This window comes from Cronobacter muytjensii ATCC 51329, from assembly GCF_001277195.1.
GTDB lineage: Bacteria > Pseudomonadota > Gammaproteobacteria > Enterobacterales > Enterobacteriaceae > Cronobacter > Cronobacter muytjensii.
The window spans coordinates 3947106-4004396 of the sequence record NZ_CP012268.1 but is presented as its reverse complement, the minus strand read 5'-3'; the positions used below and the strand labels follow the sequence as shown (position 1 = coordinate 4004396).

Below are 57291 nucleotides of genomic sequence, written 5' to 3'. Positions count from 1 at the left end.
GCAGGCGCATTTTCGCCATGGAGGTGTACTGCGCTTTGGTCAGCGGGTACATCACGCCACGAACGATAAAGGTGATGGCGATAATCGCAAAGCCCCAGTTGCCGAGGAAGCCGTGGATCCATTTCAGCAGCTTGAACAGCGGCTGAGAGATAAACCACAACCAGCCGTAGTCAACGGTCAGGTCAAGGTGCGGCGCGACCTGCGCCATTTTGTCCTGAATTTCCGGGCCGACCCACAGCGTGCTCGCAAGCGATGCTGTCTGGCCTGGCTGTACCTGAACCGGTGCGGATTTGTAACCGATAGCGGCCACGCCATTACCCAGGTTCGCAGTATAGAAGTTGTTGGTGCCGTTGTTCGTCGGAACCCATGCGGTTGCGAAGTACTGCTGGAGCATCGCTACCCAGCCGCCTTTGGCGTTCACGTTCAGATTTTCATCGTCGGCGATAGTATCGAACTTATATTTCTCATACTTCTCGTCCGGCGTGGAGTAGGCCGCGCCGCGGAAAGTATGCAGAGCAAAGTTGTTGCTGCCGGTGTCGCGATGGCTCGGCAGATCGATGGTCTGCTTCAGCTGGCCGAACGTGGAGACTTCAAGCGGCTGCGTGCCGGCGTTCTTCACGTTGTAACCCACATACACGGCGTACTGGCCGCGTTTCAGGGCGAACGTTTTGGTGAAGGTGTTGCCTGCCGCGTCGGTGAAGGTCATCGGGATCAGCAGTTCATTCTGACCGTCAGCCAGGACGTAAGTGTCGCGATCGACATTATAAAGCGGGCGACCCTGATTGTTATTCGGGTTGTCCGGGCCGTTACGACCGGTCAGGCCGCTCTGTGCCTGATAAACGAATTCAGGTGTGGTTTCCAGCAGCTGGAACGGCTCGCTGGAGCCCAGCTCTTTCGGGTATGCCAGCAGAAGTGCCTGCTCGATGTCGCCACCACGGGTATTGATGGTAAGAGAAAGGACATCGGTCTTAACGGTAATGAGTTTCCCCTGGCCACTGGCCGGTACGCCCTGGCTTGCGGCGCTACCCGCTGCGGTGGTCGTAGTCTGCGTGGTCTGCTGAACCTGGGGTTTTGGAGCTTTATCTTGCTCCCAGGCTTGCCAGATCATGAAAGACACGAACAACAAAGCGATGACAAAAAGATTGCGTTGCGAATCCATCGTTAGTGTTCTCTGGTATCAAAAGGTCCTGGCGGGACGGGGTCGTCTCCACCCGGGTTCAAAGGGTGGCATTTTAATACGCGTTTCACTGTCAACCAACTGCCTTTTAACACCCCAAACCTGCGCAATGCCTCAATTCCGTACTGCGAACAGGTGGGGTGAAAACGGCAATGCGGCCCGAGAAGCGGACTAATGAAGCGTTGATAGACCCGGATGAGGGCTATCAGGAGCCGCGAACCAGGCGACAATGACGACGCCATAATTTTTCCAAAGCTTCCGAAAGCTCCCGGTTATCGAGGTCGGCAATCCCGCGCTTCGCCACCACCACGAAATCCATAGGCGGAAGTTCATGCTGACGTAAACGGAAGCTTTCACGCGTCAGACGTTTAATCCGATTGCGTTCATGGGCGCGTTTGACGTTTTTCTTGGCGACGGTAAGACCGATGCGGGGATGCCCCAGCGAATTAAGGCGGCCGAGGATGGTGATTTGCGGCGTGCCAGCCCGTTGTGGCTGCTGGAAGACGAAGGTGAAATGAGCGGGAGTTAACAAACGTAACTCCCTGGGAAATGCGAGCTTAACCACTAAGGGGTTAGCTATTACTTGGAAACGGTCAGACGAGCGCGGCCTTTAGCACGACGACGTGCCAGAACCTGACGACCATTTTTAGTAGCCATACGAGCACGGAAGCCGTGAGAACGGTTGCGCTTCAGTACAGACGGTTGAAAAGTGCGTTTCATGGCGATTTCTACCTAAACTTGAATAAATTCACTGACTTTGCGTATGCGCGAACGGCCTGCCGGACGACTTACGCCAAAGTAATCGACGATTAAAGAGGCCGGATTGTAATAATTGTACACTCCGGAGTCAATTCACTTTCCTTATTTCCCGCGCTTTTCACCTCAATCAGAGGATAAAAAACACGCAAAATTCAGGCGATAAACCGCGCTTTACGCACCGGGTGGGGAATTATACGGGCTCGCCGGCAAAGCGCAAGGATCGCGCGGGATCTTCGTTAGATCGATAAAGCGAAATTTTCGCGATCGTCATTAATTTTTCCGATATGCCGGTCAAATCGTGCCGCAGCCATGAAAGGATCGATTACACTTAAGCGTCCTGACGCGGCCCTGTGGATAAATCGGGAAGAATCTGTGAGAAACAGGAGATCTCTGTCTCGCTTTAGGCTATGATCCGCGGTCCCGATCGGGATCCCTGATCTCAGGCATCGGGTAAAAACCGCAAATAGCGGTTCGCACGCCTCCCGGCTCGGGGCTTGTCGGCGTGTGTCAACAATCATGAATGTTTCAGTCTTCGTCTTTTATCGACTTTTGTTCGAGTGGAGTCCGCCGTGTCACTTTCGCTTTGGCAGCAGTGTCTTGCCCGATTGCAGGATGAGTTACCAGCCACTGAATTCAGCATGTGGATACGCCCCCTACAGGCGGAACTGAGCGATAACACGCTGGCTTTGTATGCGCCAAACCGGTTTGTGCTCGATTGGGTAAGGGACAAATACCTCAATAATATCAACGGATTGCTGAATGATTTCTGCGGCTCTGACGCGCCGCTGCTGCGCTTTGAAGTTGGCACTAAACCGCTGACCCAGACGACGCCAGCGCCTGCAAGCCAGGCGGTAAAGCCGGCGCAGGCCGCGCCCGCCGCGGCACCTGTGCGCCCGGCGTGGGACAACGTGCCCGCGCCGGCGGAGCCGTCCTACCGCTCTAACGTCAACGTCAAACACACTTTTGATAACTTCGTTGAGGGTAAATCCAACCAGCTGGCCCGCGCGGCGGCGCGTCAGGTGGCGGATAACCCCGGCGGCGCGTATAACCCGCTCTTCCTTTATGGCGGCACGGGTCTTGGTAAAACGCACCTGCTACATGCGGTCGGCAACGGCATCATGGCGCGCAAGCCCAATGCCAAAGTCGTCTATATGCACTCCGAGCGTTTCGTGCAGGACATGGTGAAAGCGCTGCAAAACAACGCCATCGAAGAGTTCAAACGCTACTACCGTTCGGTGGATGCGCTGCTTATTGACGATATTCAGTTCTTCGCCAATAAAGAGCGATCCCAGGAAGAGTTTTTCCACACCTTTAACGCCCTGCTGGAAGGTAATCAGCAGATCATCCTTACCTCGGATCGTTATCCAAAAGAGATCAATGGGGTTGAGGATCGTCTGAAATCGCGCTTCGGCTGGGGTCTCACGGTAGCTATTGAGCCACCGGAGTTAGAAACTCGCGTGGCGATCCTGATGAAAAAGGCGGATGAGAACGATATCCGTCTGCCAGGCGAAGTCGCCTTCTTTATTGCCAAGCGTCTGCGATCCAACGTGCGTGAGCTCGAAGGCGCGCTGAACCGTGTCATCGCCAACGCCAACTTTACTGGTCGCGCCATTACTATCGATTTTGTGCGCGAGGCGCTGCGCGATCTGCTGGCGCTCCAGGAAAAACTGGTCACTATCGACAATATTCAAAAGACGGTGGCGGAGTACTACAAGATCAAGGTGGCGGATTTGCTCTCCAAGCGGCGCTCCCGCTCGGTCGCGCGTCCGCGCCAGATGGCGATGGCGCTCGCCAAAGAGCTGACCAACCACAGTCTGCCGGAAATCGGCGATGCGTTTGGCGGCCGCGACCACACCACGGTGCTGCACGCCTGTCGCAAGATAGAGCAGCTGCGTGAGGAAAGCCACGATATCAAAGAAGATTTCTCCAATTTAATCAGAACATTATCTTCGTGACGCTATGAAATTTACCGTTGAACGTGAACATTTATTAAAGCCGCTCCAGCAGGTCAGCGGCCCGCTGGGCGGCCGTCCGACGCTGCCTATTCTCGGCAACCTGTTGCTCCAGGTCGCGGACGGTGCGCTGTCGCTGACCGGCACCGATCTGGAAATGGAGATGGTGGCGCGCGTCGCGTTGGTGCAGCCGCACGAGCCAGGCGCCACTACCGTACCGGCCCGTAAATTCTTTGATATCTGCCGCGGCCTGCCGGAAGGCGCGGAAATCGCCGTTCAACTGGATGGCGACCGCATGCGGGTGAGCTCGGGGCGCAGCCGTTTTTCGCTCTCCACGCTGCCTGCGGCGGATTTCCCGAATCTGGACGACTGGCAGAGCGAAGTGGAATTCACGCTTGCCCAGGCGACCATGAAGCGTCTGATCGAGGCCACGCAATTTTCGATGGCGCATCAGGATGTCCGTTACTACCTCAACGGTATGCTGTTTGAAACCGAAGGCGAAGATCTGCGTACTGTGGCGACTGACGGCCACCGTCTGGCGGTTTGCTCAATGCCGGTTGGCCAGCCATTACCGAACCATTCGGTGATTGTGCCGCGTAAAGGCGTGCTGGAGCTGATGCGTATGCTCGACGGCGGCGACGCCCCGCTGCGTATTCAGATAGGCAGCAACAATATCCGCGCGCACGTCGGCGATTTTATCTTTACCTCGAAACTGGTCGACGGCCGCTTCCCGGATTATCGCCGCGTACTGCCGAAAAACCCGGACAAAACGCTGGAAGCCGGCTGCGATATCCTCAAGCAGGCGTTTGCCCGCGCGGCGATCCTCTCGAATGAGAAATTCCGCGGCGTGCGTCTGTATGTGAGCGAAAACCAGCTGAAAATCACCGCCAATAACCCGGAACAGGAAGAGGCGGAAGAGATCCTCGACGTCACCTACGCGGGCACGGAGATGGAAATCGGCTTTAACGTCAGTTATGTGCTGGACGTGCTTAACGCGCTGAAGTGCGAGAATGTGCGCATTCTGCTGACGGATTCAGTGTCGAGCGTGCAGATTGAAGACGCGGCGAGTACATCCGCAGCCTATGTCGTCATGCCCATGAGGCTTTAGAAAATATCGGGCTATCTTACTTGTTATTCTGGCTCCGGGCAGTGCTCGCAATCCTCACGTACTTCAGTACACTCCGGTTGCTGCGCGCTGGCCGAAACCAGAATAACTGCGCCGATAACGCCCTGGCTAAGAATGAATCATGTCGCTATCCCGTTTACTCATCAAAGATTTCCGCAATATCGAAAACGCGGATCTCGCGCTCTCTCCCGGTTTCAACTTTCTGGTTGGCGCTAACGGCAGCGGAAAAACCAGCGTGCTGGAAGCGATTTACACGCTGGGCCACGGGCGCGCGTTTCGCAGTCTGCAAATCGGGCGAGTGATCCGCCACGAGCAGGATGCTTTTATTCTCCACGGGCGGTTGCAGGGCGACGAGCGTGAAGTGTCGGTCGGTCTCACAAAAGATCGCAACGGCGACAGCACGGTGCGTATCGACGGCAGCGACGGCCACAAAGTGGCTGAGCTGGCGCAACTGATGCCGATGCAATTAATTACCCCTGAGGGGTTTACTTTGCTCGGCGGCGGCCCCAAATACAGAAGAGCGTTCCTCGACTGGGGATGCTTCCATAACGAGCCAGGCTTTTTTGTCGCCTGGAGCAACTTAAAGCGCCTGCTCAAACAGCGCAATGCCGCGCTGCGACAGGTGACCCGCTATGAACAACTGCGCCCGTGGGACCGCGAACTGGTCCCGTTGGCCGAACAGATAAGTCAGTGGCGCGCCAGCTACAGCGAGGCGATCGCCCACGATATGGCTGATACCTGCGCTCAGTTTTTGCCGGAATTTACGCTTACCTTTTCTTTCCAGCGCGGCTGGGAGAAAGAGAGCGACTATGCCGACGTGCTGGAGCGCGGTTTTGAGCGCGACCGGATGCTGACCTATACCGCGCACGGCCCGCATAAGGCTGATTTTCGCATTCGCGCCGACGGCGCGCCGGTGGAAGATACGCTGTCGCGCGGGCAGCTCAAGCTGCTGATGTGCGCGCTGCGTCTGGCGCAGGGTGAGTTTCTCACCCGAGAAAGCGGACGACGCTGTCTTTATCTGATAGATGATTTTGCCTCTGAACTCGACGACGCCCGACGTGGGCTTCTGGCGCAGCGCCTGAAGGCTACGCAGTCGCAAGTCTTTGTCAGCGCGATTAGCGCCGAACATATTCTCGACATGACGGACAAAAATTCGAAGATGTTCGCTGTCGATCAGGGTAAAATAACGGATTAACCCAAGTTAAAATGAGCGAGAAACGTTGATGTCGAATTCTTATGACTCCTCCAGTATCAAAGTCCTGAAAGGGCTGGATGCGGTGCGTAAGCGCCCGGGTATGTATATCGGCGATACGGATGACGGCACCGGTCTGCACCACATGGTATTCGAGGTGGTAGATAACGCTATCGACGAAGCGCTCGCGGGTCACTGTAAAGATATCGTCGTGACCATTCATGCCGATAACTCTGTCTCGGTATCGGATGACGGGCGCGGCATTCCGACCGGTATTCACCCGGAAGAAGGCGTTTCGGCGGCGGAAGTTATCATGACCGTTCTGCATGCGGGCGGTAAATTTGATGATAACTCTTATAAAGTCTCCGGCGGTCTGCACGGGGTAGGCGTTTCCGTCGTAAACGCCCTGTCGCAGAAGCTGGAACTGGTTATCCGCCGCGAAGGCAAAATCCACCAGCAGACTTACGTGCATGGCGTACCGCAAGCGCCGCTGGCTGTGACCGGCGACACCGAACAGACCGGTACTCAGGTCCGCTTCTGGCCAAGCCACGAAACCTTTACCAACGTCACCGAATTTGAATATGACATCCTGGCAAAGCGCCTGCGCGAGCTGTCGTTCCTGAACTCCGGCGTCTCTATTCGTCTCGTCGATAAACGCGACGGCAAAGAGGATCATTTCCATTACGAAGGCGGCATCAAGGCGTTTGTTGAGTACCTCAACAAGAACAAAACGCCGATCCACCCGAACATTTTCTATTTCTCCACTGAGAAAGACGGTATCGGCGTGGAAGTGGCGCTGCAGTGGAACGACGGTTTCCAGGAAAACATCTACTGCTTTACCAACAACATTCCGCAGCGCGACGGCGGTACGCACCTGGCGGGCTTCCGTGCGGCGATGACCCGTACGCTGAACGCCTATATGGATAAAGAGGGCTACAGCAAAAAAGCGAAAGTCAGCGCCACCGGCGATGACGCGCGCGAAGGTCTGATCGCTGTGGTTTCCGTAAAAGTGCCGGATCCGAAATTCTCCTCCCAGACCAAAGACAAACTGGTCTCCTCCGAGGTGAAATCGGCGGTTGAACAGCAGATGAACGAACTGCTGGCGGAATACCTGCTGGAAAACCCTAACGACGCCAAAATCGTGGTCGGCAAAATCATCGACGCCGCGCGCGCCCGTGAAGCGGCCCGTAAAGCGCGTGAAATGACCCGTCGTAAAGGCGCGCTGGATCTCGCAGGCCTGCCGGGCAAACTGGCGGACTGCCAGGAGCGCGACCCGGCGCACTCCGAACTCTACCTGGTGGAAGGGGACTCCGCGGGCGGTTCTGCAAAACAGGGCCGTAACCGTAAGAATCAGGCGATCCTGCCGCTGAAAGGGAAAATCCTGAACGTGGAGAAAGCGCGCTTTGACAAGATGCTCTCTTCCCAGGAAGTCGCGACGCTTATCACCGCGCTTGGCTGCGGCATTGGCCGTGACGAATACAACCCGGATAAGCTGCGCTATCACAGCATCATCATCATGACCGATGCGGACGTCGACGGCTCGCACATCCGTACGCTGCTGTTGACCTTCTTCTATCGTCAGATGCCGGAAATCATCGAACGCGGTCACGTCTATATCGCGCAGCCGCCGCTGTATAAAGTGAAGAAAGGCAAACAAGAACAGTACATTAAAGACGACGAAGCGATGGATCAGTATCAGATCTCCATCGCGCTGGACGGCGCGACGCTGCATGCGAACGCGAGCGCCCCTGCTATCGCCGGCGAAGTGCTGGAGAAGCTGGTGTCTGAGTACAACGGCGCGCAGAAGATGATCAACCGCATGGAGCGCCGCTACCCGCGCGCGCTGCTAAAAGAGCTGGTCTATCAGCCGACGCTGACGGAAGAGGCGCTGGCCGATGAAGCGAACGTGACCCGCTGGGTCTCCGCGCTTATCACCACGCTTAATGAAAACGAGCAGCACGGTAGCGTCTGGAAGTACGACATTCGTGAAAACGCTGAAACGCGTCGTTTCGAGCCAGTGGTGCGCGTGCGTACCCACGGCGTCGACACCGATTACGTGCTCGACCACGAGTTCGTGACCGGCGGCGAATACCGTCGTCTCTGCACGCTCGGCGAGAAGCTGCGCGGTCTGATCGAAGAAGATGCGTTTATTGAGCGCGGCGAACGCCGTCAGCCGGTAGCGAGCTTCGAGCAGGCGCTGGACTGGCTGGTGAAAGAGTCCCGTCGCGGTCTCTCGATTCAGCGTTATAAAGGTCTCGGCGAGATGAACCCGGAGCAGCTGTGGGAAACCACGATGGATCCGGAAAGCCGCCGTATGCTGCGCGTTACCGTCAAAGACGCGATTGCCGCCGACCAGCTCTTCACAACGCTGATGGGCGACGCCGTTGAACCGCGCCGCGCCTTTATCGAAGAAAACGCCCTGAAAGCGGCGAACATCGATATCTGATAGCCGTTGTGGCGGGTGGCGCTTCGCTTACCCGCCTACGCGCGCAGTGTGTATTTAGGGCGGGTAAGCGTAGCGCACCCGCCTTTATCATTTATATTCGCCATCGGGCGCAGGGCGGCTTAACGCTGCACACTTGCCTCGCGCGCGTCATCATCGCCGTTAACCCGCGCTTCCTTTCTCTTTAACCGGCGCATTAACCGGCATTTTCCCCGCAGATTCATCCCCTTTTCTCGCCCCGGCTGCTACTGTTTTTTGAGCACAATCGCGTTAGCATGCCAAAAGGCTCATTTATGCAGGGGAACTCATGGCTATCAAACTTATCGCAATTGACATGGATGGCACTTTATTGCTGCCCGATCACACCATCTCACCGGGCGTAAAAAACGCCATTGCCGCCGCCCGTGAACAGGGCATCAACGTAGTGCTGACGACCGGACGGCCTTTTGCGGGCGTGGAGAGTTATCTGCGCGAGTTGCATATGGATAAACCGGGCGATTACTGCATCACCTACAACGGCGCGCTGGTGCAAAAGGCAAGCGACGGCAGCACCGTAGCGCAAACACCGCTCAACTATGACGATTATCGCTATCTGGAGCAACTTTCACGCGAGGTCGGCTCGCACTTCCACGCGCTCGACCGCACCACGCTCTATACCGCGAACCGCGATATCAGCCGTTATACCGTGCATGAATCTTTTGTCGCCACCATTCCGCTGGTGTTCTGCGAAGCGGAAAAAATGGACCCAAACATGACCTTTCTGAAGGTGATGATGATCGACGAGCCGGAGATCCTCGACAAAGCTATCACGCGTATTCCGCAGGAAGTAAAAGAGAAATACACGGTGCTGAAAAGCGCGCCGTATTTCCTTGAGATCCTCGATAAGCGCGTCACCAAAGGCACCGGCGTGAAATCACTGGCTGACGTCTTAAACATCCAGCCGGAGGAAGTGATGGCAATAGGCGATCAGGAAAACGATATTGCGATGATCGAATACGCGGGCATCGGCGTGGCGATGGAAAATGCCATCGATGCAGTGAAAGAGGCCGCCAACGTCGTGACCCGCTCGAATCTGGAGGATGGCGTCGCATACGCTATTGAGAAATTCGCGCTGCGTTAATGGAGTGACGCGCCGCCCGTTAATCGGCGGACGGCGCGTCAGAAAGGCGCTTTCGGCTGCATAGCCACGCACAGTCTCGCCTGGCCTGAAAGGGCGGGGTTACCCCCGCCCTGCGGGTTGCTACTTACCGGATTCGTAAGCCAGAAACGCAGCAAATTCCCTTTGCCCGTCCTTCAGCCTCAGTTCGCACAGCGAATGACGCGCAGAAATGTAAATACTAACAACGTGATACAGAGCGTTACTACGCACCAGAACAGGGTACTTCGCAGCAGTTTCATGGCCTTCCTCTCCTTACCTTTCGGCGGGTAAGAGGCTGCGCTGATGGGGTCCAGGCATCAGTAGGCCTCGTGGGTTAATTGAAAAATTACCTTCGGGGCTTTCTTCTTTCTGCCTCACCACATTTTGCATTTCTGCCGACCGCAGGAGGCAAAAAGCCTCAAGCGCCGCCGCCCTTATAAATTTCTCTTCCTGCGCTAAACCATCAAAACCCTGCGGGCGTTTTGCTGAATTTTTGTGCCTTTTCCCTGCTGAATTTCTGCCCTTCGCGTCATTTTCTACCATCATCAGCTCACTTGATGAATCCCGCGCAGCTATCTCTCCCGATATATCCTTTTGTCGTTTTTGTGATCTAAATTGTAGTACAACCGATATGGATTGTACTACATTGAACCCATCAGCACGGCCACCCGCGTCACGGTTGTACTTCAAAAATGCGGCGAAATTCGGCGGTCAGGGTAAAGTAAGCGAAGAAACCTCGCGTGAAAGGAACCCAAAAGATGACCAAAACCGACCGCATCATAGTGACGCTGGGCCGCCAGATCGTAGGCGGGAAATATGTACCGGGCGCCGCGCTCCCCGCCGAAGCGGAGCTGTGCGAAGAGTTTGAAACCTCGCGCAATATCATCCGCGAGGTGTATCGCTCGCTGATGGCGAAGCGGCTGATTGAGATGAAGCGCTATCGCGGCGCGTTTGTCGCGCCACGCAATCAGTGGAACTACCTCGACACCGAAGTGTTGCAGTGGGTGCTGGAGCACGATGACGACCCGCGGCTTATCGCCTCCATGAGTGAAGTGCGCAATCTGGTTGAACCTGCTATCGCCCGCTGGGCGGCGGAGCGCGCCACGTCAAGCGATCTGGCGCGCATTGAGGCGGCGCTCAACGACATGATTGCCAATAACCAGGATCGCGACGCGTTTAATGAGGCAGACATCCGCTATCACGAAGCGGTGCTGGAGGCGGTGCATAACCCGGTGCTGCAACAGCTCAGCGTGGCTATCAGCTCTCTGCAACGGGCTGTGTTTGAGCGCACCTGGATGGGCGATGAGGCCAACATGCCGAAAACGCTCCAGGAACATAAAGCGCTGTTCGATGCGATACGGCATCAGGACGGCGAGGCGGCGGAGCAGGCGGCGTTAACCATGATCGCAAGCTCCACAAAACGGCTGAAGGAAATCACATGACATCTCGCTACATCGCTATCGACTGGGGTTCCACGAATCTTCGCGCCTGGCTTTTTCAGGGCGAACAGTGCCTGGAGAGCAGGCAATCGGAGGCGGGCGTCACCCGCCTTAACGGCAGAACCCCCGAAGCGGTGTTAGCGCAGGTGACCGAAGGCTGGCGCGATGCCGCCACCCCTGTCGTCATGGCCGGGATGGTGGGCAGCAACGCTGGCTGGACTGTCGCTCCTTATCTTCCTTGCCCGGCGCGTTTCGCCGATATCGGCAGCCAGCTCACCACCGTCGCCCCCAATGTCTTTATTATTCCAGGCCTGTGCGTTACCCGTGGCGATAACCGCAACGTGATGCGCGGCGAGGAGACCCAACTGCTGGGCGCCCGCGAGCTTGCCCCCGCGCCGCTCTACATCATGCCCGGCACGCACTGCAAATGGGTGCAGGCCGACGCCGCGCAGGTCAGCGATTTTCGCACCGTCATGACCGGCGAGCTGCATCATCTGCTGTTAAGCCACTCCCTTATCGGCGCGGGTCTGCCGGAACAGCAGCCGGACGCTGCCGCCTTCGACGCGGGCCTTGCGCAGGGCGTGGAAACCGACGCGCCCCTGACACGCCTTTTTGAAGTGCGCGCCGCCCATGTGCTGGGCGAGCTGGCGCGCGAGCACGTCGCTGAATTTCTTTCCGGGTTGCTGATTGGCAATGAAGTGGCAAGCCAGCTTCGCCACTGGCAGCCAGATCGCCCGCAACCCCTCACGCTGGTCGCCAGCCCATCCCTTGCCAGACGATACCAGCGCGCGCTGACGCTGCTCGGTTACACGGCCCGGACGCTGGAGGGCGACAGCGCATTTCAGGCAGGCATAAGGAGTCTCGCTCATGCAGTGGCACACTGATCTCCCTCTTATCGCAATCTTACGCGGCATTACCCCGCCGGAAGCCGAAGCGCATGTCGCCGCGGTGCTCGACGCCGGTTTCGACGCGGTAGAGATCCCGCTTAACTCGCCGCAGTGGCAGCAGAGTCTGCCGACGCTCGTGAAGGCGTTCGGCGAGCGCGCGCTGATTGGCGCGGGCACGGTGCTGAAGCCGGAGCAGGTGGATGAACTGGCGCAGATGGGCTGCAAGCTTATCGTCACGCCGAATATACAGCCCGACGTCATCAAACGCGCGGTGGGTTATGGCATGACCGTCTGCCCTGGCTGCGCCACGGCAACGGAGGCGTTCACCGCCATTGAGGCGGGCGCGCAGGCGCTGAAAATTTTCCCGTCCTCCGCTTTCGGGCCGGACTACATCAAAGCGCTAAAAGCCGTGCTGCCGCCGGACATCCCGGTCTTCGCGGTCGGTGGCGTCACGCCGGATAACCTGGCGGTGTGGCTCAACGCGGGCTGTGTCGGCGCCGGGCTTGGCAGCGATCTCTATCGCGCCGGACAGCCCGTATCGCGCACGGCGGAGCAGGCGAAAGCATTTGTTAAGGCGTATCGAGAGGCAGTGCAATGAAAATTACCAGACTAACGACGTACCGTTTACCCCCCCGCTGGATGTTTCTCAGGATTGAGACGGATGAAGGCGTGGTCGGGTGGGGCGAGCCAGTTATCGAAGGGCGCGCCCGCACGGTCGAAGCGGCGGTGCATGAGCTTGGCGAATACCTGATTGGTCAGGATCCGGCCCGCATCAACGATTTGTGGCAGGTGATGTATCGCGGTGGTTTTTATCGCGGCGGCCCAATACTGATGAGCGCCATCGCGGGTATTGACCAGGCGCTGTGGGATATCAAAGGTAAAGTGTTGAACGCGCCGGTCTGGCAACTGATGGGGGGCCTGGTGCGCGATAAAATCAAAGCCTACAGCTGGGTAGGGGGCGACCGACCGGCGGAAGTTATCGCCGGTATTAAAACGCTGCGCCAGATAGGCTTTGACACCTTTAAATTAAATGGCTGCGAAGAGTTAGGCATTATTGATGATTCGCGTAAAGTCGACGCTGCGGTAAATACCGTTGCGCAGATCCGCGAGGAATTCGGCAGTGAAATAGAGTTCGGGCTTGATTTCCACGGACGCGTCAGCGCGCCGATGGCGAAAATATTAATTAAAGAGCTCGAACCTTATCGCCCGTTATTTATTGAAGAGCCGGTATTAGCCGAACAGGCTGAATATTATCCGCGCCTCGCCGCGCAGACGCATATTCCGATTGCGGCAGGCGAACGCATGTTCTCGCGTTTTGAATTTAAGCGCGTACTGGAAGCCAGCGGCCTCGCTATCCTGCAACCCGATTTATCGCACGCGGGCGGTATTACCGAATGTGCGAAAATCGCCGCGATGGCGGAAGCCTATGATGTCGGTCTCGCGCCGCACTGCCCGCTCGGGCCGATTGCGCTCGCGGCCTGCCTGCATGTGGATTTCATCTCGCGCAACGCGGTATTCCAGGAGCAGAGCATGGGCATTCACTATAACCAGGGTGCCGAGTTGCTTGATTTTGTTAAAAATAAAGACGACTTCAAAATGGAAGGCGGCTATTTCCAGCCGTTAATGAAGCCGGGTCTGGGTGTCGAGATTGATGAGGAGCAGGTCATTGAACGCAGCAAAGCGTGCGCTGACTGGCGTAACCCTTTGTGGCGGCATGCCGATGGCTCCGTCGCCGAGTGGTAATGCCCGTCATATTTCGCGCTGCAACGGCGTTGGCTGCGTTTCCTCACCCCGGTCACTTACTTCAGTAAGCTCCCGGGGATTCGTTAACTTGCCGCCTTCCCACAACGCGAATTATTTAGCGCGTTGCGTACATTGGCTTTTCATGCAACGCGAACTCTTCAGGACAAGGTAATTCCGGTTTTTACGAAAATTATTTCGCGTATTGATTAAATGAAAATGAGCCCGGCTCGCCGGGCGGTAAACCCAATATAAAAAACACACCCTCTGTATTTTACAGGGCATGGTGAGGGGCCTCGCTATGCCTTATTCTGGAGACAGAACGTGATGGATATTTCTGTAACGGCTGTAAAACCCGGGCGTCGTCGTTATCTGACGCTCGCGATGATATTTATTACCGTGGTGATTTGTTATGTCGACCGCGCCAATTTAGCGGTGGCGTCGGCGCATATTCAGGAAGAGTTCGGCATTAGCAAAGCGGAGATGGGCTATGTCTTTTCCGCCTTCGCCTGGCTCTACACGCTCTGCCAGATCCCCGGCGGCTGGTTTTTAGACCGCATGGGCTCGCGGCTGACCTATTTCATCGCGATTTTTGGCTGGTCAGTGGCGACGCTGTTTCAGGGCTTCGCGACGGGGCTGCTGTCGCTCATTGGCCTGCGCGCCATCACCGGCGTTTTTGAAGCGCCCGCATTCCCGACCAACAACCGCATGGTCACCAGCTGGTTCCCGGAGCATGAGCGCGCCTCGGCGGTCGGTTTTTACACCTCCGGGCAGTTCGTCGGGCTCGCGTTTCTCACACCGCTGCTTATCTGGATCCAGGAGCTGCTGAGCTGGCACTGGGTGTTTATCGTCACCGGCGGCATTGGGATCCTCTGGTCGCTGGTCTGGTTTAAGGTTTACCAGCCGCCGCGCCTCACGAAAGGCATTAGCCGGGCGGAGCTGGATTACATCCGCGATGGCGGCGGCCTGGTGGACGGCGATGCGCCCGCAACAAAAGCCGAACGCCAGCCGCTCTCCCGCGCGGACTGGAAATTAGTGTTCCATCGCAAACTGATTGGCGTTTATCTCGGCCAGTTTGCGGTCACGTCCACGCTCTGGTTCTTTCTCACCTGGTTTCCGAACTACCTCACTCAGGAAAAAGGCATCACGGCGCTCAAGGCGGGCGTTATGACCACCGTGCCGTTCCTCGCCGCGTTCTTCGGCGTACTGCTCTCGGGCTGGCTCGCGGACAAGCTGGTGAAAAAAGGGTTTTCGCTCGGCGTGGCGCGTAAGACGCCGATTATCTGCGGCCTGTTAATCTCCACCTGCATCATGGGCGCCAACTACACCAACGATCCGACCTGGATTGTCGTGCTGATGGCGCTGGCGTTCTTCGGCAACGGGTTTGCGTCGATCACCTGGTCGCTGGTGTCATCGCTGGCCCCGATGCGCCTGATTGGCCTGACCGGCGGCATGTTCAACTTTGTCGGCGGGCTGGGCGGTATCACGGTACCGCTGGTGATTGGCTACCTGGCGCAGGATTACGGCTTCGGCCCGGCGCTGGTGTACATCTCTGTCGTCGCGCTTATCGGCGCGCTCTCTTACATCCTGCTGGTCGGCGAGGTGAAACGCGTGGGCTGAAGCCCGTTATGGAGGGCAGGGACGCCTGCGACGGAATGCGCAGATAACGCGCCGCCTTGACCTGCGCGCGTGACGTATCGACTGATAACAACCATAAACCTGCCGGGTGTGCCACGGCAGGAAACGAGGGTTCTGCTATGCATACCGATCTGTACTCGACCACCCTGCGGCAGCTCAACGCGAAGATAATCCCGTTTATTATCCTCTGCTACTTTGTCGCTAACCTCGATAAAACCAACATCTCCATCGCAGCGCTGCAAATGAACGCCGACCTCGGCCTGAGCGCCAGCATGTACGGCCTCGGCGTCGGCATGTTCTACATCTCCTACATCATTTTTGAAATCCCGAGCAACGTCATCATGACGAAGGTGGGCGCGCGCGTCTGGATAGCCCGCATCATGATAACCTGGGGCATCGTCAGCGCCGGGATGTCGCTGGTGCAGACGCCCACGCAGCTTTACGTCATGCGCTTTTTGCTGGGTATGGCGGAGGCGGGCTTTACGCCGGGCATCATCTACTACATCTCCTGCTGGTTCCCGAAGAGTAACCGCGCGCGCGCGATGTCGTTCTTTTACATGGGTTCGGTGATGGCGTCGATCATCGGCCTGCCGATCTCCGGCTCTATTCTGAATATGCACGGCCTCGCCGATATCGCCGGCTGGCGCTGGCTCTTCGCCCTTGAAGGCATGCCGGCCATTGTGCTCGGTATTATGGTGCTCTGGCGGCTGCCGCAGACGCCGGATCACGCGCCGTGGCTCTCCGGCGAGCAAAAAAGCTGGCTTAAGGCGCAACTTGCGCGCGATAACGCGGGCGTGGAGGTCGGCAATAATCACAGCTGGCTCAGCGCGCTGAAAAACAGAACCGTGCTGCTGCTGAGCCTGGTCTGGTTTCTGCAGGCGTTCGGGTCTATCGGCATTACGCTGTTCCTGCCGCTCATTATCAAAAGCATGGCCAGCGAGCAGAGCAACATCGTGATTAGCCTGCTCTCCGCCGTGCCGTTTATCGCCGCCTGTCTGTTTATGTATCTCAATGGCCGCCATTCGGATACCACCCACGAGCGCGCCTGGCATCTCGGCCTGCCGCTTGTCATCTCCGGGGTATCGCTCGCCATCGCTATTTACTCCAGCAACCTGCTGGTGGCGTATGGCTTGCTGGTGCTGACCGTGGGCTTTAACTTTGCGCTGACGCCGATTTTCTGGGCGGTGACGACCGAGAAACTGGCGGGCGTGGCGGCAGCGGCGTCTATCGCGTTTATCAACACCGTGGCGAATTTCGTCGGTCTCGGCCTGCCGCCGGTGCTCGGCAAAATCAAAGACGCGACGGACAGTTACCACTATGGGCTGTTGATTGTGGCGGTGGCGCTGATCCTGGGCGGCATTATTGGCGTGCTGGTCTCGCGTCCGGCGCGCCAGGGCGGCCTCAAGCAGCCCGCTTCGCGCCTCTCTTAAGGAGCCAGTATGAAACAGAAAGTCCTCAAGCAGGCTTACCTGCCGGACGCGCTTACCGGGGCGCTTCGCGAACGCTACGATCTGCGTGAACTGTCGTCGCTGTCGCAAGACGAGCTTGCCGCCATTGCCGGTGACATTACCGTGGTGATCACTAACGGCGAGGCGGTAGTGACGCGTGAGTTCATCGCATTGCTGCCCGCGCTGAGGCTGATTGCGGTGTTCGGCGTCGGTTATGACGGCGTGGACGTGGCGGCGGCGCGTGAGCGCGGCGTGCAGGTGACGCACACGCCAGGCGTGCTGACAGACGACGTGGCCGATCTCGCCATCGGCCTGATGCTGGCGACCTCGCGCAGGATCGTGGCGGCACAGCGGTTTATCGAACAAGGCGGCTGGCGGCAGGGCGGTTTTCCGTGGACGCGTAAAGTCTCCGGCGCGCGGCTCGGTATTTTCGGTATGGGCCGCATCGGCCAGGCGATCGCGCGTCGCGCGCAGGCGTTCGATATGGCGATCCGCTATACCAGTCGCCATCCACAGGCTGCGCTGCCGTACCGTTTTGTGCCTGATTTACGCGAGCTGGCGCAGGAGAGCGATTTTCTGATGCTCTGTGCGCCCGGCGGCGACGCGACTCGCGGGGTGGTGAATGCGGCGGTGCTGGCGGCGCTCGGCCCGCAGGGTATGGTCATTAACGTTGGGCGCGGCAGCGTAGTGGATGAAACGGCGCTGATTGAGGCGCTGGACAGCGGTGCTATTGCGGGCGCGGGGCTGGATGTTTTTACGGATGAGCCGAACGTACCCGCCGCGCTGCAACAGCGCGACAACGTGGTGATCACGCCGCACATGGCGAGCGCCACGTGGGAAACGCGGCGGGAGATGTCGCGGCTGGTGCTGGAGAACGTCAATGCCTGGTTTGCCGGCGAGCCGCTCGTCACGCCGGTGCCCTGACGCGCAATTGCCCGCTTCGCGTTTATCTTTTACCCTGAGGCCCTCTTTGGCTTCAGGGTTTTCTCTTGATGAAACAGCTCACGTTCGCCCCGCGTCACCATCAGCTCACCAATATTAACGTCTGGACCCCGGACAGCCGCTGGCTCGCCTTTGACGTCCGCCCGTCCGGCGCGTCGTTTACCGGCGAAACCATTGAGCGCGTCAATGTGGAAACCGGCGAGGTCGAGGTGATTTATCGCGCCACGCAGGGCGCGCACGTGGGCGTGGTGACGGTGAGCCCGACGGCGGAGCGGTACGTGTTCATTCACGGGCCGGAAAACCCGGATGACGCCTGGCGCTACGATTTTCACCATCGCCGCGGCGTAGTGGTGGAAAACGGCGTGGCGCAAAACCTTGATGCGATGGCGATTACGCCGCCATACACGCCGGGCGCGCTGCGCGGCGGCAGCCATGTGCATGTCTTCAGTCCGGACGGCGCGTGGCTGAGTTTCACCTACAACGACCATGTGTTGCATGAGCGCGATCCGGCGCTTGATTTGCGCAACGTCGGCGTGGCGCTGCCGTTCGGCCCGGTGACGCCTGAAATGCATCATCCCCGTGAATATGCCGGCAGCCACTGGTGCGCGCTGGTGAGCCGCACCACGCCTGCGCCGCGCCCCGGCAGTGATGAGATTAACCGCGCGTATGAAGAAGGCTGGGTGGGCCATAACGGCTATCAAAAAGCAGACGGTCGCTGGCAGCCGCGCGCGCTGGCGTTTATCGGCGATACGCTGACGCCTGCGGGCGTAAAAGCGCCGGAGCTGTTTATCGTCGATTTACCGGAAGATGAAACCGCATGGAAAACGCCAGGTGTTGCGCCGCTCGAAGGGACGCCGGATAGCATGCCCGCGCCGCCGGCAGGCATTATGCAGCGCCGTCTGACCTTTACGCATGACCGTCGCTATCCGGGGCTTGCCACCACGCCGCGCCACTGGATGCGCAGCAACCCGCAGGGCACCGCCATTGCGTTTCTGATGAAGGATGACAACGGCGTGGCGCAGCTGTGGCTGATATCGCCGCAGGCCGGCGAGCCGCGTCAGGTGACGCATGACGCCTGTGGCGTGGCGTCGGCGTTTAGCTGGCACCCGTCGGGTGAGGCGCTCGGGTTTATGCAGCGCAACCGGATTGTCCTGTGCGATGCGCAAACAGGAGAGTTAACAGCGCTGACGCCGCCGCAAGCCGACGCTATTTCCGCGGATGCGGTAGTGATATCGCCGGACGGCAAGTACATTGCCTGGATGCAGGAGACAGACGGTTTCCGCCAGTTATGGATGACGGAAACCGGGCGCTGATCAGGGCGCGGGCGGGATCACGGAATTAATCGCGAAGGACTTCTTTTCGCTCTCTTCGACCCGTGACTTCACCGATTTATCGGTACGGAAAGCATCCCACGGGATCAGTAGTGTATCCATAATCGCTGTGAAAGGGAGATCGAGCGCCACCAGCGGCTTTAAGCCCCAGCTGGTGTCGTCATCGCTTAGCATCGTCGCGCTGGCGCGGGTGCCAGGGTAATAGCCCTGCTCGCCGCCGCCGGTGTGCGACATCACGCTGGAGCAGCCGCAAAGCAGCATCACGCCGCTGAAAAAAAGCACTTTCCCGAGAGTATTTTTCATTTTCATTCTTCTTTTATGTTGTCGCACCGCAGGCGTCAGTCATGAGATATAACGCCCCTGAATCAGAATGAATAGCGCGCTTTAGCCGTCCTGTGGCAGCGCTCGCAGTTTAGCATTAGTTGCTGTTATTCCCAGTCTACGCAAAGAAATGTAAATCGCCAAAAAAAGGCCGATTTCGGCCCTTGAAAACCGGCGGGCCGCACCCATTTTCTGGAATGTGGACACAGGGGGCACGCCGAACGGGGCTCCCGCCACAGCCGCCTGTCCTTTGAGGAGGGCGATGTTAAACCTCGCTGATTTCAGGAGTATGTATGCGTAACTTTGATTTATCCCCGCTGTATCGTTCCGCCATCGGTTTTGACCGTCTGTTCAACCTGCTTGAGAACAACCAGAGCCAGAGCAACGGCGGCTACCCTCCGTACAACGTCGAGCTGGTGGATGAAAACCACTACCGTATCGCCATTGCCGTGGCAGGGTTTGCGGAAAGCGAGCTGGAGATCACCGCCCAAGACAACCTGCTGGTGGTGAAAGGCTCCCATGCGCCTGAGCAGAAAGAGCGTACCTATCTGTACCAGGGTATCGCCGAGCGCAATTTCGAGCGCAAATTCCAGCTGGCCGAAAACATCTTCGTGCGTGGCGCTAACCTCGTGAACGGCCTGCTCTACATCGAGCTTGAGCGCGTGATCCCGGAAGCGAAAAAACCGCGCCGTATCGAAATCGGTAACTAATTTTTTGGGGCCGCTGCGGCGGCCTTGACTGTCGTCTCGTGCTCGCCGAACGGGAGCACAGCCAGTACACGCACTGGCGTTTTCACTCGCTTCAATGAAGGAGAGATAATATGCGTAACTATGATTTATCCCCGTTTTTCCGTCAGTGGATCGGTTTTGACAAACTGGCCAACGCGCTGATGAGCTCCGCCGAAAGCCAGACCTTCCCGCCCTATAACATCGAAAAAAGCGACGATAACCACTATCGCATCACCCTTGCGTTAGCCGGGTTCCGTCAGGAAGATCTGGAAATCGAACTGGAACACACGGTGCTGCGCGTGAAAGGCACGCCGGTAAAACCGGAAACCGAGCCGAAATGGCTCCATCAGGGCCTGGTTATCCAGCCTTTCAATCTGAGCTTCACGCTCGCTGAGCATATGGAAGTTTCCGGTGCCAGCTTCACCAATGGGCTGCTGCACATCGATCTGGTGCGCAACATCCCCGAAGCCCTGGCCCCGCAGCGTATCGCCATCGGCCAGCCGCGCGCTCAGGACGATGAGCGCGTTATTGAGGGCGAACGCCCGGCGCTGAGCCACAGCGACAGCAACACCGATAGCCAGTAATGGCGTGACGAGAAAAAGGCCCCCGTAGTGGGGCCTTTTTTATGCCTGTCGTACGGCGCGCTGTTTTATAGTCAATGCTGTCCTTACCCACATTACGGAGAGCCGATGACACAGGAAAACCTGGCGCAAATGGGCGCGGCCCGTGTGCGCAAGTGCGAGCGCGACGGCCAGCCGCTCATCGAAAAGCGCGGCGCGAGCAGGGTTGAAATCGCGTTCTATTGTCACAGCGCCGGGGCGCTTCGCGAGCGCGGCATCCACACGCCTGCGCTGCTGGGAGTAGAGGCGCAAACCGCGACGCTCTGGCTGGAGTGGCTCCCGCACACGGTATCGCTTGAGGCACTTTGCGACGATGAGGCGCTTTACCGTACGCTCGGCGCGCTTCACGCCGCCACGCCTGCTCCCGGCGCGCCGCTGCACCCGCACTGTTGGAGAGTGGAAAATCAAACGCTACTGTGTGAGGTGTTCTCACTCGCCCCGGACGCGGTAGCCATCCTGCAAGAGATCGCCGCGCGCAGCGACAGTCTGTTTACGGCCAGGACGCTTATCTCTGGCGACACTAATGCGGGCAACTGGGGACGGCGTGACAACGGCGATCTGGTGCTGTTTGACTGGGAGCGCATCGGGTATGGCAATCCGGCTATCGATCTCGCGCCGCTGATAAAAGGCATGGGTAGCCTCGTCGCGTATAACGCCATGATTGATCGCTACACGCCATGGGCGGCGCATGAGAAAACAGACGATCTCCTTCAACCGTTGATTATCGCGAAGGCGTGGATAGCGACCGAAGTGGTCAGTCTGCTGCACCAGCGTCAGAACCCGCAGCGCGAGCGCTATGTTGACTGGTATCGACAGGTGCTGCCGGGCTGGCTGCGTGAAATGGCCAGCGTGTTGTAAACTGGCTGTTCCTGCCGAAGCGGCGACAAGGAGCCCTCATGAAAATTTCCCGTCTCGGCGAAGCGCCGGACTATCGTTTTTCACTCGCCAACGAACGCACGTTTCTGGCATGGGTGCGCACCGCGCTGGGGTTTCTGGCGGCAGGTGTTGGGCTTGATCAGCTGGCGCCCGATTTCGCGACGCCCGTCGTGCGCGAAGCAGTGTCGCTGCTGCTGTGTTTTTTCGCCGGCGCGCTCGCGATTTACGGCTATCTGCGCTGGTTGCGCAACGAAAAGGCGATGCGCCTGAAACAGGAGCTGCCCTACACGCGTATGCTGGCGTTTATCAGCGGCGTGATGGCGGTGGTCGCGCTGGCGGTGATGCTGGTGGTGTTTTATGCCGGTTAGCCCACGCGATCCGGGCCTGCAACCGGAGCGCACGTCGCTTGCATGGGTGCGCACGCTGCTGGGCTACGGCGCGTTGCTGGTGCTGGCGCTGCGTCACGCATGGAGCGACGCGGGCCTGCTGTTATGGCTGGCGCTGGGATGCCTCTCGGTGGTGGCCGGGCTGATTTACGCTTACGCCCGCACACGTCACCTGACCACGCTTATGCGTGAGGATTTCGCCGCGCCCGGTCAGGTGCGTGCGAAACTGCTTATCGCGCTGGCGGTCTGCGCGCTGGCGCTACTGTTTCTGGTCACGCACGTGCGCGCGCTTATGCAATTGCTAAGCAGTTAATACCGGCGGCCTACCCGACCTGCGTCAATCCGTGCTACATATTCCTGATTCTTCTTCCCGATACGATAACCATGAACAAGCTGCTTCCGCTCGCTTTCCTGCTGCTCATTACCTCGGCTCACGCCGCCCCGTCTGCCAGTGCTGGCGAGCCGCTGACGGCCCAGCGCTACGCCGCCGAACTCGGCGTGGGGATGGATGTCGACTGGGCGCGCACCGATCGCGGCATCCGGGAGTTCGACCCGCTGGCGGTACGCGATTTTCAGCAGCGGGGCATTCGCCATGTGCGGGTGAGAGTGGCGGGCGACGCCACCGAAGCGCGGCTCATTCATTTGCGCAAAATCGTTGAGGCGTGCGAGCGCTACAACATCATCCCGATAATCTCCTACCAGGCGGACGCCTTTAAAGCCGACCCGAGCGCGCAAAACGCCGCGAAAGTGGTCGCCTGGTGGAGCGCGGTGGCGAACTATTTCGGCGAGCAGCATCCGCTGCTGGGGTTTGACGTCATCTACGAGCCCGCCGACCGGCTCAACCATAATCCGCAGCAGCTCAACCGGCTCTACAGCGACGTTATCAAAACGCTTCACCACGCAGATGCGCAGCGGATGATTTTTATTGCGCCGCGTTTCCGCGCCGTGCCTGAAGATCTCCCCATGCTGAAACTGCCGCCGCAGAGCAGCCATTACGTGCTGGCGCAGTGGCATATTTTCCCGTGGGGGCCGCTGCGCGCCAGCGGCAAATATCCGTGGACGTCCGGTACTGCGGCGGAAAAGGCGGCAATCCGCGAGCGCATTAACAGCGCGCGCCGCTGGCAGCAGAAGACCGGGCATGTTAGCTGGGTGGGGGGATGGTCGGCGGCGCAGACGGTGAAAACCACGCCGTCTGCGGCCACGCTCGCGTTTGCCCGTTTCATGGCGTGCGAGCTGAAAAAAGCGGGCATTCCGTATGCGCTGAACGCCGCGAATCAGTTTTACGACGGAGAAGAGGGCGCGTGGCGCCCCACGCAGGCGACGCTGCTTGACGCCATGATCAACCCGACGTGCGCAACGGAGCGCGCGTCGGGCCACCTTACACCGTCTGCTCCGGTATCCGCTCACGGTGCGCCAGCGGCAACCAGCACGCCAGCATCAGCACACCCATCGCCGTCATCAGCATCCCGAGGCTAAACTGCCCGTTCTGCGGCAGCAGCGCGGACGACCACGCCAGCAGCCCGGAACCGCAGTTTTGCAGCCCGCCCACCAGCGCGCCGGCGGTGCCCGCCAGGAACGGAAACGGCTCCATCGCGCCGCTGGTGGCAAGCGGAAACAGCATTCCGGCGCCGAAGAAAAAGAGCGCGGCGGGGATAAGCAGCGTCCAGATATTCATTATGCCAAGCCAGCCCGGCAGCCACATCAGCACACCCGCCGCAAGACAGCTCAGTACCGCCTGCCACATCAGGGTGGTAAAACGCTTATGGGCGCGCCCGGCAAACCAGGCGCCGAAAAACGCCGCCGGGATCGGCAGAATAAACAGCACGCTCACCGCAAGGCTGCTGAGTCCGAGGCCCGCGCCCATCAGCACCCCGGAGCACGCCTCAAACACCGCGACGCCCGCGAGTCCGGCAATCAGCATAATCAGATAGCAGTTAAAGCTGGCGGTGCCAAACAGCAGCCTGTAGCTCGCCAGCAGGCGAGGGCGCTGCGCCTGTACCGGGCGGGTTTCCGGCATCCAGCGGAACATACAAAATGTCACCACGACCGCCAATGCCAGCAGAAATGCAAAGCAGGCGCGCCAGCCCCACCAGGTGTCGAGCAGGCCGCCGAGCAGCGGCGCCACCAGTGGGCTGACCAGAATGCCCATGTTCAGCAGGCTGTTGGCGTGGCGCAGCGCCGGGCCTTCATAGAGATCGCGCGGCAGCGTTCGCGCCATCACGCCGCCGACGCCGGTGCCCATCCCCTGTAAGCAGCCCGCCAGAATCAGCACCGGCAGGCTGCGTGCCTCCAGCGCCACCAGCGTCGCGAGGATAAAAATCACCAGCCCCGTCATGATCACCGGGCGGCGACCGACGCGGTCGGATATCGGCCCGTAAATCAGCTGCGAGACGCCGTAAGTCAGCAGATACGCCGCCATCACGCTCTGCACGGCCCCTTCGCGCACGTTCATTTCCAGCGCGATACCGGCGATAGCCGGGATATAAATCGTCTGCGCCATCTGCCCGACGGCGACAAGCAGAATCAACATCATTAATAAATGACGGTTAGCCAATATTCTCATCATGATTATTCGATACGCACAGGTGAAGAAACAGGATATATCTCTGCATGGATATTAAATGCGAGAGAAATATACCGCATGCGCAGGGATTATCCAGTCGGCTATCACGCCATCAATATAAATAGCAGGCAGCTTTTACGGACACTTTTCGGAAACATTTATTGCCACTGACGATGCCCCCGCCGCGCGGCCATGCGCGGCCGCGACAGGCTCAGGCCAGCGCAGGCAGCGTCAGCCGGTGCGTAATGTGCGGCTGGTGCGTCACGGGTAAAAAGCCGGCCTGTAAATAAAAGCTGAAGGCGGATTCTGGCGCGCGAATATTGAGATAATCGAACGCGTTGTGGGCATGATGGGCGATGGTTTTCAGCAGCTGATTGCCGACGCCAACGCGGCGTACCGCATGGCTGACATAGAGATGGCGCACGCGTCCGGCGCGCGGATGAGTATCGAAAGGGTCGCGGTTCAGCCCGCCGACGCCAACCAGCGCTTCGCCAAGAAACGCGCCGAGCAGCCGTTCGCCAGGAGCCGAAAAGCCGTTGCTGCCGTCCATCCAGTGGACGGCGAGCCGGTCGAGCATCGTAAAGCCGAGCGCCTGACTCTCTTCACGCAGCCGGTCAAAATCGATGCCGACCGGGGTAACAGACCTGATAGTGATGATTCCTGACATCGTTCCCTCCTGGTGGATGTACCGTGTTAAAGAGGGGCGGTTGCCCGCCCCTCTTTGGTGCGGCCTGAACCTGAGTTACCGAAGGAACTTCAGGACAGCATCAAGCAGTTGCAGGACTGCAACAATGAGTTTCAGGATAAGGATAAACAAATCCACTCCGCTCATACGCGTCTCCTCTGGTAAAGGAGCACCAACTGGCGTACCTCTCCGCTGCCTGTTGCCAGTTGTTTTGTTGGCGTAACACAGTGTGCTCTCTCGGGGTTAAGGCACTGACGGCACCACCCGTTTCAGCCAGGACTCTTTATTGCGCCCGTTTAAATGCGGCCCCGTATCGCACGCTGTGACAGCAACATCATTATAGATAGATACTGTATAAATGAACAGTATTTTCTGGACAAGAAGCGGAGGGCTGGATCATACTGATCAAAAGCCACGACTGCGCCAGCGGCCCGCCAATTGCGGGAGCAGGCATTTCGTCGTATAGTTACGCTGTTGACGTAACACAGTGTGCTTTGCGGCTACCAACCGCAACAGTAGCTGAAAAAACCTCGCCTCTGGCGGGGTTTTTTTGTTTCTGCGCCCGCCCGCCGCGCTGTTTTCCTTTCTGCCACGCAGCGACAGAGGGTAATAATCACGCTAAATAATATTCACTTCTGTAGCAAAAAAGCAGGCTGAAAAAGCGACATGAACGACATAATTCGCACTGTTTGTAAGGAAAATCTGATGACGAAAAAGGGCAATCCACTGCCATTATGCTTTTTTAGCAAATACGATTTTTGAGAAGCGTAAATGCAATAGCACTATTTGCTGTCATCATTAATTAAAGAAATTTTACTTAAGATCCTGTAGTGTCATTTTTAACGTCAAATTTCACACCCACTAAATATGGTAGCTGGATATATACATGCCCGCTTAATAATCTGTTTTCAGATTAATCTTAATGTATGACCACCCCACTATTTCCCGCCTCGTTATCGCACGTAACCGTTACGCTTTCCTGTTAATTGTTCTTTTAAAACAAACTCTTAATATAGATAATTTTAATGAATAACGACGGAGGTATTCATGTCTTTCACGATTATTTCCTGTTCGAAGGGGCGGAAAAATCCTAAAAATACGCTATTCAATTAAACGGGCAGGCATTTTCACCAGAATGCCCGCCAGGTCTGGTGTTGAATTGTCATGAGGGTTATGTAGAATTTTCTCGCTCTGCCTCAGAAATATGCGTAAAACGTCCGGGTTTACTTCGGTAAAGCCCGTGCGGTAGCTATCTCTGAAGAAAATGAAATTCCTTCACCGAAATGGCATAATCTTCCCTGGCAATGACAAACTTTTAGTCATAGCCTGAATCCAGAAGCCGTTATTTCTTTGTATACAGAATATATTTGCAACGGAAACCATCGATGAATATGCGAATCGTATTAGCCCTGCTGTTTGTGTTAGGCGTAGCTGGTTGTAAAGCGCCGCCTCCTGCCGTTACGGATGACACTATCGTGACCAGTGTGGTTAATGGCGTCACGCTCACCCACCGCCACGCGGTGACTCCGCCAAAAGAGTTCCAGCCTGTCAACGAAGAATACCGCGCGATGTACCCGGCGTCGGTCATGACCCGCCCGGATTTCGGCGGCAAAGTGGTTCGTCAGCTGGAAACCGGCAAAACCTATAACGTACTGGGCCAGGTTGAAGGTTATTGGCTGGCGCTGGCCGATCAGGGCGAAGAGCAGCTGATTGGTTATGTTCCGCTGCGCGCGGCAGTGAAGAGCGATCTTTATGAAGCAACCGTTCGTAAAGAGATCCCGAAACTGCGTCGTAAAGCTGCCAAAGCTAACTGCGTGACGGTGGATGGCAACAGCAAAGCCTGTAAAAACACCAAAAGCGGAACCTGGGTTATCGATTAATCCTGATTCAATGAGCCACACCTCATGAAAAACCGTACCGTTTTACGCCAGGGCTTCCTGGCGTTTTTGCTTGCCGCTCTCACCTTGCTGAGCGGCTGTTTATCGTCTTCACGCAGCGTTCCTTCCCAGTACAGCCTGCATTTTCAGGCTCACCCACAAATTAATAATTCCGCACCGCTAAAAGTCCGGGTGCTGCTTCTGAAATCTGACGCCGACTTTATGTCCGCCGATTTCTTTTCGCTGCAAAACAATGCTCAGACCGTGCTGGGAGCGAACCTGCTCAACAGCGACGAGTTCTTCCTGATGCCGGGCCAGCTGGATAAAACCCTCAGCGGCCAGAGCTCGCTTGAGGCGCGCTATATCGGCGTGATGGCGGAATATCAGGCGCTCGACGGTAAAAAGTGGCGTATCTCGCTCCCGCTTCCCGCACCCAGTGACTCCAGCATTTATAAATTCTGGAAATGGTCATCCGACGAACTTGAGGCAAAAGTGTTTCTTGACGTCAACGGGATCCGCGTCATCAACGAATAATCAGCGCCCTTACAGGACACCAGTATGAACAAAGCAGAAAAAGTGGTCTGGACCGAAGGGATGTTCCTGCGTCCGCACCACTTCCAGCGCGCGGAAAGTTTCCTGCAAAACCACATCCGCGAATGGGGTTCACTGCAACGCCCGTATCTCTGGGGGTTTCTCGATCTGGAATTTGACGAGGCGATGCTGCGTCAGGGACGCGTGGCGCTGAGCTACGCCAGCGGTCTGCTGCCGGATGGCACCCCGTTCGCCTTTCGCGACGCCCGCCACGGCCCGGCGCCGCTTGCCATTCCGGACAACCTGACGCACGAACGGGTGGTGCTGGCGCTGCCGGCCCGCCGCGCCGGACGCGAAGAGGTCATTTTCAGCGAGGCGGCCGATTCGCTCGCGCGCTACGCCACGTTTGAAGAAGAAGTCGAAGATGACAACGCGATGTCGGTTGGCGCCGCGACGGTACAGTTTGGCCGCCTGCGTCTCAAGCTGATGCTGGAGAGCGAGCTGACCGCCGAGTGGACCGCCATCGGCGTCGCGCAGGTGATTGAAAAGCGCAACGACAATCAGGTGCGCCTCGACACCGGCTACATTCCGCCGATGCTCAACGCTATCAACAGCGGACAGCTCTACAGCATGCTGAACGACCTGCACGGCCTGCTTGGCCAGCGCAGCCAGCAGATAAGCCAGCGTCTGCGCCAGCCGGGGCGTTTTAACACCTCCGAGATGGTGGAATTCATGCTGCTGTCGCTGATTAACCATCATCTGGGCCACGTCACGCATTTAAAAACCCTGCCGCTGCTGCACCCGGAAACGCTGTGGCGCGACTGGCTCGCCTTCGCCTGCGAGCTCGCCACCTGGACTGCGCAGCGCGCGCCGGACGCCACGCTGCCGGTTTATGACCATGACAACCTGGCGGGCTGTTTTGGCAAACTGACGCTGATGCTGCGCCAGGGCCTGTCGCTGGTCATGGAAGAGAGCGCCATCCAGTTGCCGCTTACCGAGCGCTCCCACGGCCTCAACGTCGCTACCGTGCCGGAAAGCAACATGGTGCGCGAGTTCGGTTTCGTGCTGGCGGTCAAAGCCAACGTGCCGGGCGAGGCGCTGCAAACGCACTTCCCGGCGCAGATGAAAGTCGCGCCGGTCACCAAAATTCGCGATCTGGTGCAGTTGCAACTGCCGGGTATGGTGCTGCGCGCCATGCCTGTCGCGCCGCCGCAGATCCCGTGGCATGCCGGCTACAGCTATTTCGAACTGGAAAAGGGCGGCGAACTCTGGAAAGAGATGGAAAAATCCGGCGCCTTTGCGCTGCATCTCGCCGGTGAGTTCCCGGGCCTTGATATGGAGTTTTGGGCCATTCGCAGTACGAATGAATAACACGACGAGCGCTCACTATGGAACCACAAGCCACCGGCAGCGATGCCATTCTTTCCGGCGCCAGCAGTAATAATCCGCTGGTCGCGGCGGCCAATCCGCTGCTTAACGCGATCCCGCAGATTCGTCATTCTGTATCGCATGAAGATCAGGCCGGGCTGCGTCAGCGCCTGATTGACGAGATCCGCCGCTTTGAAGTGCGCTGTCAGCAGGCGGCGCTGCCTTATGAAGTCATCGTCGGCGCGCGCTACTGCCTGTGTACGGCCCTCGATGAGGCGGCGGCGCTCACCCCGTGGGGCAGCCGCGGCGTCTGGTCCGGCAGCGGTCTGCTGGTGACGTTCCACAACGAAACCTGGGGCGGAGAAAAATTCTTCCAGCTACTGGCGCGACTGTCGCAAAACCCGCGCGAGCACATCTTTTTGCTGGAGATGATCAACTACTGCCTGCTGCTCGGGTTCGAAGGGCGCTACCGCGTTATGGACAACGGCCGCACGCAGCTGGAAACCATCAAGCAGCGCCTGTGGCAAATGATCCGCAGCGTGCGCGGCAGCTACCCGCCGCCGCTCTCGCCGCATCCGGAAGATCAGCCGGTGATGCGCAAACTCTGGCGTCCTGTGGTGCCGCTGTGGGCCTGCGTGGCGCTGGCCGGTTTCCTGGCCTGCCTGTTCTTTATCATTCTTAACTGGCGGCTTGGCGACAACACCAGCCCGGTGCTGGCGAAGATCTATCAGACGCCGCTGCCGGAAATCACCGTTCAGCAGCCCGCTCGCGAAGTGGCGCCGGTGCTTAACCTGCGCGGATTCCTGCGCCCCGAAATTGAAGCGGGCCTGGTGGCGGTACGCGACGAAGCCGATCGCAGCGTCGTTATCCTCAAAGGCGACGGCCTGTTCGCGTCGGCATCGACCGTGGTGCGCGACCGTTACGAGTCGGTCATCGATCGCGTGGCGCAGGCGATGAACAACGTCAGCGGCAAAATCCTCGTGGTGGGTTACAGCGATAACGTGCCTATCCGCAGCGCGCGTTTCGCCTCGAACTACGAGCTGTCGCTCTCGCGCGCCGAATCGGTACAGAAAATGCTCCAGGCGCACCTCGCCGACCCGAACCGCGTCAGAGCGCAGGGCCGCGGCGAGATGGACCCTATCGCTCCGAACAATACGCCGGAAAACCGCGCCCGCAACCGCCGTGTAGAGATAACTCTGCTGGTGTCGCCGGATAACACCCTGGCCGAGCTGAACGGATTGCCGCAAGGAAACTAAGGATGCTGAATATTCTCCTTTCAATAGTGACCAACCGCATCTTGTGGGGGTTCATGGGCGTTACCGCGCTGTCGGCGGTCGTCTGGATGATAGGGCCGCTACTGTCCATCGTCGACAGTCGCCCGCTGGAGTCGGAAACCAACCGTATCATCAGCATTGCGCTTATCTACCTGATCTGGGTACATAGCCACATCGTGCCGCGGCTCTACAACGCCTGGCTGAACCGCAAGCTGATGGACAAACTCAACGACGGGAAACCGGCGGAAGAGGGCGGGGATTTCAAACGCCTGGGCAACGACGATCAGGTGCTGGCGGACCGTTTCGACGAGGCCGCGCAGATCCTCAAAAAAGCGCACTTCAATGCGCCCGGCCAGCGCGGCCAGTGGACGCAGCGCTTTAGCACCCAATACCTTTATCAGCTGCCGTGGTATGTGATTATCGGCGCGCCCGGCTCCGGGAAAACCACGGCGCTGGTCAACTCCGGCCTGCAATTCCCGCTGGCGGATCGCTTCGGTAAAACGGCGCTGCGCGGTATCGGCGGCACGCGTAACTGCGACTGGTGGTTTACTAACGAAGCGGTGCTGCTTGATACCGCCGGGCGTTACACCACGCAGGAGAGCGAGCAGGCGCAGGACGCGGGCGAATGGCTGCGTTTTGTCGATCTGCTGCGTAAATACCGCCGTCGTCAGCCGATTAACGGCGTCATCATCACCATCAGCGTTTCCGATCTGCTGACCCAGTCGGCCGAAGCGACCCAGCAGCAGGCGGTCAACCTGCGCCAGCGTCTGGCGGAACTGCACGAACAGCTCGGCATTCGCTTTCCGGTCTACGTGCTGGTCACCAAAGCGGACCTGCTGAAAGGCTTTCGTTCTTACTTTGGGCGTTTTGATAAAGCCCAGCGCGACCAGATCTGGGGTTTCACCTTCCCGTGGGAGCAGTCAAAGCAGGCCGATTTCGATCTGCTGGCGGCGTTCACGCAGGAGTTCGCGCTGCTGCAACAGCGTCTGGACGCTGGCCTGCCGGATACCCTGCTCGCGGAAAGCGACCCGAAAGCGCGCGCCGAGTGCTATCTCTTCCCGCAGGAGTTCGCGGCGCTGCGTCCGCTGCTGGCGGACTACCTCAGCACCGTGTTTGCCCGCTCCAATTTTGAAACTGAATTCTCGCCGCGCGGCATTTATCTTGCGAGCGGCACCCAGGAAGGGCTGCCGTTTGACCGCGTCATGGGCGAACTTAACCGCGCACTCTCGCTGCCGACGGGCGGTAAAGAGGGCGATAACTGGGACTCGGTCAGCAAAGAGGCGCCGATCCCCGGCGGCAAAGGGCAGAGCTTCTTTATTAAAAACCTGCTCCAGAATGTGATTTTCCAGGAAGCGGGCATCGCCGGTCAGAACCGCTGGTGGGAGCTGCGCAACCGCGCGGTGATCTGGTCGGGCTATGCCGCGCTCACCGCGCTGTTAGTGGTGCTCGGCGGTTTGTGGCTCACCAGCTACGGCAATAACAAAGCGTACCTGGCGGAAGTGAACGCCAAAGTGCCGGGCGTCGAGCGTCAGAGCAAAGCGCTGCAAACTTCGACGGGGCGCGATCTCTTCAGCATGCTGCCGCTTTTCAACAGCCTGGTCGAGCTGCCCAGGAGCAAAGAGTTTGACCTGAACTCGCCGCCGGTGACGTATCGCATGGGGCTGTATCGCGGGGATGACGTGAACGACGCCTCGCAGGCGCTCTACCAGAAAGCGCTGCAGGAGATGCTGATGCCCGCCGTGGCGCAGCTCATCACCGGTTGGGTACGCAGCGACAATGGCAGCGACGTGGAATACAGCTACGAAGCGCTGAAGGCGTACCAGATGCTCTACCAGCCGAAGCATTACGACGGTAAATTCCTGCACTCCTGGGTCATGCTCAACCTGGAGCGCAACCTGCCGCAGAATGTCACCCAGGCGCAGTTGAACCAGCTCGAATGGCACCTGACGCAACTGCTGGAGCCGCAAATCCAGACCTCGCCGTACGCCAAAGACGAGTCGCTGATTAGCCGCCAGCAGGCGATGATCAACCAGAAGCCGCTGTCGCTGCGCGTCTATGGCCGTCTTAAGCGTCTGCTGGAGCGCGACGAGAACTTAAAGCCGGTGTCGCTGGCGACCCTCGGCGGCCCGCAGAGCGAGCTGGTCTTTTCGCGTAAAAGCGGCAAGCCGGTGAGCGACGGCGTGCCGGGGCTTTACACCCCGAAAGGCTACTGGGAAAGCTTCAACGGCCAGATAGACAACGTCACCGCCTCGCTGCATGACGACGACGCCTGGGTGCTTGGGCTTTCCACCGCCCAGGAAGACAAAGCGCAGACGGACAACGCGGTGCGCCAGCTCTATATGCGCGATTTTATCAGCCAGTGGGACAGCTACCTGGCGGATATCCAGCTTAACAACAGCGCCGACCTGAACCAGCGCATCAACACGGCGCGCGTGCTCTCCAGCAGCAACTCGCCGCTGCGCCGTCTGGTGATGAACTTAAGCCAGGTGCTGACGCTCTCCCGCGCGGAACCGCAGCCGGGCGAAACGGAAAACAAAGAGCAGGGTAACCGCGCCACCCGCACGCTGGAAGCGCTGTTCAGCGACCGGGAAAGCGGGGCGACGACCGCCGCCGCCGCGCCGCAAACGCCGGAACAAGTGGTGACCGATCACTATGCGCCGATTATCGAACTGGCGCAGCCGCTGGAGAAAGGCGGCAAAGCCATCGTGTTTGATGACTTTATCAAGCAGATAGATGAGCTCTACCGTTACCTGACCGCCGTGCAGGACGCCGCTAACAGCGGCATGCCGCCGCCAGGGGGCGAGGCGATTAGCCGCTTACAGGCCAGCGCAGGGCGTCTGCCGGGCGGGCTGCAAAACATGTTCAGCCGCATGGCCGTTGGCGCCAGCAGCGACACTCAGCAGCGCGAACTGGAAAACGTGCGTAAACGTATCAGCGTGGAAGTCGGCAGCTTCTGCCGCCAGGCGATCGCGGGCCGTTATCCGCTGGTGCGCTCCGCCAGCAGCGAAGTGACGCCGGACGATCTGGCGCGGATGTTCGCGCCGGGCACGGGCCTGATGGACAGTTTCTTTCGCGACAACCTGACCAACAAAGTAGACACCACCCAGGCGCGCTGGCGCTTTACGCCGGGCATCGACGGGAAAACGCTGCCGGGCAGCGAAGGGGTGCTGCGTCCGTTCCAGCAGGCGCAATACATTCGCGACGCGTTCTTCGCCAATGGTGCTACCACGCCGTCGTACCGCGTGACGGTGCGCACTGTGCGGATGGATAATGACATTCTGACGCTGTCGCTGGACGTTGACGGCCAGCTGCTGCGCTACAGTCACGGCCCGCAGGCGGTGCAGTTGATGAGCTGGCCGGGCAGCGGCGGTACGAATCAGGTGCGTATGCAGCTTGGTCTTGCCAACGGCACCACCTCGACGCTGGTGACGAACGGCGCCTGGGCGCTGAACCGCTTTTTCGATCGCGCCCGCATCGCGCCGGGTGCAGGAAGCCTGAGCCGCCAGGCGACGTTTTCGGTTGACGGACACAGCGTGACGCTGGAATTCACGCCAAACAGTATCCGCAACCCATTCCAGCTCCCTGGCTTCGCATGCCCTTAACCGCAAGGAACGGATAATGAGTCATTACCCTGCGATTAGCTGGTACGGGAAACTGCCCAGTGCCGGCGACTTTCTCCAGCGCCGCTTTCCCGATGCCCTGCAACGCCAGTGGTCGCACTGGTTTCAGGTAGGGCTGCTGAACTGGCAGAAAGAGGATGAACAGCGCGAGACGGGCAACCGCCAGTTCTCCAGCGCGCCGGTCTGGAACTTTGTGGTTCCCCCGATGCTCGGCAGTCAGCAGGTGCAGATGGGCTGCCTGATGCCGGGACGCGACAGCGTCGGGCGTCAGTATCCGCTTCTCGCGACGGTGGCGTTCAGCCCCGCCGAGTGGACGCCGCAGCATCTGGCGTTAGCGGAGGCCTGGTATCAGCAGCTCGGGCGCGTCCTGCATCACGCGGTGCGCAACGCGTTCTCCGCTGAACAGCTCGACCAGGCGGTGCTGGCCATTCCGTCACCGGCGCTGCCCGCGCCGGAAAATCGCTCGGAAATTCTTGATGTCATCGGTTATGAAGAGACGCCGGTGACGCTGAGCTGGCGGCAGGCGGCGGAGTGTTTCGATCCGCAGCGCCAGACCAGTTTCTGGTGGACCAACCGCAGCGACGGTTATCCGCTCTACACGCATGTACACAGCGGCAATTTTACCGGGCAGCTCTTTTCGCTGTTGTTTGATCCGGCGGGCGGTGCGCGTCCGGGTCGCCACGGGCTCTACCCGCCCATGTTCGAATAAGGCAGTTCGATGGATATTGAAACCCTTCTCGCTCCGGTGAGCCCGGAGCAGCCGTGCGGCGACAATCTGGAGTACGACGCCGATTATCAGGCGATGGAACAGGCAAGCCAGGGCAAAGCGGAACAGCAGTTTGGCGACACCATTATTCCGGCAGAGCCGGCGGACTGGACTAAAGTTGAAAAGCTGGCCCTGGCGCTGCTTGAGCGCACCAAAGATCTGCGCGTCATGCTGGCGCTCACCCACGCGTGGGCTAAACGCCGCGGGCTGCCGGGCTATGCCGACGGGCTGTTGCTTATCCAGGAAGCGCTGACGCGCTACTGGGAGCCGCTCTATCCGCTGCTGGAAGAGTATGGCGAAAAAGATCCGTTCTACCGTATTAACGCGCTGGCGGGCCTCGGCGATAAATCTGCCCTGACCGCGACGCTGCGCGGCGCCACATTGCTGCGCAGTAACGGCGATGAAATTACGCTGCGCGACGCCCAGTCGTTGCTGGATAACAGCAAAAGCGAATGCCCCGGCTATCCGGGCGGACGTCCGCGGCTGGTGGACGAACTCGCGCGCGGCGATCAGCCGGGCATCGAGGCGATAATCCAGATCCACGCGCGTCTGGAAGCTATCCGCAGCATTCTGGTCAGCCACTTCGGCGAGAGCGGGGTACCGGAAATGGAGCAGCTCCAGAAGCTCACCAGCATTGTGGCGCAGGCCTGCCAGCCAGGCGAAGGACACGCGCCGCAGGATGTCGAAGAAACCCAGACGCAGGCGGAAAACGCGCCTGCCGCCGTCAGCGCCAGCGCCCCGGCGCGGGTGGTGGAAACTGACTGGCGTAACGTGCAACTGCAAACGCGCGACGACGCCCAGTTGATGCTTGAGAAAGTGAAGCAATACTTTGCCCGGCACGAGCCGAGCCATCCCGCGCCGCTGATGATTGAGCGCGTGCAGCGACTGATTGAAATGAATTTCATGGATCTTATTCGCGACCTGGCGCCCGACAGCGTGCATCAGGTGGAAAACATTATCGGACGCCGCGAGTAACGGCGTTTCTCTTTACGGCGGCAGGCATGAGGCCCGTCGCCCGAATTTCACCGCGCATCTTTGATGGAGAACATCATGCCAATGAGTAACAGTGGGCAGAAATTTATCGCCCGTAACCGCGCGCCGCGCGTGCAGATCGAATACGACGTGGAAATCTACGGCGCGGAACGCAAAATTCAGCTTCCGTTTGTGATGGGCGTGTTTGCTGATCTGGTCGGGAAGCCGGTCGACCCGCAGCCTGCGGTGGACGAGCGTAAATTCCTTGAAATTGACATCGATAACTTCGATGAGCGTATGAAAGCGCTCAAGCCTCGCGTGGCGTTCCAGGTGGACAACACCCTGACCGGCGAAGGCAAACTGAGCATCGATCTCACCTTCGACAGCATGGACGACTTCCTGCCGGACGCCGTGGCGCGTAAGGTCGAGCCGCTGAACAAGCTGCTGGAAGCCCGCACCCAGCTTTCTAACCTGCTGACCTACATGGACGGTAAAAACGGCGCCGAAGAGCTTATCGCGAAAGTGCTTCAGGATCCGACGCTGCTCAAATCGCTGAGCCAGATGCCGAAAAATGACGATGGCACGAAAGGTAACGAGGAGTAATCGATGAGCAATCCTTCTCAACAGCAAGAGCTGCAATCGCAGCAGGCGTTCAGCCAGGACGAATTCAGCGCGCTGCTCAGCAAAGAGTTCCGCCCGAAAACCGACCAGGCCCGTTCGGCCGTCGAAAACGCGGTGAAAACCCTGGCGCAACAGGCGCTGGAAAACACCGTCACCTTCTCGAACGACACCTACCGCACCATTCAGAACCTGATTGCCGGTATCGACGAGAAGCTGTCTCAGCAGGTTAACCAGATTATTCACCACGACGAATTCCAGAAGCTGGAAAGCGCCTGGCGTGGCCTGAACTATCTGGTCAACAACACTGAAACCGACGAGATGCTGAAAATCCGCTTTATGAGCATCTCCAAGCAGGAGCTGGGCCGCACCCTGAAACGCTTTAAGGGCGTGGGCTGGGACCAGAGCCCTATCTTCAAAAAAATCTACGAAGAAGAGTATGGCCAGTTCGGCGGCGAGCCGTTTGGCTGCCTGGTGGGCGACTACTACTTCGACCACAGCCCGCAGGATGTTGAACTGCTGAGCGAAATGGCGCGCATCGGCGCGGCGGCGCACTGCCCGTTCATCACCGGCACCGCGCCGAGCGTGATGCAGATGGAATCCTGGCAGGAGCTGGCGAACCCGCGCGACCTGACCAAAATCTTCCAGAACACCGAGTACGCCGCCTGGCGCAGCCTGCGCGAGTCGGAAGATGCGCGCTACCTGGGTCTCGTCATGCCGCGTTTCCTGTCGCGTCTGCCGTACGGCATTCGCACTAACCCGGTGGACAGCTTCGACTTTGAAGAAGAGACCGATGGCGCCAACCACGCCAACTACAACTGGTCCAACGCGGCCTACGCGATGGCGGCCAACATCAACCGTTCTTTCAAAGAGTACGGCTGGTGCACCTCCATTCGCGGCGTGGAATCGGGCGGCGCGGTAGAAAACCTGCCGTGTCACACCTTCCCGAGCGACGACGGCGGCGTGGACATGAAGTGCCCGACCGAAATCGCCATCAGCGACCGTCGCGAAGCGGAGCTGGCGAAAAACGGCTTTATGCCGCTGATCCACCGCAAAAACTCCGACTTCGCCGCCTTTATCGGCGCGCAGTCGCTGCAAAAACCGGCGGAATATCACGATCCGGACGCGACCGCGAACGCCCGTCTGGCAGCCCGCCTGCCGTACCTGTTCGCCTGCTGCCGTTTCGCGCACTACCTCAAGTGCATTGTTCGCGACAAGATCGGTTCTTTCCGCGAGCGCGACGAAATGGAACGCTGGCTGAACGACTGGGTGATGAACTATGTGGACGGCGACCCGGCGAACTCCTCTCAGGAAACCAAATCCCGTAAGCCGCTGGCGGCAGCCGAGGTGCAGGTTCAGGAGATCGAGGACAACCCGGGCTACTACGCCGCCAAGTTCTTCCTGCGTCCGCACTACCAGCTGGAAGGCCTGACCGTTTCTCTGCGTCTGGTCTCCAAGCTGCCGTCGCTGAAGAGCAACGACGCGTAAGTCTGGCTCAGGCCGTAAGGGTACGCCTTGCGGCCTGTCACTGACCTCGCAATCACAGGGAGACGTGATGAAAATGCTTAGGGTACTGGCTGTTGGTTTGCTGGCGTGGTCGGCACTGGCAGCCGCGCAAACCACGGTTTATGAATACCCCCGGGCAGAGGATTTGCCTGAGGACGGCACGACGTTTTTGACGCGCGACCCGGCGCTGCTAAACGCCTTCGACAACCATCTGTCCGCCGCGCGTTTTTTTACGGCATGGAGCAACAGGCAGAACGAGCGCGAGCGTATCAAAGCCGATATGTATTTCGTGGGCGTGATGGATGCGACCGAAGGCATATTATGGTGTCCTGAACGACCGTCGAAACCGGGCACGTTGCGCAGTATCGCCTACGACTATTTTGCTACATCATCGCCTGAGCGGCTTAAAAACGCGCAAGCCAAAACGCTTATCGTTGAGGCGTTAAAAGAAAATCATGCCTGTAAGTAAACGCTCATGAAAATCCCTTTTTCGCTGTTGCTGTTTATCTGCACAAGCGCGTTAGCGAATTCTGCTCAGGAGTCAGCCGCGTTTTTTAAAGTCTTACCTTATAAACAGGTTTTTAAAGACATGGTGCTGGCCCGGTGTCTGGCACAGGTGTCCACTGACGACAGCGCTTTTAGTACCGATGCGGGCTTCAGCGCTTATGCCTTAATGCAATGGATCCCCTTAGACATCGACACAGGGAATGAAAAGGTCAATGCGCTCATCCTGAAATATCGCGACCAGCGAAATGGTTTTTCGCCGGAAGCATTAGCAGGGCGTTCTATTAAGGGCGTGACGCTTAACTGTTTACGCCTCTATCACAGCCCGGCGCTGGAACAGTTAAGTAAGGAAGTCCTTATTGGTGATGCGAGCCAGAGCTGGATGCAAGACAATCCCTCATGGCAGAGCGATTAACCCGCCCCGGATCGTTAAGGAAATAACGAATAAGGACATTCATGAAACGTTCTTTTGCTCTGGCATCCGTGCTGAGTGCCGTCATGCTGAGTGCGCCGGTGCTGGCAGGAGTATGGGTTATCGACCCCGACGAGAGCCAGAAAAACCATTTCGATCCAGACAGAGGCAACGTAACAGGCGAGCAGCTCTTAAACGCCTGGAATGACAGAGCAGATAAAGAAGCCTCGCTACAGGCACAAATTTATTTGCTGGGTCTTTTTGATGCGACAGAAGGCATGGGCTGGTGCAAAAGTAAAACCACGATGCCCTCCGCGCTTCGCGAATGGACATACGGTTACTTTAAAAAATTACCGCCCGAACGGCTTAAAGAGAAAGCCAGCGTCCTGATGCTTGAAGCGCTTAAACACTATTTCCCTTGTCACAATAACGCTGACAAATAAGACCGTTATACCCGCAGTAATCAATCACCTATTTTAGCGGCTCGCGTTGGGCGGGCCGCTGAGATCGCCTGACGGAATAAACATGCTGTCAGGCTGAGAGGCAGAGGTAAAATATGGATGGTTTTATTCAGCCCCATGCTTTCCTGTTTGCCATATTAAGCGCTTTTTCGAAAGCAATAATCGTCATTAACGAAGAGTAGATATTATGGCTATTGATATGTTCCTGAAAGTAGACGGTGTAACCGGCGAATCTAAAGATTCCAACCACACCGGCTGGACCGACATCACCTCTTTTTCCTGGGGCGCATCCCAGCCGGGTAACATGAGCGTGGGCGGCGGCGGCGGTGCCGGTAAAGTGAATTTCAACGATCTGCATGTTAACGCGCTGATCGACAAATCCACCACCGCTATCCTGAAGCACTGCTCCAGCGGTAAGCACCTGACTAAAGTTGAGCTGTCTGTCTGCAAAGCTGGCGGCCAGCAGGTTGAATACGCGCGCATCACCCTGGAAGACGTGCTGGTAACGTCCGTACAGTACACCGGCGCAGACAACGGCGACACCGTAGGTGTTACCTATGCATTCCAGGCGGCTAAAGTGAAACAGCAGTACTGGGAGCAGACGTCTTCTGGTGGTAAAGGCGCAGAAACCAGCGCTGGCTGGAACATCAAAGAAAACAAAGAAGCGTAATCATAGTGAGCCCGCAAGGGCTCACTTTACCTCTTACAGGGCGCAGGGATGGCGACGAGATTTAAGTGGGTCATGGTGTCAGTGGGCTTATTTTCTGTGCAAGCCATTGCTCGCACAGCGTACAGCCCGGAAGAATATTTGAAAAATTATGCGCTAAGCACCTGCATTGCGCAGGGCTATGAATCTACAGAAGTGAAAAACGACGCCGCAGCGGCAGCGAGAGGTTATCTGGAATTTGGCGATTATTCTCTCGAAGCGCATTCGGCAGTCATCAAACTGGGTCAGACGTTTCTTGCGAAAAAGTATGGCAGCCAGTCAGGCGAGCCGATGACGCTCGCGAAATGCATCGATTTCATAAATAGCGACGAACTGGTAGCGCTTATTCGCCGCTATAAAGGCCAGCCGGATCATTAAGCGGGCCGCGATAAGGACGCTCCTTATGTTAAAAAGATACAGCGCGGCGTTAGCGGTTTTCGCGTTTTCTTGCCACGCCGCGCTGGCGCAGCCGTCCATCAGCGATTTTACTCAGCCGCAGATTTTTACCCAGTGGGTGCAGAGCCGCTGTATCGGCGCTATCGCTGACAGCGCCGCGCTGAAAGCGGACGCTAACGCCAGCGCCGCCGCGTGGCTGGAGGCAAGCGATTTACCGATTGAGGCGTTTAACCAGGCGGATTCCGTTATTGCGCAGGCGCTGAAAACGCCCCTCGGCGGCACCACCAAAAACGATTACCGCGTGCTGAAATGCGCGTTGATTGCGCAAAGCCCGGAAACTGACGCGTTGTATAAGCGTTTTAGCAGGCAAAAGACCGCGCGAGGCGTGGAAAATTTTTAAATCACCGCCGGGCGACAGCAACTATGTTTATGCGCAGCGATGATGTTAATAGCGCTGATATACATATTATCAATAGAATAAACCCGTCCGGTTGTGAGGCGCGAGGCTTAACGACAGGCAGTCACGGGCCGCGCGCAGACGCGGCTCTGTTCCTTAGCTCTCAAACGTCGGGCGTCTGATAAGACCCGCGACGTTTGAGCGCTAATAACCCCAGGCAGGAATACGCTATGCGATTCACGATTATCACCAACAAGCCCGGCCACCAGCCTCCTCAGAGCAGCTGTGACTTCTACCCGCCGGGCGGCACGATTGGCCGTGGTACGGATAACAATCTGGTACTGCCGGACGACGAGAGAACGATTTCCCGCCTGCAGGCGATTGTCCATATCTCTGCGGACGGCGAATGCCGCATCACTAACCGCGGCAACGTCACCCGCGTGGTGCTGAACGATATCCCGCTGGAGCGTGGCCGTCAGGTTGAGTTGCAGGACGGCGACGTACTGGGCATTGATGAATATCGCGTACAGGTCAGCGATCTGGCGCTGAACGCGCAGCCGGTCATCGCGATGGCCGCGCCGAAACCAAACGTCGCGCCGCAGCCGCAAGTGCAACCGCAGGCGCCTCAGCCAGCACAAACCGCGCAGCCGCAGCCGTCGTCAAACGCGGCCGCACAGGAACCTACCGCGGTGCCGACCGAAATCTGGGACAGCCTGATGCAGGAGTTCTCTATCTCCGACAGCATCAGCCAGGGGCAGAGCCAGAGCGCGCGCCCGAAAGCGCCGGAAGCGCAGCCGTTCAACCCGTTTAACGCCCCGAAAGAGGCGGACCGCAACCCGGAAGATCCGCTGGCGCACTTTACCAGCGGCGGCAGCGAGCCGCTTTTTGGCAATGAAAGGGTCAACCCGGACAGCCTGTTCAAAGATGACACGCCGTTCGATAAAGACAGCATTTTCAACGATGTAACGCCGACCACGCTGGTGCCGCCGTCTGACAACCGTCAGGCTGCGAAACCGCAGGCGCCGCATAAAGAAAACGAAGAAGAGCTTGACCCGCTGGCGCTGTTCGGCGGCGTGGGCTCGACGCCTGCCCAGAGCCGTAGCGACGATCCGCTCGGCCTGATGATGGGCGGCGCGGTGCCGCTGACGCCGCCGGATGAGCTCTCCGCAGGCGCGGCCCCGCTGACACCACCGCCGCCACAGGCCGCGAAACCGGACGTGGAGCCTGCGAAACCGCACACCCCACCGGAAAAACCGCAGCCGGAGATGACCTCGCCGCTGGCGCCGAAGGCGGACGATAATCTGGATCTGGCCTCGCTCGCCGGTTCGCCGCTGTTCCCGGAAGAAGTGCCGGAAGAACCGCCGGTGACGCGCGTGGAAGTGCAGCCGGAGCCGCCGGAAGTGCAGGATTACGCGGGCATTACCCTGCCGACCCCGCAGGCCGTGGCGCGCAGCACCGCGCAGACGCCGAAAGGCCGCCTGCGCATCGACCCGGTGCAGTCGCCGACCAGCCAGGGCGGCGTGCCGACGGCTTCCAACGGCGACGTGCTGAACGGCGAACTGCTGGAAGCGCTGCTTGAAGGCATGGGCCTCGGCGAGCTGCAACCGACGCCGCAGTTCGACCGCGACAATATGCGCCAGCTCGGCCAGATGCTCAGTATGTTCTCGCAGGGCACCGTAGCGCTGCTCTCCTCGCGCTCTATTCTCAAGCGCGGCGTGAAAGCGGACATGACGATGGTGCTGGATGACGCCAACAACCCGTTCAAGCTGCTGCCGTCCGGGAAAACCGTGCTGATGCAGATGTTCGGCACCCGTATGCCGGGCTTTATGCCGCCGAAAAAATCGGTGCGTGACGCGCTGATTGACCTTCAGGCGCACCAGCTCGGGATGATTGCCGGGATCCGCGCCATTATCGCCGCCATGCTGCAATCCTTTAACCCGGAGCAGCTTGAGGAAGAGGCGCGTCGCGACGGCGTGGTCTCCCGCCTGGCGCTGCCGGCGAGCCGCAAAGCCGCGCTGTGGGATTACTTTGTGCGCCACTACAGCGATACCGCGGGCGAGATCGAAGACGATTTCCACACGCTGTTTGGCGAAGCCTTCCTGCACGCTTATGACATGGAAGTGAATCAATACAAAGACTCACAAAGCGGATCGGAAGAAGAATGAATATCAGCACGGCCTCACTCTCCAGACAGGGCGAGCGCGCCAGCAACCAGGATCAGACGGGCGAGACCGTCGGCGAACGCGCCGCCTGCTTCGTGGTGTGCGACGGGATCGCCGGCCTGCCGGGTGGCGACGTCGCCGCGGCGCTTGCGCGCAACGCCATTCTCTCGCGTTTCGACGGGGAACAGCATCTCAACGCGCAGTACATCCGCGAGTATGTGAATCAGGCGAACAAGGCGATCCGCGCCGAACAGAAGGCGGTGCAGGATTACCACCGCATGGGCACGACGCTGGTGAGCCTGTTTATCGATCGCGACTATCATCTGGCCTACTGGGCGCACGCGGGCGACAGCCGCCTGTATCTGTTTCGTCGCGGCTGGCTCTATCACGTCACCACCGATCACAGCCTGGTGCAGCAGATGAAAGACGCCGGTCATCAGACGGACGGCGTGAACAGCAACCTGCTGTACTTCGCGCTCGGCATGGGCGATGAGGGCCGCGAGCCGAGCTACAGCGACGTGGTGCCGATTGAAGATGGCGACGCGTTTTTGCTCTGCACTGACGGCTTCTGGCACGGCGTGAGCGAAGAGCAGATGAAAAAATCCCTTCATATGGTGAATACCCCAGATGAATGGCTCACTTTGATGAATCAAATACTGTTGAAAAATGGTGAGCAGGGGCATGATAAACAGGATAATTACAGTGCCGTTGCGGTCTGGGTAGGATCGCCCCAGGAAACGACGCTGCTGCATACGCTCTCTGACGCGGCGCAGTTTTTCCCCCTTCGAGATTAAAGGCTAACAAGGACTTTTATGAAACTTTGGCTTCCGGGTCTGGCTCTGCTTGCGGCGTCATCCAGCGTCTGGGCAGATAATTACCGTATCGTTCAGTCAAATACCCTGAAACTGGATGTCTGGGTAGACAACATCAAAGACAACACCCCGCAAAGCTGGTGCGGCCCTGAACTGCCGCTGCGTATCGTGACCAGCGGCGACAAAACGCCGAAGGTGCTGGATAACTTTATGCCGCGTCTCGGCTCGCTGCTGGAAAGCCAGTGCGGCAAGCTGAAAACCGTGCGCTGGCAGCTGAACGACACCCAGGGCAAAGCGCTGGCGAACGGCACCGCCACCAAAAGCGGTGACTGGAACCCGGTTGTGACGCCCGCCGCCGCGCCGGAGCAAACCACGGCCGCCACGGCCACGCCAGCCGTTCCTGACACGCTGCCGCAGGGCCGCCCGGAAGATCTCTCTCCGCCCGCGGACCGCACTCCGTGGCTGGAATTTAATCTTCAGGACGGCTGCCACCTGCGCACCTTCTGGAAAGGCGGCGCTGACGCGCAGGCCCTGTTTATTCCAGCGAAAGACGACGGCATCTGCGAAAAAGGCGGCTGGCTGAATGGCCGCAGCGAAGTCACCCAGATGGGCGACGCGGGCGAGAAAAAAGTCGCGGTCACCTTCGTGCACGGTTTTCCGATTGTTGGCATTAACGCAAGCGTTGACGCCGATCGTCTGCTTATCACCAGCGTTAACAACGAGCGCATGGTGGTCAGCGATGGCCGCTCCGCTCAGAGCTGGATGATCCTGCCGTATAACCGCGAGCAGAACGTCTGGCAGGCCCAGGGCACCGTCGCGGTAGAAATCTCCCGCGAGCAGGCCAGCGACGACGCGCGTCTGCGCGCGCGCCTGGATGAGGTGCGCAAGGTCTGGTCCGCGTATCTGGCACCGGGCGCTACGCTCAATATTCTGCTGATCGAAGCGCTGCATCCGCAGCTGCGCGACCCTGCGGCGGGCGCTTATCGCGCGCTGTAATTACCGTTAAACGCCAGGAGCCGTTATGAATACGCTGTATCAACAACTGGCCGGCGCGAGCGTCAGCGACGCGCTGACCCGTCTTGAGGGCGATATCAAAGCCCAGCCGGGCAACGCCGATCGCCGCGCCGCGTTTGTGCAGTTTCTCTGCCTCAACGCCAACTGGACCCGCGCGCTGACCCAGCTGAAAAGCTGGGCCGCGCTGGCCCCGCAGGCGCAGCCCACCGTGACGCTACTGCAACAGGCTATCGCAGGCGAGCAGCAGCGCGCCGAAGTGATGGCGGGTCGCGCGCGTCCGCGTATGCCGGGCGAACAGTGGCCGTGGCTGGATCTGCTGCTGCAGGCGCTGGCCGAAACCGACCCGGCGCGCGCAAGCGCGCTTCGCAGCGACGCGCTGGAGCAGGCCGAGGCCAATCCGGGCGAGCTGACGATGGCGACGGGCGAGTCAGGCGAACCGGGCGAACCGACGCGCTTCGACTGGCTGATGGACGGCGATGCCCGTCTGGGGCCGGTGTGCGAGCTTATCGTCAACGGCAACTACTTCTGGGTGCCGTTCAGCGCCATCGCCTCCATTCGCTTCCAGGCACCGGCGAGCGTCACCGATCTGGTGTGGCGTCACGCGATGGTGCAGCTGGTGGATGGCACCGAACAGGTCTGTCAGATCCCGGCGCGCTACCCGCTGGAAACCGGCGCGGAAGATCGCTTCCTGCTGGCGCGCACGACCGAGTGGCAGCCGCTGGACGCCGAAGGCATTCACTATCTCGGCGCGGGTCAGAAAGTCTGGCTGAGCGGCGACCAGGAGTTCGCGCTGCTGACGCTGGATATGCTCGCTTTCGGGCTGCCGGACGACGCGTCGCATGAATAAACCGTATCAGGACGACAGCGGCGATCTGCTGCGCCACGGCTATCGCTCGCGCCGCAACCCCTCGGCGGTCAGCGCGCGCGACAAAATGCAGCCGTCGCTGCTTGATCGCCTGACCGACGACGCGCCGGACAAGCGCCAGGAGCCGGCGAACAGCAATCTCGTCTCCCACAGCGCGCTGCGTCGCCATGTCCTGCGCGATTTGCAGTGGCTGTTTAACACCATCAACAACGAAGCGCAGCAGGATCTCAGCCGGGTGGATCATGTGCGCCGCTCGGTCTGGAATTTCGGCGTGTCGCCGCTCGCGGGCCAGCGGATGTCGGAGATCGAGTGGCCCGACATCCAGCAGCGGCTCACCGAGGCGATTCTGAACTTCGAGCCGCGCATCATGCCGCAGGGCTTACAGGTGCGCTGCGTCTGCGATACCAAATCGCTCGACCTGCACAACGTATTATCGATTGAGATCAAAGGCCGCCTGTGGTGCGTGCCCTGGCCGCTGGAGTTTCTGTTCCGCACCGATGTGGATCTGGAAAACGGCCATTTTGAGCTGAAAGACGCGGGGTAAACATGGACAGTAAACTGCTCGAATACTACAACCGAGAGCTGGCGTATCTGCGCGAAATGGGCGCGGAATTCGCCGAACGCTACCCGAAAGTGGCGGGCAGGCTCGGTATGCGCGGGATAGAAGTCGCGGACCCGTACGTCGAACGCCTGATGGAAGGCTTCGCCTTTCTCACCTCCCGCGTACAGCTCAAAATGGACGCCGAATTTCCGCGTTTCTCCCAGCGTCTGCTGGAGATGCTCGCGCCGAACTACCTGGCGCCGACGCCGTCGATGGCCATCGCCGAACTGCATCCGGACAGCGCCAAAGGGGATTTGAGCAACGGATTCGTGGTGCCGCGCGGCACCATGATGGACAGCCAGCTGCTGAAAAAGAACGGCGTCACCTGTAGCTATGCCACCGCGCATGACGTCCGCCTGCTGCCGCTGCACATAAGCCAGGTAGAGCTTGGCGGCGTGCCGGCCGACGCGCCGCTAAGCCAGCTCGGTTTAAGCCAGCGCGGCGCGGTCAGCGCCCTGCGCGTGCGCATCGCCTGCGACGGCCCGGTGATGCTCAATCATCTCGATTTCGACCGTCTCGATTTCTTCCTGAGCGGGCCGGATCTTCAGGCGCTGCAACTGCTGGAGCTTTTGATGGAGCACCGCGTCGGCATCTTCTGCCAGACCGTCGGCCCGAAACCGGCGCGCGTGGTGCTTGGCGACGACGCGCTGCGTCAGGAAGGCTTTGACGCCGACCAGGCGCTACTGCCGGACGATCTGCGCAATTTCGACGGCTATCGCCTGTTGCAGGAATACTTCGCCTTCCCGGCGCGCTTTCAGTTCTTAAGCCTGAGCGGCCTGACAAAACTGCTGGCCCAGAGCGGCCAGTCGAATGCGTTCGATATCATTATTCTGCTGGATAAAACCGACACGCCGCTGGAGCGGGTGGTGGATAAAAGCCACCTGGCGATGCACTGCACGCCAGTTATCAACCTGTTCCCGAAAATCGCCGAGCGCCAGAAGCTCACCGAAGGCTTAAGCGAGTATCACCTGGTGGTGGACAACATCCGCCCGCTTGATTACGAGATTTTCTCGGTCAGCAAAATTTACGCCAGCGAAGACGGCCAGCGCGACGATCAGGTGTTTCGCCCGTTCTGGAGCACCTGGAGCCGCGACGGCGGCAACTACGGGGCCTATTTCTCGCTGCGCCGCGAACAGCGCGCGCTGTCGGAACATGCGCTGCGCTACGGCACGCGTACCGGCTATATCGGCTCCGAGGCGTTCGTCTCGCTGGTGGACGCAAGCCACGCGCCGTGGCGCGACGAGCTGCGCTACATCACTGCCGAAGTGATGTGCACCAGCCGCGACCTGCCGCTGATGCTGGCGCAGGATATGGGACAGTTTGTGCTGCCGGATTCCATGCCGGTGCGCGCGCTTACCATGCGCAAAGGGCCGACGCCGCCGCGCCCGGCGCTGGCGGAGGGCTTCAGCACCTGGCGGCTTATCAGCCAGCTGCAAATGAACTATTTAAGCCTGATGGACGCCGAAGACGGCGAGGGCGCCGCCGCGCTGCGTCAGCTGCTCGGACTGTACGCGCGTCTCGCGGAGGCGCCGGTGGCGCGCCAGATAGACGGCATTCGGCACTGCGTGCTGGAGCCGGTGCATCGCCGCGTACCGGAGCCAGGCCCGATTGTCTTTGCGCGCGGCGTCGGCATTACGATGACCGTCGACGAACAGGCGTTTTCCGGCTCCAGCCCGTGGCTGCTTGGCAGCGTGCTGGAGCGCGTCTTCGCGCGGCTGGTTTCCATGAACAGCTTCACCGAATTTACCCTCAAGAGTCAGCAGCGCGGCGATGTCGGCTACTGGGGGCCGCGAATGGGTAAAAGGGCGCTGTTATGAGCGAAACGCTGCCACAGAACGCGCCGGTAAAGCGCGTGTCCCGTCTGCCGGAAGGGTACTGGCAACAGATGATGGCGGCGCCCTGGCGCTACGATCTGTTTCAGATGCTGCGCCGTCTCGACGCGCAGGGCGGCGAGCGTTACCGTTTAGGCCGCGCGCCGCTGCCGCGTTTTGAGCCGCTGCGTATCGGCCAGCAGCCGTCGATGGCGTTTGCGCCCTCGACGCTTGCGACAGTCAAACCGCGCGAAAACACGCCGCTGTATGATGTGTCGATTTTAAGTTTCGGTCTGTTTGGCCCGAATGGCCCGCTGCCGGTGCACCTCACCGAATATGCGCGCGAGCGGCTGTATCATCATCAGGATGACAGCATGAGCGCGTTTGCGGACCTGTTCCACCACCGCCTGACGCTGCTGTTTTACCGCGCCTGGGCCGACGCCCAGCCGACCGCGTCGCTCGACCGCCCCGACGGGCCGCGTATTGAAAAATATCTCGCCTCGCTTATCGGCATGGGCCAGCCGGGGCAGATGGAAAAGGGCAGCCTGAGCCATCACGCGCGCTATTCGCTGGTCGGCCATCTGACGCGCAACGGGCGCGACGCTGAAGGGCTCGAAAAAATCCTGCGCCACTACTTCCGCGTACCGGTGAACATCGTACAGAACATCCCGCAGTGGATGCCGTTAACCGAACGTGAGAAAGCGCGGCTCGGCGCGGGCCGCCGGCTGCCGCGGCTCGGTGAGGCGGCGTTTCTCGGCGTGGCGGTGCGCGACGTACAGCATAAATTCCGTATCGAACTCGGCCCGCTGGATGAAGAGACGTACCAGCGTTTTCTGCCCGGCGAGCCGTGGGTTGAGGAGCTGCGCGACTGGGTGCGTCAGTACATGGGCATTGAGTACGAGTGGGAGGTGCGCGTTATCCTGCGCGCCGACGCGGTAAAAGGCGTCACGCCGGGCGGCACCGGCCGCCTGGGCTACAGCGCCTGGCTTGGTAAGCAGCCTGACCCACAGCCGCGCGGCGATCTGGTTTTTCGCGCGGAAAGGTAATCACGCTTCGCTCCGTTTTTACGCTGTCCTCGTCGGGGCGAGGAGTACAACATTTAACGTCATCTCCGCCTGCGTTTTTCTGAAAAATATCGGGCGTAAATTAAGCCAGACACCAGAATTCATGCCTGCCCCGAATCTGCCTTTTCCTGACAGGAAAACGGCCGGGGAGGGGCATTGTTATCTGACACACACTTCATCATCTTCAAACGGAACCGATCATGTCAGAAATCAGCCGTGCCGTACTGTTCGGCAAACTGGATACGCTGTTGTTTACCTCGCTGGAAAGCGCCACCTCCTTCTGCAAGCTGCGCGGCAACCCGTATGTGGAGCTGGCGCACTGGCTGCATCAGCTGATGCAGCAGCAGGACGGCGACTTACAACATCTGATCCGCCATTTTTCACTGGATGAAGAGGCGCTGAGCCGGGATATCGTGGCGGCGCTGGATCGCCTGCCGCGCGGCGCGAGTTCCGTTTCCGATCTCTCGGAGCATATCGACAGCGCGGTTGAGCGCGCGTGGGTGTACGGCTCGCTGAAATTCGGCGTGACGCGTATTCGCGGCGGGCATCTGCTGATCGGCATGCTGAAAACCTTCAACCTGGCGAATGTGCTGAAAGGCATCTCCAGCCAGTTCAACCGCATCAGCGCCGATCTGCTGGTGGAGCAGTTCGACGCCATTTTCGCAGGCAGCAAAGAGGCCCAGCAGGCGGTCGCCGCCGCGCCGGACGCGGCCGGTAACGCCCCGGTGCAACAGGGAACGCTGGCGCAGTACGGCCAGGATCTCACTGCGCGCGCCCGCGAAGGCAAAATCGACCCGGTCGTCGGGCGCGATGAAGAGATCCGCCAGATGGTGGATATTCTGATGCGTCGCCGGCAGAACAACCCGCTGCTGACCGGCGAGGCGGGCGTGGGTAAAACCGCGGTCGTGGAGGGCCTCGCGCTGCGCATCGCCGCAGGCGACGTGCCGGAGCCGCTGCAAAACGTTCAGCTGTGGCTGCTGGATATCGGCATGTTGCAGGCGGGCGCGGGCATGAAGGGCGAGTTCGAAGCGCGCCTGCAGGGTCTGATTAACGAAGTGCAGTCCAGCGCCACGCCGATTGTGCTGTTTATTGATGAAATCCACACGCTGATTGGCGCTGGCGGCCAGCAGGGCACCGGCGACGCCGCCAACCTGCTGAAACCGGCACTGGCGCGCGGCCAGTTGCGCACTATCGGCGCGACCACCTGGGCGGAATATAAAAAATACATTGAGAAAGACCCGGCGCTGACCCGCCGCTTCCAGACCGTGCAGGTGCACGAGCCGGACGAAGAAAAAGCCGTGCTGATGCTGCGCAGTACCGTGTCGCCGCTCGAAAAACATCACCGCGTGCTGCTGCTCGATGAAGCGGTCAGCGCGGCGGTGAAACTGTCTCACCGTTACATTCCCGCCCGTCAGTTACCGGATAAAGCCGTCGCGCTGCTGGATACCGCCTGCGCCCGCGTCGCCGTCAGCCAGAGCGCGCCGCCGCCGCAGTTAGAAGATTGCCTGCACCGTATCGCGGCGCTGGATGTCGAAGCGGAAATCGCCGAGCGTGAAGCCCGCGTCGCCGTGGGCGACAACGATCGCGTGGCGCGTCTGAAGGCCGAGCGTGAGGCGCTGGAAGCCGAACGCGACGCCCTGACCGCCCGCTGGGAAGAAGAGCGGGCGCTGGTGGATGCCATCATCGCCCTGCGCGCCGAGCTGCATATGGCCGATGAAGAAACCCAGCCTGCGCTGCGCGAGACGCTGGCGGAGCGCCAGAACGCGCTCGCCGCCGTCAAGGGCGACGCGCCGCTGCTGTTCGCCGCCGTGGACGCTAACGTGGTGGCGGCGGTGGTTTCCGACTGGACCGGCATCCCGCTGGGCCGCATGGTGAAAAACGAAATCGACGCGGTGCTGAACCTCGCCGACACGCTGAACCAGCGCGTTATCGGCCAGCGTCACGGGCTGGAGCTTATCGCCAAACGCGTGCGCACCTCCCGCGCGCGTCTGGATGATCCGAACAAACCGGTGGGCGTCTTTATGCTCTGCGGGCCTTCCGGCGTCGGTAAAACCGAAACCGCGCTGGCGCTGGCTGAGTCGCTGTACGGCGGCGAGCAGAACGTCATTACCATCAACATGAGCGAGTTCCAGGAAGCGCACACCGTCTCGACGCTCAAAGGCGCGCCTCCGGGCTATGTGGGGTACGGCGAAGGCGGCGTGCTGACTGAAGCGGTGCGTCGTCGTCCTTACAGCGTGGTGCTGCTGGATGAAATCGAAAAAGCGCACCCGGACGTGCATGAGATTTTCTTCCAGGTGTTCGATAAAGGCTGGATGGAGGATGGCGAAGGCCGCCATATCGACTTCCGCAACACGATTATTATCCTGACTTCGAACGTTGGCACTGACCTTATCAGCGCCATGTGCGCCGACCCGGAGCTGATGCCGGAGCCGGATGCGCTGAGCGGCGCGCTGCGCCAGCCGCTTTTGCAGGTTTTTCCGCCCGCACTGCTGGGCCGATTGCTGGTTGTGCCGTATTATCCGTTAAGCGACGCGATGCTGGCCGAGATTGTGAAATTGCAGCTTAAGCGGATCCAGCGTCGTCTTTCGGAAAATCACGGTATTATTTCCGAATTCGACGACAGCGTGATTACCCAGATTGTGGCGCGTTGCACCGAGGTGGAGTCCGGCGGCCGTATGGTCGATGCGATTCTTACCAACACCCTGCTGCCGCAGATGAGCCAGATATTGCTCACCGCCAGCGCGCAAGACGAGAAATATCGCCGTCTGCGCGTCACCTTCGAGCAGGGTGAGTTTCAGTGTCAGTTTGCGGCGTAACGCCATCATCAAGCAGAGAGTTTTCCAAACATGACGGATTACGAAAACAACCGGACTGTACCCAACGCCCTGCCGATTGGTTACCGTTTCAATGAGTTTGAAATTAAGGAAGTGATTGGTGGTGGCGGTTTCGGCATTGTCTATCGCGCCTGGGACCATCAGCTTGAGCGTACCATTGCGATTAAAGAGTTTATGCCGTCGTCGCTGGCGGTGCGTAATGACGATATGCGCCTGGTGTTGCGCAGCGACCGCTTCAGCAAGGCGTTTACCGCGGGCCTGAACAGCTTTATCCAGGAGGCGCGCCTGCTGGCGCGCTTCAACCACCCGAACCTGCTGCACGTGCTGCGCTTCTGGGTACAAAACGACACCGCTTACATGGGCACCGTGTTCTACAGCGGCACGACGCTCTCGCGCCTGAGCAAACAGCATCCGGAAATGATCAACGAGGCGTGGATCCGCCGCACACTGCCGATGCTGTTCGGGGCCATCAAAACGATTCATGCCGAAGGCTACCTGCACCGCGATATCTCGCTGGATAACATCCAGATCCAGGATAACGGCCTGCCAGTGCTGCTGGATTTCGGCTCCGCGCGCCGCAGTATCGGTAATATCTCCGATGAAACCGAAACCATGCTGCGCCCGGGCTTCGCGCCGATTGAGCAGTACACCGACGACAACGAAAGCGAGCAGGGCCCGTGGACCGATATCTACGCGCTCGGCGCGGTGCTGCATACGCTGATCATGGGCTCGCCGCCGCCGGTGAGCGTGGTGCGCAGCATCGCCGACAGCTATCGTCCGCTTGCCGAACTGCGCCCGGAAGGCTACTCGCTGCCGCTGTTGCAGGCCATTGACCGCGCGCTGTCGCTGAAAATGGAAGACCGCCCGCAGTCGATTGATGAATTCGCCGCGCTGATTGAAATGCCGGTGGCCGGGCTGGACGACGTAATGAGCGTCAAAAAGCCGGGCACGATGCTGGTGCCGGTGGAAGAAGAAGAGACAACGCCTGCCGCCGAAACCGGCTGGCGCCGCTACAAAGTGCCGGGGCTGATTGCCGCAGGCGTGCTGGTGGGCCTGATTGCGGGCGGACTGCTGTTCAGCGGAGGCGCGGATACCCCGGCCCCGGAAACGGCCAGCAACGACAGCGCGCCGCGCGAGCAGGCGCCGGTTTCGCCACCGGTGCAAAACACTACCACCGCGCCTGCGACCACCACGCAGGAGGCCACGCCCGCGCAGAATGCGCCGGTGCAGGGCGCGCTGGTGGCGCAAATCTACGTGCGCATGAGCGACGGCGAACAGCTCTCGCTTAACGGCAAAACGCAGACCGTGACGCCTGCCGAGAACGGCTTCGCTTCGCTGCAACTGCCGACCGGCGAGTATCAGCTGGTTATTAAAGGACACGGGCAGGCGCGCAGCCAGACTATCAATGTTTCCCGTCCGGGCACCTGGCTTGTAAACCCATAAGGATGCCGGGAGGCGTTCAGGGCTGCGGGTTTGCGCAGCCCACCCCGCGACGCCTCCCGTCCTGACTCCGGCGTGTTACTTCCTCTGAATGCCGGCAGGCGAATACCCGCTACAGGACAAAGCGTATGTACCACATCAAAATTGTCTCTATTTTCCGTGAGAACGTCCCGCCCGCGCGTTTTGAAAGGATCATGCGTCCTGACATCGCCGCGCAGTGGATAAACTCCGTGCCGGATAACACCGTGCGCTCGCTGTTTTCGCGTTACGATCGGTTTCAACCGACGACCCGTTCCAGCCCGTATCAAACCGGGCGCGACCTTCGCAAGCTGGTGGCGCAGGAGTTCTGGTACGGCAACCTGGTGGCGATTGATGAAAGTTCGCGGCCCTGGTCGTCCACGACCGAGCTCTATTACATCAACCAGAAAGGGGAACTGACCCCCACGCACGCGCCGCGATCTTTGTCGTTCCCTTTAGGCTATATCATCGTTCGCTACGGCGAGATGGTGCGCGCTTATGGCACGCTTCCGCCGCCGACGGTCAGACCGGCGCAGGTGGTGAAATCAAAAGCCGCTGCGGGCCCTGAGCTGGCGACGCCGGGCAAAGACATGAAGCAGACCGCCGCGCAGCTTAAAGCGATGACCAAGGCGGAACGCTGGCAGGCGCGTAAAGATCTCATCAGCAAGGGCAACGCCAGTATCTACCCCGATGCGCAGATAGCCGCGAAGCGCCTTGCGGATAACAACATCGCCGTCGAAAAAGCCAAGCTTGCGGAGAACGTCTACAAGACGGTAAACCCGCTGGAAGCCACACCTGGCGTGCCGGAGGGCTGGAAAGATATCAGTAATGACGCTGATGCCCTGAATAAGCTCGGCCTGAAAAGCAAAATGCTGTATGACGACCCCGCCTCGCCCAATTTTCTGGCGCGCGTCTACGAGCCTGACCAGGCCGTCTTTGGCAACGATATGAACCCGACGGTGGTCTTCAGGGGCTCAAGGGAGCCAGAGTTTGCCTCTGTGGGAGATAACCTCTCTTCGCTGTGGAATAAAGGCGAGCTTGCGCCGGTGAAAAACGGCGCTGACTGGTCAAACAACTTTGCGCAAGGGGTGGGTAAAAATTCCACCTATTACCAGAGTGCGGTGGGTATTGGCGACACGCTGGCGAAATCTGGCCAGAACGTGGATATCGCCGGCCACTCGCTCGGCGGCGGCCTGGCATCCGCCACCGCCATGGCGAGCGGCAAACCGGCCTGGACCTTTAACGCCGCAGGGCTCAACAGCGGCACCGTGGAAAAATATGGCGGCACTGTGCTGGGTAAAACCGATGATATCCAGGCTTACCGCGTTGAGGGCGAGCTGTTGACGAAAGTGCAGGAAGTGAATGTCTGGGAAGATCTTAAGACAATGAAAGGCCTCCCTGGTCCGACCCTGCTTAAAGAAGGCGTTTCTGCACTTAGCCCAAACGCCGCAGGTATTCCACACGATCTGCCTGGCGGTACGGGGAGCGCGCTTGAACGCCACGGTATCGGCCAGGCCATTAACTGTATTGAGCAGCAAAAAGACGAAGATATTGCCATCATCGGGGGGCGCCTGTGAAAACGCTTTTTTCATGCTGCCTCGCGCTGTGTTTTACCTTCATGATTCAGGGGTGTAAGCAAGATATGGATTTAAATCCGCAGGATTATTTCAGCGGCCAGCAACTGACGCTTGCGAAGGCTATCGAAGACGGCAACGTGGAAGACGTCGAAAAACTCGCGCCGCAAACCGAGCTTAATAAACCCGGCCAGCAGGAGATGACGCTGCTGTTCTGGGCGCTGGGTAACGCCATTGAGGATAAAAGCCCCGCCCGGTTAAAGATGATTACCTTGCTGGTTAAGGCCGGCGCCGATCCCCTGCAGCCGCGTCCGCAGGGACAAAGCAGCCCGGCTGAATTTGTGCTCAACGCTGACAGCGGCGTCTGGATCAAGGCGATGCTCGACGGCGGTTTATCACCGGATGCGAAAGATAAACAGTTCCATGAGCCCATTATTTTTGAAACCATCAAAGCCAAAAATACGGAAACGCTGAAAGCCATGCTGGATGCGGACGCGAATATCAACATCACCGATTCGCTCGGCAATACCGTGCTTATCGAGGCGCTGGATTTTCACGCCTATGACCATGTTCTGCTACTGCTGGACCGCGGGGCTGACCCGGAGATCCACGGTAAATTCGGCTGGACGATGGGTAACCAGCTTGAGCGTTTCCTGAAGCGGGCAAAAGAGGGCAGCGACGAATATCAAAAGCTCACTGAAATAAAAGAGAAACTGATCGAGCATGGCGGGAAATGGCCGCCTGCGCCGGTTAAATAATTCCCGCAACGCCTTACCCGCTGACACACGCCTGCATAAGCCCCTGTTTATGCAGGCGTATTAGCCTCTGAAGCACGCGTTTGTCCCACTTCTCCTTTTGCTGCTACACACATCTGCACGCATAAAACATTACGGAATGAAGATTATGCTCAACCGAATCACCGTTCAGCTCCCGGTCGAGGGGCTGCTTTTCTGGAAACTCTCCGGGCGCGAGTCGCTGTCGGAGCCGTTTTTATTCACCCTGACGCTGCTCGGCACCGACGCACGCGCCGAGCGCAGCGCGCTGCTGGGCCAGCCGGTGACGGTGACCATCCCGACCCAGGCGCTGATGACGCCGCGCTACCTCAACGGCAAGGTGACGCGCGTGGCGGTGAGCGCGGTGGAGATGTCGGGCACCCGCTACGCGGCGTACGAGCTGACGGTGGAGCCGGACCTGTGGCCGATGCAGCGCGACCGCAACCTGCGTATCTTCCAGGGCCAGACGGTGCCGCAGATAGTGAAGACGTTGCTGGGCGAGAGCCGGGTGAACGTCGAGGAGCGGCTGTCGGGGAGCTACCGGGTGTGGGAGTACTGCGTGCAGTACCAGGAGAGCAGCCTGGACTTCATGAGCCGCCTGCTGGAGCTGGAGGGCATCACGTATCACTTCCGCCACGAGCAGGACCGCCACACGCTGATTCTCACCGATGCGCCGGGGCAGTACGAGCCGTTCCCGGGCTACGAGACCATCCCGTACCACGTGACGCCGTCGGGCGGCACCACGGACGAAGAGGGTATCAGCCAGTGGGCGCTGGAGGACAGCGTGACGCCGGGCATCTACAGCCTGGACGACTACGACTTCCGCAAGCCGAACGCGTGGCTGTTCCAGGCGCGTCAGAACCCGAAATCACCGCAGCCGGGGAGCATCGACGTCTACGACTGGCCGGGCCGGTTTGTGGAGCACGGCCACGGGGAGTTCTACGCCCGCATCCGCCAGGAGCGGTGGCAGGTGGAGCACCGCCAGACGCAGGGCACGGCGACGGCGCTGGGTATCGCGCCGGGGCACACCTTTGTGCTGCGCAACGCGCCGTTCTTCGGCGACAACGGCGAGTACCTGACCACCGTTGCGCACTACCACTTCGAGGAGAACCGCTACGCGAGCGGGGCGGACAGCAACACCATCCACGAGACGCGCTTTGAGGTGATACCGGCGGACGTGCCGTACCGCCCGGCGCAGAAGACGCCATGGCCGCGCACCTACGGCCCGCAGACGGCAAAAGTGGTGGGTCCGCAGGGCGAGAGCATCTGGACGGACAAATACGGCCGGGTGAAGGTGAAGTTCCACTGGGACCGTCTGTCGAAGGGCGACGACACCAGCTCAAGCTGGGTGCGCGTGTCGAGCGCGTGGGCGGGCCAGGGCTTCGGCGGGGTGCAGATACCGCGGGTGGGCGACGAAGTGGTGGTGGACTTCATCAACGGCGACCCGGACCGCCCGCTGATAACCGGTCGCGTGTACAACGAAGCGAGCATGCCGCCGTGGGAATTACCCGGTGATGCCACACG

At 59.4% G+C, this 57291-nt stretch carries 56 protein-coding genes and 1 pseudogene (2 of these 57 running past the window's edge); 46 read left to right on the top strand and 11 right to left on the bottom strand.

The genetic code is table 11. From position 1 onward, the window contains the following. The 5 genes from yidC to AFK63_RS21870 form a co-directional block, all read right to left on the bottom strand. Window positions 1-1159, bottom strand: partial view of a membrane protein insertase YidC gene (gene yidC, locus AFK63_RS18300; protein ID WP_038866325.1) — the 5' portion only. 491 nt of this gene lie to the left of the window's left edge; the window shows 1159 of its 1650 coding nt (coding positions 1-1159); it begins with the start codon at window positions 1157-1159; the stop codon falls past the left edge of the window. A 2-nt stretch (window positions 1160-1161) separates the two neighbouring features. Next, window positions 1162-1419: a membrane protein insertion efficiency factor YidD gene (gene yidD / locus AFK63_RS20865; RefSeq protein WP_004386003.1), complete on the bottom strand. Its 258-nt coding sequence runs from the start codon at window positions 1417-1419 to the stop codon at window positions 1162-1164. Further along, entirely contained in the window at window positions 1383-1742 is a 360-nt protein-coding gene (gene rnpA / locus AFK63_RS18295; RefSeq protein WP_004386002.1) for a ribonuclease P protein component, read from the bottom strand. The genes yidD and rnpA overlap by 37 nt, the downstream gene beginning before the upstream one ends. A 14-nt stretch (window positions 1743-1756) precedes the next feature. Then, the gene (rpmH, locus tag AFK63_RS20860) at window positions 1757-1897 is read right to left on the bottom strand and encodes a 50S ribosomal protein L34 (RefSeq protein WP_000831330.1); all 141 of its coding nucleotides are present in this window, start codon (window positions 1895-1897) and stop codon (window positions 1757-1759) included. Between the two features lie 229 nt (window positions 1898-2126). Next, a complete protein-coding gene (locus AFK63_RS21870; protein WP_426713261.1) occupies window positions 2127-2207 on the bottom strand; it encodes a hypothetical protein in 81 nt (26 codons plus the stop codon). A 298-nt stretch (window positions 2208-2505) separates the two neighbouring features. Here AFK63_RS21870 and dnaA point away from each other — a divergent pair, with 298 nt between their 5' ends. From dnaA to yidA, 5 genes are all read left to right on the top strand, one after another. Beyond that, entirely contained in the window at window positions 2506-3891 is a 1386-nt protein-coding gene (gene dnaA / locus AFK63_RS18290) for a chromosomal replication initiator protein DnaA (protein WP_038866323.1), read from the top strand. 4 nt (window positions 3892-3895) lie between these two features. Continuing rightward, complete coding sequence (gene dnaN, locus AFK63_RS18285; RefSeq protein WP_038866322.1) at window positions 3896-4996, top strand: DNA polymerase III subunit beta; 1101 nt, start codon at window positions 3896-3898, stop codon at window positions 4994-4996. 139 nt (window positions 4997-5135) lie between these two features. Next, window positions 5136-6209, top strand: coding sequence for a DNA replication/repair protein RecF (gene recF, locus AFK63_RS18280; protein ID WP_038866319.1), 1074 nt, complete (start codon window positions 5136-5138; stop codon window positions 6207-6209). Window positions 6210-6237: 28 nt separating this feature from the next. Then, a complete protein-coding gene (gene gyrB / locus AFK63_RS18275) occupies window positions 6238-8652 on the top strand; it encodes a DNA topoisomerase (ATP-hydrolyzing) subunit B (protein WP_038866317.1) in 2415 nt (804 codons plus the stop codon). A gap of 304 nt (window positions 8653-8956) precedes the next feature. Further along, entirely contained in the window at window positions 8957-9769 is an 813-nt protein-coding gene (gene yidA / locus AFK63_RS18270) for a sugar-phosphatase (RefSeq protein ID WP_038866315.1), read from the top strand. Window positions 9770-9889: 120 nt separating this feature from the next. Here the strand turns inward: yidA and AFK63_RS20850 are convergent, their stop codons facing one another. Both AFK63_RS20850 and AFK63_RS21440 read right to left on the bottom strand, forming a co-directional pair. Next, on the bottom strand, window positions 9890-10018 hold the full coding sequence (locus tag AFK63_RS20850) for a Hok/Gef family protein (RefSeq protein WP_236613130.1): 129 nt from the start codon (window positions 10016-10018) through the stop codon (window positions 9890-9892). Between the two features lie 42 nt (window positions 10019-10060). Continuing rightward, window positions 10061-10333: a hypothetical protein gene (locus AFK63_RS21440; RefSeq protein WP_155884341.1), complete on the bottom strand. Its 273-nt coding sequence runs from the start codon at window positions 10331-10333 to the stop codon at window positions 10061-10063. A 212-nt stretch (window positions 10334-10545) separates the two neighbouring features. On the opposite strand from AFK63_RS21440, the gene dgoR reads away from it, so the two are divergent. From dgoR to AFK63_RS18230, 8 genes and pseudogenes are all read left to right on the top strand, one after another. Next, window positions 10546-11229, top strand: a complete 684-nt coding sequence (gene dgoR / locus AFK63_RS18265; protein ID WP_038866313.1) for a D-galactonate utilization transcriptional regulator DgoR — start codon at window positions 10546-10548, stop codon at window positions 11227-11229. Then, complete coding sequence (locus AFK63_RS18260) at window positions 11226-12110, top strand: 2-dehydro-3-deoxygalactonokinase (protein WP_038866310.1); 885 nt, start codon at window positions 11226-11228, stop codon at window positions 12108-12110. Before dgoR ends, AFK63_RS18260 begins: the two co-directional genes overlap by 4 nt. Next, window positions 12094-12711, top strand: a complete 618-nt coding sequence (locus AFK63_RS18255) for a 2-dehydro-3-deoxy-6-phosphogalactonate aldolase (RefSeq protein WP_038866308.1) — start codon at window positions 12094-12096, stop codon at window positions 12709-12711. Before AFK63_RS18260 ends, AFK63_RS18255 begins: the two co-directional genes overlap by 17 nt. Continuing rightward, window positions 12708-13856: a galactonate dehydratase gene (dgoD, locus tag AFK63_RS18250; RefSeq protein WP_038866305.1), complete on the top strand. Its 1149-nt coding sequence runs from the start codon at window positions 12708-12710 to the stop codon at window positions 13854-13856. The genes AFK63_RS18255 and dgoD overlap by 4 nt, the downstream gene beginning before the upstream one ends. Before the next feature lie 280 nt (window positions 13857-14136). Next, window positions 14137-15473, top strand: a pseudogene (locus tag AFK63_RS18245) (MFS transporter). Between the two features lie 137 nt (window positions 15474-15610). Then, window positions 15611-16921 carry an MFS transporter gene (locus tag AFK63_RS18240; RefSeq protein ID WP_038866301.1) on the top strand — a complete coding sequence of 437 codons (1311 nt, stop codon included), beginning with the start codon at window positions 15611-15613 and terminating at the stop codon, window positions 16919-16921. 9 nt (window positions 16922-16930) lie between these two features. Next, window positions 16931-17863, top strand: a complete 933-nt coding sequence (locus tag AFK63_RS18235) for a 2-hydroxyacid dehydrogenase (protein WP_038866299.1) — start codon at window positions 16931-16933, stop codon at window positions 17861-17863. 68 nt (window positions 17864-17931) lie between these two features. Then, the gene (locus AFK63_RS18230) at window positions 17932-19194 is read left to right on the top strand and encodes a DUF3748 domain-containing protein (protein ID WP_038866297.1); all 1263 of its coding nucleotides are present in this window, start codon (window positions 17932-17934) and stop codon (window positions 19192-19194) included. On the opposite strand, the gene AFK63_RS18225 is transcribed toward AFK63_RS18230, so the two are convergent. Then, on the bottom strand, window positions 19195-19521 hold the full coding sequence (locus AFK63_RS18225; protein ID WP_038866294.1) for a YceK/YidQ family lipoprotein: 327 nt from the start codon (window positions 19519-19521) through the stop codon (window positions 19195-19197). It abuts the gene before it with no gap. A 305-nt stretch (window positions 19522-19826) separates the two neighbouring features. Between AFK63_RS18225 and ibpA the strand changes: the two genes are divergently transcribed. The 6 genes from ibpA to AFK63_RS18195 all read left to right on the top strand — a co-directional run bounded on the left by ibpA (window position 19827) and on the right by AFK63_RS18195 (window position 23619). Beyond that, window positions 19827-20243: a small heat shock chaperone IbpA gene (gene ibpA / locus AFK63_RS18220; protein WP_007729390.1), complete on the top strand. Its 417-nt coding sequence runs from the start codon at window positions 19827-19829 to the stop codon at window positions 20241-20243. Window positions 20244-20353: 110 nt separating this feature from the next. After that, on the top strand, window positions 20354-20845 hold the full coding sequence (ibpB, locus tag AFK63_RS18215; protein ID WP_038866292.1) for a small heat shock chaperone IbpB: 492 nt from the start codon (window positions 20354-20356) through the stop codon (window positions 20843-20845). A gap of 105 nt (window positions 20846-20950) precedes the next feature. Then, window positions 20951-21739 carry a phosphotransferase gene (locus tag AFK63_RS18210; protein WP_038866290.1) on the top strand — a complete coding sequence of 263 codons (789 nt, stop codon included), beginning with the start codon at window positions 20951-20953 and terminating at the stop codon, window positions 21737-21739. 38 nt (window positions 21740-21777) lie between these two features. Beyond that, window positions 21778-22125 (top strand): YidH family protein, encoded by a 348-nt coding sequence (locus AFK63_RS18205; RefSeq protein ID WP_038866287.1) that lies wholly within the window; start codon window positions 21778-21780, stop codon window positions 22123-22125. Beyond that, window positions 22115-22456: a DUF202 domain-containing protein gene (locus AFK63_RS18200; protein ID WP_038866285.1), complete on the top strand. Its 342-nt coding sequence runs from the start codon at window positions 22115-22117 to the stop codon at window positions 22454-22456. The genes AFK63_RS18205 and AFK63_RS18200 overlap by 11 nt, the downstream gene beginning before the upstream one ends. Window positions 22457-22527: 71 nt before the next feature. Further along, window positions 22528-23619 carry a cellulase family glycosylhydrolase gene (locus AFK63_RS18195; protein ID WP_038866283.1) on the top strand — a complete coding sequence of 364 codons (1092 nt, stop codon included), beginning with the start codon at window positions 22528-22530 and terminating at the stop codon, window positions 23617-23619. Here the strand turns inward: AFK63_RS18195 and emrD are convergent. The 3 genes from emrD to tisB all read right to left on the bottom strand — a co-directional run bounded on the left by emrD (window position 23522) and on the right by tisB (window position 25538). After that, entirely contained in the window at window positions 23522-24706 is a 1185-nt protein-coding gene (gene emrD / locus AFK63_RS18190) for a multidrug efflux MFS transporter EmrD (RefSeq protein WP_144420929.1), read from the bottom strand. The genes AFK63_RS18195 and emrD overlap by 98 nt on opposite strands. A 211-nt stretch (window positions 24707-24917) precedes the next feature. Continuing rightward, a complete protein-coding gene (locus AFK63_RS18185) occupies window positions 24918-25373 on the bottom strand; it encodes a GNAT family N-acetyltransferase (RefSeq protein WP_038866279.1) in 456 nt (151 codons plus the stop codon). A gap of 75 nt (window positions 25374-25448) precedes the next feature. Beyond that, complete coding sequence (gene tisB, locus AFK63_RS18180; protein ID WP_032803729.1) at window positions 25449-25538, bottom strand: type I toxin-antitoxin system toxin TisB; 90 nt, start codon at window positions 25536-25538, stop codon at window positions 25449-25451. 1238 nt (window positions 25539-26776) lie between these two features. On the opposite strand from tisB, the gene AFK63_RS18175 reads away from it, so the two are divergent. From AFK63_RS18175 to AFK63_RS18045, 27 genes are all read left to right on the top strand, one after another. Then, the gene (locus AFK63_RS18175; RefSeq protein ID WP_038866276.1) at window positions 26777-27271 is read left to right on the top strand and encodes a YdgH/BhsA/McbA family protein; all 495 of its coding nucleotides are present in this window, start codon (window positions 26777-26779) and stop codon (window positions 27269-27271) included. A gap of 24 nt (window positions 27272-27295) precedes the next feature. After that, entirely contained in the window at window positions 27296-27802 is a 507-nt protein-coding gene (gene tssJ, locus AFK63_RS18170) for a type VI secretion system lipoprotein TssJ (protein WP_038866274.1), read from the top strand. A gap of 24 nt (window positions 27803-27826) precedes the next feature. Further along, complete coding sequence (tssK, locus tag AFK63_RS18165) at window positions 27827-29170, top strand: type VI secretion system baseplate subunit TssK (RefSeq protein WP_038866273.1); 1344 nt, start codon at window positions 27827-27829, stop codon at window positions 29168-29170. Between the two features lie 17 nt (window positions 29171-29187). Next, window positions 29188-30423, top strand: coding sequence for a DotU family type VI secretion system protein (locus AFK63_RS18160; RefSeq protein WP_038866271.1), 1236 nt, complete (start codon window positions 29188-29190; stop codon window positions 30421-30423). A gap of 2 nt (window positions 30424-30425) precedes the next feature. After that, on the top strand, window positions 30426-34043 hold the full coding sequence (gene tssM / locus AFK63_RS18155) for a type VI secretion system membrane subunit TssM (RefSeq protein ID WP_038866268.1): 3618 nt from the start codon (window positions 30426-30428) through the stop codon (window positions 34041-34043). A gap of 16 nt (window positions 34044-34059) precedes the next feature. Then, complete coding sequence (tagF, locus tag AFK63_RS18150) at window positions 34060-34770, top strand: type VI secretion system-associated protein TagF (RefSeq protein WP_038866266.1); 711 nt, start codon at window positions 34060-34062, stop codon at window positions 34768-34770. 9 nt (window positions 34771-34779) lie between these two features. After that, a complete protein-coding gene (tssA, locus tag AFK63_RS18145) occupies window positions 34780-35802 on the top strand; it encodes a type VI secretion system protein TssA (RefSeq protein WP_038866264.1) in 1023 nt (340 codons plus the stop codon). 75 nt (window positions 35803-35877) lie between these two features. Continuing rightward, window positions 35878-36402, top strand: a complete 525-nt coding sequence (tssB, locus tag AFK63_RS18140) for a type VI secretion system contractile sheath small subunit (protein ID WP_007713494.1) — start codon at window positions 35878-35880, stop codon at window positions 36400-36402. Window positions 36403-36405: 3 nt separating this feature from the next. Next, window positions 36406-37905, top strand: a complete 1500-nt coding sequence (tssC, locus tag AFK63_RS18135; protein ID WP_038866262.1) for a type VI secretion system contractile sheath large subunit — start codon at window positions 36406-36408, stop codon at window positions 37903-37905. A 67-nt stretch (window positions 37906-37972) separates the two neighbouring features. Next, window positions 37973-38392 carry a Rap1a/Tai family immunity protein gene (locus AFK63_RS18130; protein WP_038866260.1) on the top strand — a complete coding sequence of 140 codons (420 nt, stop codon included), beginning with the start codon at window positions 37973-37975 and terminating at the stop codon, window positions 38390-38392. A 6-nt stretch (window positions 38393-38398) separates the two neighbouring features. Continuing rightward, window positions 38399-38842, top strand: a complete 444-nt coding sequence (locus tag AFK63_RS18125; RefSeq protein ID WP_038866257.1) for a T6SS amidase immunity protein Tai4 family protein — start codon at window positions 38399-38401, stop codon at window positions 38840-38842. 41 nt (window positions 38843-38883) lie between these two features. Continuing rightward, window positions 38884-39282 carry a Rap1a/Tai family immunity protein gene (locus AFK63_RS18120; protein WP_038866249.1) on the top strand — a complete coding sequence of 133 codons (399 nt, stop codon included), beginning with the start codon at window positions 38884-38886 and terminating at the stop codon, window positions 39280-39282. Between the two features lie 205 nt (window positions 39283-39487). After that, the gene (locus tag AFK63_RS18115) at window positions 39488-39970 is read left to right on the top strand and encodes an Hcp family type VI secretion system effector (protein WP_007713486.1); all 483 of its coding nucleotides are present in this window, start codon (window positions 39488-39490) and stop codon (window positions 39968-39970) included. Window positions 39971-40018: 48 nt separating this feature from the next. Further along, window positions 40019-40384, top strand: a complete 366-nt coding sequence (locus tag AFK63_RS18110; RefSeq protein ID WP_038866247.1) for a T6SS amidase immunity protein Tai4 family protein — start codon at window positions 40019-40021, stop codon at window positions 40382-40384. A gap of 25 nt (window positions 40385-40409) precedes the next feature. Continuing rightward, window positions 40410-40802, top strand: coding sequence for a T6SS amidase immunity protein Tai4 family protein (locus AFK63_RS18105; RefSeq protein ID WP_038866244.1), 393 nt, complete (start codon window positions 40410-40412; stop codon window positions 40800-40802). 227 nt (window positions 40803-41029) lie between these two features. Continuing rightward, the gene (gene tagH / locus AFK63_RS18100; protein WP_038866242.1) at window positions 41030-42964 is read left to right on the top strand and encodes a type VI secretion system-associated FHA domain protein TagH; all 1935 of its coding nucleotides are present in this window, start codon (window positions 41030-41032) and stop codon (window positions 42962-42964) included. Next, window positions 42961-43755 carry a PP2C family protein-serine/threonine phosphatase gene (locus AFK63_RS18095; protein WP_038866240.1) on the top strand — a complete coding sequence of 265 codons (795 nt, stop codon included), beginning with the start codon at window positions 42961-42963 and terminating at the stop codon, window positions 43753-43755. Before tagH ends, AFK63_RS18095 begins: the two co-directional genes overlap by 4 nt. 18 nt (window positions 43756-43773) lie before the next feature. Next, window positions 43774-44769: a hypothetical protein gene (locus AFK63_RS18090; RefSeq protein ID WP_038866237.1), complete on the top strand. Its 996-nt coding sequence runs from the start codon at window positions 43774-43776 to the stop codon at window positions 44767-44769. Between the two features lie 25 nt (window positions 44770-44794). Beyond that, entirely contained in the window at window positions 44795-45634 is an 840-nt protein-coding gene (locus tag AFK63_RS18085; protein WP_038866235.1) for a type VI secretion system accessory protein TagJ, read from the top strand. Beyond that, a complete protein-coding gene (gene tssE, locus AFK63_RS18080; RefSeq protein ID WP_038866233.1) occupies window positions 45627-46196 on the top strand; it encodes a type VI secretion system baseplate subunit TssE in 570 nt (189 codons plus the stop codon). The genes AFK63_RS18085 and tssE overlap by 8 nt, the downstream gene beginning before the upstream one ends. Before the next feature lie 2 nt (window positions 46197-46198). Beyond that, on the top strand, window positions 46199-48070 hold the full coding sequence (gene tssF, locus AFK63_RS18075) for a type VI secretion system baseplate subunit TssF (protein WP_038866231.1): 1872 nt from the start codon (window positions 46199-46201) through the stop codon (window positions 48068-48070). After that, window positions 48067-49110, top strand: a complete 1044-nt coding sequence (gene tssG, locus AFK63_RS18070) for a type VI secretion system baseplate subunit TssG (protein WP_038866230.1) — start codon at window positions 48067-48069, stop codon at window positions 49108-49110. Before tssF ends, tssG begins: the two co-directional genes overlap by 4 nt. A gap of 218 nt (window positions 49111-49328) precedes the next feature. Then, window positions 49329-51944, top strand: a complete 2616-nt coding sequence (gene tssH, locus AFK63_RS18065; protein ID WP_038866228.1) for a type VI secretion system ATPase TssH — start codon at window positions 49329-49331, stop codon at window positions 51942-51944. Between the two features lie 30 nt (window positions 51945-51974). After that, window positions 51975-53405: a serine/threonine protein kinase gene (locus tag AFK63_RS18060; RefSeq protein ID WP_038866226.1), complete on the top strand. Its 1431-nt coding sequence runs from the start codon at window positions 51975-51977 to the stop codon at window positions 53403-53405. Window positions 53406-53530: 125 nt separating this feature from the next. After that, on the top strand, window positions 53531-54997 hold the full coding sequence (locus AFK63_RS18055) for a phospholipase A(1) (RefSeq protein WP_038866224.1): 1467 nt from the start codon (window positions 53531-53533) through the stop codon (window positions 54995-54997). A gap of 41 nt (window positions 54998-55038) precedes the next feature. Next, window positions 55039-55752: an ankyrin repeat domain-containing protein gene (locus AFK63_RS18050; RefSeq protein WP_407638555.1), complete on the top strand. Its 714-nt coding sequence runs from the start codon at window positions 55039-55041 to the stop codon at window positions 55750-55752. A gap of 145 nt (window positions 55753-55897) precedes the next feature. Continuing rightward, window positions 55898-57291: the 5' portion of a type VI secretion system Vgr family protein gene (locus AFK63_RS18045; protein ID WP_082319602.1), read on the top strand. Its footprint extends 811 nt past the window's final position; the window shows 1394 of its 2205 coding nt (coding positions 1-1394); the start codon lies at window positions 55898-55900; its stop codon lies beyond the right edge, outside the window.

Bases quoted from the DNA above. Each gene is read 5' to 3' on its own strand.
- AFK63_RS18205 (WP_038866287.1), top strand. From the start codon at position 21,778: ATGAAAATTTCCCGTCTCGGCGAAGCGCCGGACTATCGTTTTTCACTC.
- AFK63_RS18055 (WP_038866224.1), top strand. From the start codon at position 53,531: ATGTACCACATCAAAATTGTCTCTATTTTCCGTGAGAACGTCCCGCCC.
- dnaN (WP_038866322.1), top strand. From the start codon at position 3,896: ATGAAATTTACCGTTGAACGTGAACATTTATTAAAGCCGCTCCAGCAG.
- tssC (WP_038866262.1), top strand. From the start codon at position 36,406: ATGAGCAATCCTTCTCAACAGCAAGAGCTGCAATCGCAGCAGGCGTTC.
- tssF (WP_038866231.1), top strand. From the start codon at position 46,199: ATGGACAGTAAACTGCTCGAATACTACAACCGAGAGCTGGCGTATCTG.
- emrD (WP_144420929.1), bottom strand. From the start codon at position 24,706: ATGAGAATATTGGCTAACCGTCATTTATTAATGATGTTGATTCTGCTT.
- rpmH (WP_000831330.1), bottom strand. From the start codon at position 1,897: ATGAAACGCACTTTTCAACCGTCTGTACTGAAGCGCAACCGTTCTCAC.
- tssJ (WP_038866274.1), top strand. From the start codon at position 27,296: ATGAAAAACCGTACCGTTTTACGCCAGGGCTTCCTGGCGTTTTTGCTT.
- AFK63_RS21440 (WP_155884341.1), bottom strand. From the start codon at position 10,333: ATGATGGTAGAAAATGACGCGAAGGGCAGAAATTCAGCAGGGAAAAGG.
- tssG (WP_038866230.1), top strand. From the start codon at position 48,067: ATGAGCGAAACGCTGCCACAGAACGCGCCGGTAAAGCGCGTGTCCCGT.
- AFK63_RS18200 (WP_038866285.1), top strand. From the start codon at position 22,115: ATGCCGGTTAGCCCACGCGATCCGGGCCTGCAACCGGAGCGCACGTCG.
- ibpA (WP_007729390.1), top strand. From the start codon at position 19,827: ATGCGTAACTTTGATTTATCCCCGCTGTATCGTTCCGCCATCGGTTTT.
- tisB (WP_032803729.1), bottom strand. From the start codon at position 25,538: ATGAGCGGAGTGGATTTGTTTATCCTTATCCTGAAACTCATTGTTGCA.
- AFK63_RS18085 (WP_038866235.1), top strand. From the start codon at position 44,795: ATGAATACGCTGTATCAACAACTGGCCGGCGCGAGCGTCAGCGACGCG.
- AFK63_RS18095 (WP_038866240.1), top strand. From the start codon at position 42,961: ATGAATATCAGCACGGCCTCACTCTCCAGACAGGGCGAGCGCGCCAGC.
- AFK63_RS18195 (WP_038866283.1), top strand. From the start codon at position 22,528: ATGAACAAGCTGCTTCCGCTCGCTTTCCTGCTGCTCATTACCTCGGCT.
- ibpB (WP_038866292.1), top strand. From the start codon at position 20,354: ATGCGTAACTATGATTTATCCCCGTTTTTCCGTCAGTGGATCGGTTTT.
- AFK63_RS18240 (WP_038866301.1), top strand. From the start codon at position 15,611: ATGCATACCGATCTGTACTCGACCACCCTGCGGCAGCTCAACGCGAAG.
- tssB (WP_007713494.1), top strand. From the start codon at position 35,878: ATGCCAATGAGTAACAGTGGGCAGAAATTTATCGCCCGTAACCGCGCG.
- tssK (WP_038866273.1), top strand. From the start codon at position 27,827: ATGAACAAAGCAGAAAAAGTGGTCTGGACCGAAGGGATGTTCCTGCGT.
- yidD (WP_004386003.1), bottom strand. From the start codon at position 1,419: ATGGCGTCGTCATTGTCGCCTGGTTCGCGGCTCCTGATAGCCCTCATC.
- AFK63_RS18260 (WP_038866310.1), top strand. From the start codon at position 11,226: ATGACATCTCGCTACATCGCTATCGACTGGGGTTCCACGAATCTTCGC.
- AFK63_RS18130 (WP_038866260.1), top strand. From the start codon at position 37,973: ATGAAAATGCTTAGGGTACTGGCTGTTGGTTTGCTGGCGTGGTCGGCA.
- AFK63_RS18160 (WP_038866271.1), top strand. From the start codon at position 29,188: ATGGAACCACAAGCCACCGGCAGCGATGCCATTCTTTCCGGCGCCAGC.
- dgoR (WP_038866313.1), top strand. From the start codon at position 10,546: ATGACCAAAACCGACCGCATCATAGTGACGCTGGGCCGCCAGATCGTA.
- tagF (WP_038866266.1), top strand. From the start codon at position 34,060: ATGAGTCATTACCCTGCGATTAGCTGGTACGGGAAACTGCCCAGTGCC.
- AFK63_RS18115 (WP_007713486.1), top strand. From the start codon at position 39,488: ATGGCTATTGATATGTTCCTGAAAGTAGACGGTGTAACCGGCGAATCT.
- AFK63_RS18185 (WP_038866279.1), bottom strand. From the start codon at position 25,373: ATGTCAGGAATCATCACTATCAGGTCTGTTACCCCGGTCGGCATCGAT.
- tssE (WP_038866233.1), top strand. From the start codon at position 45,627: ATGAATAAACCGTATCAGGACGACAGCGGCGATCTGCTGCGCCACGGC.
- AFK63_RS18090 (WP_038866237.1), top strand. From the start codon at position 43,774: ATGAAACTTTGGCTTCCGGGTCTGGCTCTGCTTGCGGCGTCATCCAGC.
- AFK63_RS21870 (WP_426713261.1), bottom strand. From the start codon at position 2,207: ATGACGATCGCGAAAATTTCGCTTTATCGATCTAACGAAGATCCCGCG.
- AFK63_RS18210 (WP_038866290.1), top strand. From the start codon at position 20,951: ATGACACAGGAAAACCTGGCGCAAATGGGCGCGGCCCGTGTGCGCAAG.
- tssH (WP_038866228.1), top strand. From the start codon at position 49,329: ATGTCAGAAATCAGCCGTGCCGTACTGTTCGGCAAACTGGATACGCTG.
- AFK63_RS18050 (WP_407638555.1), top strand. From the start codon at position 55,039: ATGATTCAGGGGTGTAAGCAAGATATGGATTTAAATCCGCAGGATTAT.
- yidA (WP_038866315.1), top strand. From the start codon at position 8,957: ATGGCTATCAAACTTATCGCAATTGACATGGATGGCACTTTATTGCTG.
- AFK63_RS18120 (WP_038866249.1), top strand. From the start codon at position 38,884: ATGAAACGTTCTTTTGCTCTGGCATCCGTGCTGAGTGCCGTCATGCTG.
- gyrB (WP_038866317.1), top strand. From the start codon at position 6,238: ATGTCGAATTCTTATGACTCCTCCAGTATCAAAGTCCTGAAAGGGCTG.
- recF (WP_038866319.1), top strand. From the start codon at position 5,136: ATGTCGCTATCCCGTTTACTCATCAAAGATTTCCGCAATATCGAAAAC.
- AFK63_RS18060 (WP_038866226.1), top strand. From the start codon at position 51,975: ATGACGGATTACGAAAACAACCGGACTGTACCCAACGCCCTGCCGATT.
- AFK63_RS18125 (WP_038866257.1), top strand. From the start codon at position 38,399: ATGAAAATCCCTTTTTCGCTGTTGCTGTTTATCTGCACAAGCGCGTTA.
- dgoD (WP_038866305.1), top strand. From the start codon at position 12,708: ATGAAAATTACCAGACTAACGACGTACCGTTTACCCCCCCGCTGGATG.
- AFK63_RS18105 (WP_038866244.1), top strand. From the start codon at position 40,410: ATGTTAAAAAGATACAGCGCGGCGTTAGCGGTTTTCGCGTTTTCTTGC.
- AFK63_RS18230 (WP_038866297.1), top strand. From the start codon at position 17,932: ATGAAACAGCTCACGTTCGCCCCGCGTCACCATCAGCTCACCAATATT.
- tssM (WP_038866268.1), top strand. From the start codon at position 30,426: ATGCTGAATATTCTCCTTTCAATAGTGACCAACCGCATCTTGTGGGGG.
- AFK63_RS18235 (WP_038866299.1), top strand. From the start codon at position 16,931: ATGAAACAGAAAGTCCTCAAGCAGGCTTACCTGCCGGACGCGCTTACC.
- AFK63_RS18110 (WP_038866247.1), top strand. From the start codon at position 40,019: ATGGCGACGAGATTTAAGTGGGTCATGGTGTCAGTGGGCTTATTTTCT.
- AFK63_RS18225 (WP_038866294.1), bottom strand. From the start codon at position 19,521: ATGAAAATGAAAAATACTCTCGGGAAAGTGCTTTTTTTCAGCGGCGTG.
- AFK63_RS18255 (WP_038866308.1), top strand. From the start codon at position 12,094: ATGCAGTGGCACACTGATCTCCCTCTTATCGCAATCTTACGCGGCATT.
- AFK63_RS18175 (WP_038866276.1), top strand. From the start codon at position 26,777: ATGAATATGCGAATCGTATTAGCCCTGCTGTTTGTGTTAGGCGTAGCT.
- tagH (WP_038866242.1), top strand. From the start codon at position 41,030: ATGCGATTCACGATTATCACCAACAAGCCCGGCCACCAGCCTCCTCAG.
- tssA (WP_038866264.1), top strand. From the start codon at position 34,780: ATGGATATTGAAACCCTTCTCGCTCCGGTGAGCCCGGAGCAGCCGTGC.